51 protein-coding genes and 2 rRNA genes (1 of these 53 only partly in view) are annotated in these 56640 nt (G+C 71.4%); 20 read left to right on the top strand and 33 right to left on the bottom strand.

Annotated features, from left to right (window positions below):
- A protein-coding gene (locus ACFY2B_RS00265; protein WP_390760917.1) for a histidine phosphatase family protein crosses the window boundary here: on the bottom strand, positions 1–352 show its 5' portion. Its footprint begins 332 nt before the window's first position; only the first 352 of its 684 coding nucleotides appear in the window; the start codon lies at positions 350–352; its stop codon lies beyond the left edge, outside the window.
- The gene (gene hemL / locus ACFY2B_RS00260; RefSeq protein WP_390760916.1) at positions 349–1680 is read right to left on the bottom strand and encodes a glutamate-1-semialdehyde 2,1-aminomutase; all 1332 of its coding nucleotides are present in this window, start codon (positions 1678–1680) and stop codon (positions 349–351) included. The genes ACFY2B_RS00265 and hemL overlap by 4 nt, the downstream gene beginning before the upstream one ends.
- A gap of 441 nt (positions 1681–2121) precedes the next feature.
- Here hemL and ACFY2B_RS00255 point away from each other — a divergent pair, with 441 nt between their 5' ends.
- The 4 genes from ACFY2B_RS00255 (at position 2122) to ACFY2B_RS00240 (ending at position 5489) form a co-directional block, all read left to right on the top strand.
- On the top strand, positions 2122–2760 hold the full coding sequence (locus ACFY2B_RS00255) for a hypothetical protein (RefSeq protein ID WP_390760915.1): 639 nt from the start codon (positions 2122–2124) through the stop codon (positions 2758–2760).
- A gap of 409 nt (positions 2761–3169) precedes the next feature.
- Positions 3170–3655 (top strand): MarR family winged helix-turn-helix transcriptional regulator, encoded by a 486-nt coding sequence (locus ACFY2B_RS00250; RefSeq protein ID WP_390760914.1) that lies wholly within the window; start codon positions 3170–3172, stop codon positions 3653–3655.
- Positions 3656–3992: 337 nt separating this feature from the next.
- On the top strand, positions 3993–4661 hold the full coding sequence (locus ACFY2B_RS00245; RefSeq protein WP_390760913.1) for a nitroreductase: 669 nt from the start codon (positions 3993–3995) through the stop codon (positions 4659–4661).
- Between the two features lie 99 nt (positions 4662–4760).
- Positions 4761–5489 carry an SDR family oxidoreductase gene (locus ACFY2B_RS00240; protein WP_390760912.1) on the top strand — a complete coding sequence of 243 codons (729 nt, stop codon included), beginning with the start codon at positions 4761–4763 and terminating at the stop codon, positions 5487–5489.
- A 149-nt stretch (positions 5490–5638) separates the two neighbouring features.
- Here ACFY2B_RS00240 and ACFY2B_RS00235 read toward each other — a convergent pair whose 3' ends face one another.
- A complete protein-coding gene (locus ACFY2B_RS00235) occupies positions 5639–6259 on the bottom strand; it encodes a YdcF family protein (RefSeq protein WP_390761500.1) in 621 nt (206 codons plus the stop codon).
- Positions 6260–6809: 550 nt separating this feature from the next.
- Between ACFY2B_RS00235 and ACFY2B_RS00230 the strand changes: the two genes are divergently transcribed.
- Positions 6810–6890, top strand: coding sequence for a tryptorubin family RiPP precursor (locus ACFY2B_RS00230; protein ID WP_359070958.1), 81 nt, complete (start codon positions 6810–6812; stop codon positions 6888–6890).
- Positions 6891–6999: 109 nt separating this feature from the next.
- A complete protein-coding gene (locus tag ACFY2B_RS00225) occupies positions 7000–8055 on the top strand; it encodes a cytochrome P450 (RefSeq protein WP_390760911.1) in 1056 nt (351 codons plus the stop codon).
- 73 nt (positions 8056–8128) lie between these two features.
- On the opposite strand, the gene ACFY2B_RS00220 is transcribed toward ACFY2B_RS00225, so the two are convergent.
- Positions 8129–8959, bottom strand: coding sequence for a M55 family metallopeptidase (locus ACFY2B_RS00220; protein ID WP_390760910.1), 831 nt, complete (start codon positions 8957–8959; stop codon positions 8129–8131).
- A gap of 119 nt (positions 8960–9078) precedes the next feature.
- Between ACFY2B_RS00220 and ACFY2B_RS00215 the strand changes: the two genes are divergently transcribed.
- A complete protein-coding gene (locus ACFY2B_RS00215) occupies positions 9079–9420 on the top strand; it encodes a hypothetical protein (RefSeq protein WP_390760909.1) in 342 nt (113 codons plus the stop codon).
- A gap of 264 nt (positions 9421–9684) precedes the next feature.
- The gene (locus ACFY2B_RS00210; protein WP_390760908.1) at positions 9685–11490 is read left to right on the top strand and encodes a phosphatidylglycerol lysyltransferase domain-containing protein; all 1806 of its coding nucleotides are present in this window, start codon (positions 9685–9687) and stop codon (positions 11488–11490) included.
- A 182-nt stretch (positions 11491–11672) separates the two neighbouring features.
- On the opposite strand, the gene ACFY2B_RS00205 is transcribed toward ACFY2B_RS00210, so the two are convergent.
- The 5 genes from ACFY2B_RS00205 to ACFY2B_RS00185 all read right to left on the bottom strand — a co-directional run bounded on the left by ACFY2B_RS00205 (position 11673) and on the right by ACFY2B_RS00185 (position 17360).
- On the bottom strand, positions 11673–12941 hold the full coding sequence (locus ACFY2B_RS00205; protein ID WP_390760907.1) for an ArgE/DapE family deacylase: 1269 nt from the start codon (positions 12939–12941) through the stop codon (positions 11673–11675).
- Positions 12942–13038: 97 nt separating this feature from the next.
- Positions 13039–14526, bottom strand: a complete 1488-nt coding sequence (locus ACFY2B_RS00200; protein ID WP_390761499.1) for an ATP-binding protein — start codon at positions 14524–14526, stop codon at positions 13039–13041.
- 75 nt (positions 14527–14601) lie between these two features.
- A complete protein-coding gene (locus ACFY2B_RS00195) occupies positions 14602–15351 on the bottom strand; it encodes a response regulator transcription factor (protein WP_390760906.1) in 750 nt (249 codons plus the stop codon).
- A gap of 174 nt (positions 15352–15525) precedes the next feature.
- A complete protein-coding gene (locus ACFY2B_RS00190; protein ID WP_390760905.1) occupies positions 15526–16278 on the bottom strand; it encodes an FMN reductase in 753 nt (250 codons plus the stop codon).
- Positions 16275–17360, bottom strand: coding sequence for an LLM class flavin-dependent oxidoreductase (locus ACFY2B_RS00185; RefSeq protein ID WP_390760904.1), 1086 nt, complete (start codon positions 17358–17360; stop codon positions 16275–16277). The genes ACFY2B_RS00190 and ACFY2B_RS00185 overlap by 4 nt, the downstream gene beginning before the upstream one ends.
- Before the next feature lie 260 nt (positions 17361–17620).
- Between ACFY2B_RS00185 and ACFY2B_RS00180 the strand changes: the two genes are divergently transcribed.
- On the top strand, positions 17621–18526 hold the full coding sequence (locus tag ACFY2B_RS00180; RefSeq protein ID WP_390760903.1) for a DUF6597 domain-containing transcriptional factor: 906 nt from the start codon (positions 17621–17623) through the stop codon (positions 18524–18526).
- A 166-nt stretch (positions 18527–18692) separates the two neighbouring features.
- Here the strand turns inward: ACFY2B_RS00180 and ACFY2B_RS00175 are convergent, their stop codons facing one another.
- Complete coding sequence (locus tag ACFY2B_RS00175) at positions 18693–19469, bottom strand: SDR family NAD(P)-dependent oxidoreductase (RefSeq protein ID WP_390760902.1); 777 nt, start codon at positions 19467–19469, stop codon at positions 18693–18695.
- A 78-nt stretch (positions 19470–19547) separates the two neighbouring features.
- A complete protein-coding gene (locus ACFY2B_RS00170; RefSeq protein ID WP_376530100.1) occupies positions 19548–19886 on the bottom strand; it encodes a YnfA family protein in 339 nt (112 codons plus the stop codon).
- Positions 19887–20106: 220 nt separating this feature from the next.
- Between ACFY2B_RS00170 and ACFY2B_RS00165 the strand changes: the two genes are divergently transcribed.
- Both ACFY2B_RS00165 and ACFY2B_RS00160 read left to right on the top strand, forming a co-directional pair.
- Positions 20107–20613, top strand: coding sequence for a hypothetical protein (locus tag ACFY2B_RS00165; protein ID WP_390760901.1), 507 nt, complete (start codon positions 20107–20109; stop codon positions 20611–20613).
- Positions 20614–20636: 23 nt separating this feature from the next.
- A complete protein-coding gene (locus tag ACFY2B_RS00160) occupies positions 20637–21116 on the top strand; it encodes a MarR family winged helix-turn-helix transcriptional regulator (protein ID WP_390760900.1) in 480 nt (159 codons plus the stop codon).
- A gap of 42 nt (positions 21117–21158) precedes the next feature.
- Here the strand turns inward: ACFY2B_RS00160 and ACFY2B_RS00155 are convergent, their stop codons facing one another.
- Entirely contained in the window at positions 21159–22352 is a 1194-nt protein-coding gene (locus ACFY2B_RS00155) for an RtcB family protein (protein ID WP_390760899.1), read from the bottom strand.
- A 213-nt stretch (positions 22353–22565) separates the two neighbouring features.
- Between ACFY2B_RS00155 and ACFY2B_RS00150 the strand changes: the two genes are divergently transcribed.
- The 3 genes from ACFY2B_RS00150 to ACFY2B_RS00140 all read left to right on the top strand — a co-directional run bounded on the left by ACFY2B_RS00150 (position 22566) and on the right by ACFY2B_RS00140 (position 25882).
- Positions 22566–23402, top strand: coding sequence for a DUF3558 domain-containing protein (locus ACFY2B_RS00150; RefSeq protein WP_390760898.1), 837 nt, complete (start codon positions 22566–22568; stop codon positions 23400–23402).
- 116 nt (positions 23403–23518) lie between these two features.
- Positions 23519–24382: a DUF3558 family protein gene (locus ACFY2B_RS00145; RefSeq protein WP_390760897.1), complete on the top strand. Its 864-nt coding sequence runs from the start codon at positions 23519–23521 to the stop codon at positions 24380–24382.
- A 117-nt stretch (positions 24383–24499) separates the two neighbouring features.
- On the top strand, positions 24500–25882 hold the full coding sequence (locus ACFY2B_RS00140; RefSeq protein ID WP_390760896.1) for a DUF2637 domain-containing protein: 1383 nt from the start codon (positions 24500–24502) through the stop codon (positions 25880–25882).
- A gap of 204 nt (positions 25883–26086) precedes the next feature.
- Here the strand turns inward: ACFY2B_RS00140 and lysS are convergent, their stop codons facing one another.
- Positions 26087–27856, bottom strand: a complete 1770-nt coding sequence (gene lysS / locus ACFY2B_RS00135; RefSeq protein ID WP_390760895.1) for a lysine--tRNA ligase — start codon at positions 27854–27856, stop codon at positions 26087–26089.
- A 149-nt stretch (positions 27857–28005) separates the two neighbouring features.
- Here lysS and argS point away from each other — a divergent pair, with 149 nt between their 5' ends.
- On the top strand, positions 28006–29772 hold the full coding sequence (gene argS / locus ACFY2B_RS00130) for an arginine--tRNA ligase (RefSeq protein ID WP_390760894.1): 1767 nt from the start codon (positions 28006–28008) through the stop codon (positions 29770–29772).
- A 173-nt stretch (positions 29773–29945) separates the two neighbouring features.
- On the opposite strand, the gene ACFY2B_RS00125 is transcribed toward argS, so the two are convergent.
- Positions 29946–30893 (bottom strand): hypothetical protein, encoded by a 948-nt coding sequence (locus tag ACFY2B_RS00125; RefSeq protein WP_390760893.1) that lies wholly within the window; start codon positions 30891–30893, stop codon positions 29946–29948.
- A 164-nt stretch (positions 30894–31057) separates the two neighbouring features.
- On the opposite strand from ACFY2B_RS00125, the gene ACFY2B_RS00120 reads away from it, so the two are divergent.
- Positions 31058–31927 (top strand): DUF4253 domain-containing protein, encoded by an 870-nt coding sequence (locus tag ACFY2B_RS00120; protein ID WP_390760892.1) that lies wholly within the window; start codon positions 31058–31060, stop codon positions 31925–31927.
- Between the two features lie 334 nt (positions 31928–32261).
- Here the strand turns inward: ACFY2B_RS00120 and ACFY2B_RS00115 are convergent, their stop codons facing one another.
- Complete coding sequence (locus ACFY2B_RS00115; protein WP_390760891.1) at positions 32262–33758, bottom strand: polysaccharide pyruvyl transferase family protein; 1497 nt, start codon at positions 33756–33758, stop codon at positions 32262–32264.
- Positions 33759–33994: 236 nt separating this feature from the next.
- Positions 33995–35551, bottom strand: coding sequence for a helix-turn-helix domain-containing protein (locus tag ACFY2B_RS00110; protein WP_390760890.1), 1557 nt, complete (start codon positions 35549–35551; stop codon positions 33995–33997).
- A 213-nt stretch (positions 35552–35764) separates the two neighbouring features.
- Here ACFY2B_RS00110 and ACFY2B_RS00105 point away from each other — a divergent pair, with 213 nt between their 5' ends.
- Entirely contained in the window at positions 35765–36565 is an 801-nt protein-coding gene (locus tag ACFY2B_RS00105; RefSeq protein WP_390760889.1) for a DUF4232 domain-containing protein, read from the top strand.
- Between the two features lie 146 nt (positions 36566–36711).
- On the opposite strand, the gene hemB is transcribed toward ACFY2B_RS00105, so the two are convergent.
- The 7 genes from hemB to ACFY2B_RS00070 all read right to left on the bottom strand — a co-directional run bounded on the left by hemB (position 36712) and on the right by ACFY2B_RS00070 (position 44794).
- Complete coding sequence (gene hemB / locus ACFY2B_RS00100; protein WP_390760888.1) at positions 36712–37704, bottom strand: porphobilinogen synthase; 993 nt, start codon at positions 37702–37704, stop codon at positions 36712–36714.
- Between the two features lie 106 nt (positions 37705–37810).
- Positions 37811–38746: a class A beta-lactamase gene (gene bla / locus ACFY2B_RS00095; protein WP_390760887.1), complete on the bottom strand. Its 936-nt coding sequence runs from the start codon at positions 38744–38746 to the stop codon at positions 37811–37813.
- 210 nt (positions 38747–38956) lie between these two features.
- A complete protein-coding gene (locus ACFY2B_RS00090) occupies positions 38957–40666 on the bottom strand; it encodes a uroporphyrinogen-III synthase (protein ID WP_390760886.1) in 1710 nt (569 codons plus the stop codon).
- A complete protein-coding gene (gene hemC, locus ACFY2B_RS00085) occupies positions 40663–41625 on the bottom strand; it encodes a hydroxymethylbilane synthase (protein ID WP_390760885.1) in 963 nt (320 codons plus the stop codon). The genes ACFY2B_RS00090 and hemC overlap by 4 nt, the downstream gene beginning before the upstream one ends.
- Positions 41622–43382, bottom strand: coding sequence for a glutamyl-tRNA reductase (locus tag ACFY2B_RS00080; RefSeq protein WP_390760884.1), 1761 nt, complete (start codon positions 43380–43382; stop codon positions 41622–41624). The genes hemC and ACFY2B_RS00080 overlap by 4 nt, the downstream gene beginning before the upstream one ends.
- A complete protein-coding gene (locus tag ACFY2B_RS00075) occupies positions 43379–44140 on the bottom strand; it encodes a redox-sensing transcriptional repressor Rex (protein WP_376530146.1) in 762 nt (253 codons plus the stop codon). The genes ACFY2B_RS00080 and ACFY2B_RS00075 overlap by 4 nt, the downstream gene beginning before the upstream one ends.
- Before the next feature lie 291 nt (positions 44141–44431).
- Positions 44432–44794 carry a glutaredoxin family protein gene (locus ACFY2B_RS00070; RefSeq protein WP_390760883.1) on the bottom strand — a complete coding sequence of 121 codons (363 nt, stop codon included), beginning with the start codon at positions 44792–44794 and terminating at the stop codon, positions 44432–44434.
- A gap of 129 nt (positions 44795–44923) precedes the next feature.
- On the opposite strand from ACFY2B_RS00070, the gene ACFY2B_RS00065 reads away from it, so the two are divergent.
- From ACFY2B_RS00065 to ACFY2B_RS00055, 3 genes are all read left to right on the top strand, one after another.
- The gene (locus ACFY2B_RS00065; RefSeq protein WP_390760882.1) at positions 44924–45880 is read left to right on the top strand and encodes an HAD family hydrolase; all 957 of its coding nucleotides are present in this window, start codon (positions 44924–44926) and stop codon (positions 45878–45880) included.
- A 541-nt stretch (positions 45881–46421) separates the two neighbouring features.
- Positions 46422–47255, top strand: coding sequence for an ECF subfamily RNA polymerase sigma factor, BldN family (locus tag ACFY2B_RS00060; RefSeq protein WP_390760881.1), 834 nt, complete (start codon positions 46422–46424; stop codon positions 47253–47255).
- 247 nt (positions 47256–47502) lie between these two features.
- Positions 47503–48720 (top strand): DUF5667 domain-containing protein, encoded by a 1218-nt coding sequence (locus ACFY2B_RS00055; RefSeq protein WP_390760880.1) that lies wholly within the window; start codon positions 47503–47505, stop codon positions 48718–48720.
- 66 nt (positions 48721–48786) lie between these two features.
- Here ACFY2B_RS00055 and ACFY2B_RS00050 read toward each other — a convergent pair whose 3' ends face one another.
- From ACFY2B_RS00050 to ACFY2B_RS00005, 10 genes are all read right to left on the bottom strand, one after another.
- The gene (locus ACFY2B_RS00050) at positions 48787–49833 is read right to left on the bottom strand and encodes a lysophospholipid acyltransferase family protein (protein ID WP_390760879.1); all 1047 of its coding nucleotides are present in this window, start codon (positions 49831–49833) and stop codon (positions 48787–48789) included.
- Between the two features lie 24 nt (positions 49834–49857).
- Positions 49858–50919, bottom strand: coding sequence for an NAD-dependent epimerase/dehydratase family protein (locus ACFY2B_RS00045; RefSeq protein WP_390760878.1), 1062 nt, complete (start codon positions 50917–50919; stop codon positions 49858–49860).
- A 190-nt stretch (positions 50920–51109) separates the two neighbouring features.
- Positions 51110–51208 (bottom strand): 30S ribosomal protein bS22, encoded by a 99-nt coding sequence (locus tag ACFY2B_RS00040; protein ID WP_003948845.1) that lies wholly within the window; start codon positions 51206–51208, stop codon positions 51110–51112.
- Between the two features lie 132 nt (positions 51209–51340).
- Positions 51341–51550: a helix-turn-helix domain-containing protein gene (locus tag ACFY2B_RS00035; RefSeq protein WP_067299677.1), complete on the bottom strand. Its 210-nt coding sequence runs from the start codon at positions 51548–51550 to the stop codon at positions 51341–51343.
- A 129-nt stretch (positions 51551–51679) separates the two neighbouring features.
- Positions 51680–52495 carry a phosphatase gene (locus ACFY2B_RS00030; RefSeq protein WP_390760877.1) on the bottom strand — a complete coding sequence of 272 codons (816 nt, stop codon included), beginning with the start codon at positions 52493–52495 and terminating at the stop codon, positions 51680–51682.
- A gap of 247 nt (positions 52496–52742) precedes the next feature.
- Positions 52743–53915, bottom strand: coding sequence for an acetoin utilization protein AcuC (locus ACFY2B_RS00025; RefSeq protein WP_390760876.1), 1173 nt, complete (start codon positions 53913–53915; stop codon positions 52743–52745).
- Positions 53866–55083 carry an MFS transporter gene (locus ACFY2B_RS00020; protein WP_390760875.1) on the bottom strand — a complete coding sequence of 406 codons (1218 nt, stop codon included), beginning with the start codon at positions 55081–55083 and terminating at the stop codon, positions 53866–53868. The genes ACFY2B_RS00025 and ACFY2B_RS00020 overlap by 50 nt, the downstream gene beginning before the upstream one ends.
- Positions 55084–55184: 101 nt before the next feature.
- Positions 55185–55829 carry an HAD family hydrolase gene (locus tag ACFY2B_RS00015; protein ID WP_390760874.1) on the bottom strand — a complete coding sequence of 215 codons (645 nt, stop codon included), beginning with the start codon at positions 55827–55829 and terminating at the stop codon, positions 55185–55187.
- A 61-nt stretch (positions 55830–55890) separates the two neighbouring features.
- Positions 55891–56007: ribosomal RNA gene (gene rrf, locus ACFY2B_RS00010) — 5S ribosomal RNA — on the bottom strand.
- Positions 56008–56096: 89 nt separating this feature from the next.
- A 23S ribosomal RNA gene (locus ACFY2B_RS00005) occupies positions 56097–56640 on the bottom strand; the annotation flags it as partial.

Below are 56640 nucleotides of genomic sequence, written 5' to 3'. Positions count from 1 at the left end.
ACGGGTTCACCAGGTACTTCCAGTTGCCGGGCTTGCGCAGCGCGCCGTCGCCCACCCCGAACGCCTTGCCCTCGAAGAGGTTCTCCGCCTCGATCAGCCGCTCGTCGGTGTCGAGGGCCAGCCCGTGCGTCTTGGCGATCGGGGTCGCGGTCTCCTGCGCCCGCTCCAGCGGGGAGGCCACGACGTACGTCACATCGCGCGGGGCGAGGTGCTCGGCGACCCGGTCGGCCATCTGCCGTCCGAGTTCGGACAGGTGGTAGCCGGGCAGCCGCCCGTAGAGGACCCCGTCCGGGTTGGCGACCTCGCCGTGCCGCATGAGGTGGACGACCGTGATGTCCTTGTCGGTGCTCATGCGGTGGCCTCCGCGGCGGCTCGGGCCGCCGCCGGAAGGGCGTCGGCGATCTTCTGGAGGGCCCGTTCGTCGTGGGCCGTGGACACGAACCAGCACTCGAAGGCCGACGGCGGCAGGTAGACGCCGTTCGCGAGCATCGAGTGGAAGAAGGCGGTGAAGCGGAAGGATTCCTGCCGTTTGGCGTCCTCGTAGTCGCGTACCCTCCGGTCGGTGAAGAACACGGAGAACATGTTGGAGGCGGCCTGCACCCGGTGCGCGACGCCCTCCTTGGTCAGGGCCTCGGTGACGAGGGAGCGGATCTGCGCGGAGACGCCGTCGACCGTCTCGTAGGCCGCGTCGTCCAGCAGCCGCAGCTGCGCGACGCCGGCGGCGGTGGCGACCGGGTTCCCGGAGAGCGTGCCCGCCTGGTAGACCGGCCCGGCCGGGGCGAGGTGGGCCATGACGTCCGCACGGCCGCCGAAGGCGGCAGCCGGGAACCCGCCGCCCATCACCTTGCCGAAGGTCATCAGGTCCGGCCTGACGCCGTCGATCCCGTACCAACCGCTCCTGCTGGTACGGAAACCGGTCATCACCTCGTCGGAGATGAACAGCGCGCCGTTCTTGGCGCACGCGTCCTTCAGTCCCTGGTTGAACCCGGGCGCGGGTGGCACGACCCCCATGTTGCCGGGCGATGCCTCCGTGATCACGCAGGCGATCTCACCCGGGTACCGGTGGAACGCCTCCTGCACGGCCTCCAGGTCGTTGTACGGCAGGACGATGGTGTCGCCGGCCTGGGCGCCGGTGACGCCCGGGGTGTCGGGCAGCGCGAAGGTGGCGACCCCGGACCCGGCGGCGGCCAGCAGCGAGTCGACGTGCCCGTGGTAGCAGCCGGCGAACTTGATCACCTTGGCCCGCCGGGTGAACCCGCGCGCCAGCCGGATGGCGGACATGGTCGCCTCGGTCCCGCTGGACACCAGCCGCACCTGCTCGACGGGCTCGACCCGGGCGACGATCTCCTCGGCGAGGGCCACCTCGCCCTCACCCGGCGTGCCGAAGGACGTACCACGTGCGACGGCCTCGTGGACGGCGGCGATCACCTCGGGGTGCGAGTGCCCGAGGATCATCGGGCCCCAGGAACACACGAGGTCGACGTACTCCCGCCCGTCGGCGTCGGTCAGATACGGGCCGGAGCCCGACACCATGAACCGGGGAGTCCCGCCCACGGCGCGGAAGGCACGCACCGGCGAGTTCACGCCGCCCGGCGTGACGGCGGACGCGCGGTCGAACAGTGCCTGGGAGACGGGCGCTTCCCGCGGGTAGGGCACACCTGAAGGGGACGATTCACTCATGACCTGCGACTTCTCCGACCTCTCGGACCTTCTCCGAATGTCTCAGCGTTTCTCGGAGTCACTCGGAGTCACTTGGAGTTACTTGGAGCCATGTGGAGCTATGGGGAGCCACTCGACGTAAATCGGAGCTTCTCGGGCTCCGGTCTGCGGGGTGACCTCCTCAGGGTAGGCCGACGCCGCCATCACTCCGGCAAACACGTTGTCGATCATCCGCGATCTGCGAGACTGGGGCCCGGACGGGCCTGACACACACAGAGAGACACACAGCTCGACGCAGCTCGGCACAGCTCGCACGGCACACGGTGACCGGGGGCCGTGAAGATCTTGCGGACTGGTGTTTCACCGCACGTTTCGGCGGGCGGCCGTGGGGGAGGTCACTGACACGATGATCGGGTTGCGCGGCGGGCGCCACGCGTCCCAGAAAAGCAGTCGGGTGGAGATATGCATCGCGGTGGCGGACTGGGCGAGGGGACCGATGACCTGGGTCCTCGACGCGCCCGGCGGGGAAGGCACCGGCGCGACGCGGAGGAGACGACCGAAGCACGTCCGCCACAGGGTGTACCGGGCGAGCCCGAGCGGAGCGACCGGCGGGCCGACCCCCGAGTGGACCGCCTTCGGGCGGCGAGCAGAAATGGTGGTCGGGTGGGGGTGACGTACAAATACTTCGGCGCGCCGGACGGCGCGACCGCGGCCCGTGTCCCGATCTCGATGCGCCCCGAGGAACTCGGCGGCGACGAACTGGGCATGAACGGCATGTTCACCAAGATCAAGCCGGAGACGATGGCCGCGATGGTGCTGACCGGCATCGAAGGCGTGCCCCTGCACAAGGTGCCACCGCTCGAACTCGTGGTCCTGCACCCCGACTACGCGGTCGTCAGGCTGCCGATGACGGTCGTCGACCCGCTCCGCGGCATCGGCGAGGAATCGGTGGGCGCGGCGGCGTTCATCTGGTCCACGGTCCCGGACCGCGGCGGCCCGCGGGACGCGTTCAACGTGTACCAACTCCTCCACGAATGGCAGGACTTCAGCCACCGGTTGCATGAGGCGGGGCATCAGCCGTATTGCCTGGTGTGGCCCTGAGCCGTGTTTCCCGCGGATCGGGCGGGGCTTTCGGGCTCCGCCCCGGCCAGTGCCTGACGATGGCCGGGGCGGCCAGGGCACGGCCAACGGGTGGCCAACGGAGGGCCGTCCAGGGCTGGTTGAGGGCTGGTTGAGGGCTGGATGGGGGCTGACTGAGGACCCGCAGCTCATGTCGGCCGAGGCGCCCGGCGATGCGGTGTGCAGACCGTCGCTTCGTAGCGGAGCGCGGCCGTCGGGCCCGGTGCGGTGCAGTGGGCGGCGAAGGACCGCGGCAAGTCCCTGGTACTGGACGCAGGTACTGGACGCAGGTACTGGACGCAGGTACTGGACGCAGCGGCGAACCCCGGATCCGCTAACCGCACGCATTTAGTTTCAGACGATACCGTATCGAACGAAGTAGTCTGGCGTCATGGCTACCGACACTCCTCACCACCCCACCACCCCGCATGCGACCGACCGCCCCGGGGATCCCTCGCCTTTCGCCCTCGGCCTGCTGCTGCGCCGGGCGCACTGGCGTGCGGCCGCGGTGATGGGGGAGGCGCTCCGGCCGCTCGGCATCGAGCTGCGGCATTTCGCGGTGCTGATCGAGCTGGTCAACCACGGGCCCACGGTGCAGCGGGATCTGACGGCGGCGACGGGAACGGACAAGGCCGGAATCATGCGCATCGTGGACGACCTGGAGCGCAAGGGTCTTGCCGTACGCAAGGCCGTTCCGGGCGACCGGCGGGTCCGGGCCGTGGAGATCACGCCACAGGGACTGGAGTTGTTCGACGCTGCCCACGTGGCGGCGGAACCGCTGGCCGAGAGCCTGATGGCCGAGCTGGGGCGCGGCGGGCACGAGCAGTTGACGGATCTCCTGACGCGGCTCGCCCATCCCGCAAGCGACGAGGCATAGGCGACGAGGCGCAGGCGCGCCCGCTTCGGCCGCGGCTGCCGCGCCGCACGCCCGGCCGGCGTGGTCATCGCCGCCGCGTCCCGCGTCCGGCATCAACGTCGTCCCGACGCGAGCCGCGCCGACGGGCCGCACACCCGCCCGCCATGCCGCCCCACTCCGCCCCGCCCCGGAACCACGGCGCCACCGGCACCGCCGGGCGTCCACCGTTTTCTCCGAGATGCAGCGTCCGAGGCGGGAACCAAGGACTGAGAGCCAGTAAGTATCACACGAGACCGTATCGTGTAATACTATTGAGGTGGCGAAGGCGAACCCGTTGAGTGGATGGAGGCGGGCGATCATGGACGCCTATCAGGCGGTCACGAGCCGGCGGGCGGTGCGCGCGTTCACCGGCCGCCCCGTCCCGAGGGAGGCACTGGAGCGCGTCCTGTCCGCCGCGGCCTGGGCGCCGTCCGGATCGAACATCCAGCCGTGGCACACCTACGTGGTGACCGGTGCACCACTGGCCGAGATCAAGAAGCGCACCGGCGAGCGCCTGGCCTCAGGTGACCCCTGGGACGAGCCGGAGTACGAGATGTACCCACCCGCACTGAAGTCTCCCTACCGCGAGCGCCGGTCCGCCTTCGGCGAGCAGCGCTACGGCGCACTAGGCATCCCGCGCGAGGACCTGGAGGCACGCCAGAGGGCCGCCGCCGCGAACTGGGACTGTTTCGGCGCGCCCGCCGCCCTGTTCTGCTACATCGACCGCGCCATGGGCCCGGCCCAATGGGCGGACGTCGGCATGTATCTGCAGACCGTCATGCTGTTGCTGCGCGCCGAAGGGCTGCACAGCTGTCCGCAGATGGCCTGGGCGAAGTTTCACAGGACCGTCGCAAAGGTCCTGTCACCTCCGGACCAGCTCATCCTCTTCTGCGGCATGTCGATCGGGTTCGAGGACGTCACCGCGGGCGACACCCGCGTAGGCCGGGCGCCGCTCGACGAGACGGTCACCTTCGCCGGCTGTCTGTGACGCCGCCCCTCCGCAGGCGATCAAGAGACCGTTTCTTGCCCCACCCACGTAACCGTTCGTATGCCATATTCCGTACATCACCACATGAAAGGTATGCCCGTGAAGATCGCAGTCATCGGCGGCACCGGACTGATCGGGTCGCAGGTAGTCAAGAACCTGACCACCGCCGGGCACGAGGCGGTACCGCACTCGAAGTCCACCGGCGTCGACGTCATCAGCAGCCAGGGACTGGACGAGGCGGTGGCGGGCGCCGACGTGGTCGTCAACCTGACGAACTCCCCGACCTTCGACGACGCCTCCCCGGCCTTCTTCCAGACCTCGATGGACAATCTTCTGGCCGCGGCCCGCAGGAACGGCGTCGGCCACGTCGTCATCCTCTCGATCGTCGGTACGGACCAGGTGCCGGAGCTGGACTACTACCGGGCCAAGACACTCCAGGAGAACCTCCTCGCGGCCGGGTCGATCCCCTACTCGATCGTCCGGGCGACGCAGTTCATGGAGTTCATGGACGCCGTCCTGTCCTGGACTGCCGACAGCGACACCGTCCGGCTGCCCGCCACGCCGATCCAGCCGATCGCCGCCAAGGACGTGTCCGCCGCGGTCGCGGAGGTCGCCGCGGGCGCCCCGCTGAACGGCATCCGCAACATCGCCGGCCCCGAGATCTTCACCCTGGACGAGCTGGGCCGGATCACCCTGGCCCACAAGGGCGACCACCGCACCGTCGTCACCGACCCCAGCGCCGGCATGTTCGCCATGGTCAAGGGCGACGTCCTCACCGACAAGAACGCCCGCCTGGCTACCACTCGCTACGCCGACTGGCTCTCCTGACCCCGCCGCCTGCTACGCGTCCGGTCCCAGCCCGGCGGTCTCTTCGTTGCGGAGTCCGAAACCCCCGCCGTGGCACCCGAGTTCGCGGCGATCTGGCCGCCGGTCCGCCGGCCGGACGCCGCAGGACGAGCCGCGACACCGACGCACTGTCAGCCGACGACCAGATGGCTGTCGAACCCGGCACGCACGAGCCGCTCGTAGGCGTCGTACACCTCCCCCGGCACGTCCTGCTCGATCGCGAAGCCGAGTTTCGGGTACTCGATCACCCGTTGGAGGTCGCCGACCAGCGTGTCGATGACGAGCGGGCCGTCACCGAAGGACTTGATGTAGTCGCCCAACTCCGGTGGCGCGGAGGCGCATACGACATCGACCGCGGGCCACAGTTTGCGACAGGTCGCGTACGCGCGGCGCTCCATGTACGGCTTGGAGACCAGCAGGAGCGAGTCGACCCGCACCCCCGCCCCGGCCAGCAACTCGCGGGAGAAGGCGATGTTCTGGCCGGTGTTGGCCGCCCGCGGCTCGATCAGGATCGCCTCGTCCGGCACGCCCAGGGCCAACGCGTGCTCGCGGTAGTGAACGGCCTCGCCGCGCGGGAAGCGGGCCCGGGTGGCGGGGCTGTTGCCGCCGCTGAACAGCAGGAGGGGGAAGTGGCCGGCGTGGTAGAGAGCGGCGGCCGTGTCGGCGACGCCGATGTCGTGGCTGCCGAGGGCGAGCGCCACCGAGCAGCGGCGCGGCTCGTGCCCCAGGTGGTGGTAGTCCCAGATCAGCATCGCGTCGTGGAACTGCTCGTCGGTGATCCGGCGTTGTCGGCGTTCCGTCACGGGAACTCCCTGGCTCGTCCCTGCTCACCCGTCCGCATTCCGTCACATGCTGCTCGGTCGAGGGGCGGCCCACACACCCGGGTCGGGTCGCCTGCGTCACCAGTGCCCTGCGTAGCCGCCGGTGGTACCGGTGCCGCCGGTGCACGTGCGGACGTCCGTGCCGCCGGCGCCAAGTAGTGGACGTCCATGCCGCTGGTGTCGCCTGCGCCACCTGTCCCGCCTGTTCGAGGGGGGACGGCGCCTCCCGCACAATTTTCGGCCAACCTGCGGATCACACAGAGCGATCAGAACCATGACAAACCGAAGAAACTGACCGCGTCAGAGCGAGCGATCCAGGCCCCAGGCTGTCTGAAAGTGATCGCATACCAACCTTTTAAATGTTCCTGGATTAGTCGTCTGCCGGACCTGGGCAGTCTCACCGGGCCACCGGTGCGTGATCTTCACCGGCCCGTCCGGGACCGTCACGCGCCACTCGCCCACTCCGACAGGAGGTGCAGTGATGAAGCTTCTCTTCGCCATCCGCAACAAGGTCGCGGCAAGCAAGAGCCTGAAGGCGAACGCCTGGTACCTCTGGTACTGATGCCCGACCTCTCGGCCGTACAGCCGAGTTGACATCGTTGTCCGGCCGTACCGTACCCGCGGTTCGGCCGGACGACGGCGTGCCGTCCGCGACCCCTTCCGGAGCATCCATGACCACGTCAACGCCGCCGCGCGTACGCACCACCGTGTTCTCTCCGCGACTGGCCGCCCTCATCGACGACCACGTGGGCCAGGACGTCTTCCGTCTGGAACCCGACACCATCGGAATCGCGGGGCACGAGGTCGCCGACCGGATTCTCGCCGCGCGCCGTGCCACGGAGACCGAACGGCCCACGTTCAAGCCACTGCACGGGCGCTCGATCTCACGCACCGAGGCGTCGACGGTGACCCGGACCATCGGCAACGACGTACGCGACGCGCTCAAGGGACCGCTGCCGGAAGACGTCGACCTGTCCGGGCCCTGGCCGCTGACCGGGCACCTGTTCCTGCGCGACCTCATCCTCGGCCGGGACCCGTACCGGTTGCGCATGCTGATGAGCCGCACCCTCGAACTGACCCCCAAACTGACCTGGTCGGTCATCGCGCTCGGCGCCGCGCTTCCCGGCTGGCCCCGGCCGGACGACGGCCTCACCGGACTCGCGAACCGGGCGGCGCGGGCGACGGGTTACCAGGAACGCCGGTACGCCATGGGCGTCTACCGCAGGGCAGCCGCACCGGTCTGCTTCACCGTCTCCACCCTCGTGGCCAACGCGCTCTGGCTCGGTGCGCCCTTCGACGACGACACGCCGAACCGGAACCTGATCCACGAGTCCCTGCGGCTGCTGCCGCCCTCCTGGAACATCCTGCGCAACGCCTCCCCCGAGTACCCGGCCGTCGACGGCCGGATCGGCGAGAAGGACGACGTCCTCCTGCTACCGCTGCTCTCCCACCGTGATCCGGCCCTGTGGGACGACCCGGACGGCTTCCGTCCGGAGCGCTGGAACGAACTCGATCCCGACACCGCGCCGGGCTACCTGCCGTTCGGCCACTCCTCCGAGCGGTGCTGGGGACGGCACATGGTCATGCCGCTGGCCGAACTCCTCCTGGACCTGGTCCGCGGCTCCGGACTGGTGGTCGACCCGGACCAGCGCGTCGGCAAGGTGCCGCTCCTCGGTCTGCTGGGTGTCGAGGAGGTACGCCTGACGAAGGCGGCCCGCGTGCGGTGAACGTCCCCCGCGGTCCGACTCCGCCGGCCCCGCGGGCGTACGGCTGAGTCCCGTGGTGCGCCGGCCGCGGGACTCAGCAGTACGGCGGCTGCTGAGTCAGGGACGCCGCCACCCGCATCCAGATCCCGAACTGGCGGTACAGCGCGGGCAGTCGGCCCTCGGCCCGGACCGTACGGCTGTCGGTGGCGGTGACTCCGGGGAGGCCCGTCAGGGTGGCGGCCACCGAGGACGACTGCCAGCGGACCGTGAGGGTGACGTCGGACGGAGCGGCGGACGGCCGCTTCGGGGCGGGCGACAGGGCCGCGGCGACCGTGTCCTCGATGGCCTGCCGGGCCTCCGCCTCGGGGCGCAGTTCCGCCGCGAAGCGGTCACGGGCGTACTTCACGGGCACCGTGGCGATCCGGTCGTCCCACGCCGTGGCCTCCGCGCAGGCCGCGTCGTCGCCGGTGAGCACGGCCACCGGGACGCCGAGGGCCGCCGCCGTGGCCTGGGCCAGGCCGATCTCGCCCACCGGACGGCCGTCCAGCCAGATGTCCTCGATCTCGTGGCCCATGAAGCTGTGGCTCAGCACGCCGAGCGCCCCGGCCCGCGAGTGGTAGCCGACGCAGACGACCGCGTCGTGGTCGGCGGTGAGCCCCTCCAGCATGACCATCTGCTTCGGCCTGCCCCGGATCAGGCGGGCCGCCGGGTGCAGGGCCTCGGGGTACAGGTTGCGCATGGGGCCGTGGGCGTCGTTGACGAGGATGTCGGTGGCACCGGCCGCGAGGGCGCCCCGTACGGCCGCGTTGACGTCCTGGGCCATCATCGACCGGCCCCGCTCGTAGTCCCGGCCGCCGGGCTGGACGTCGTCGGCGTCGACGAGCCCGGTGATGCCTTCCATGTCCACGCTCAAATAAATACGCACGGAGCCCGAGCTTATAGATCCACCGGATCCGCACGGAGCCCGAGCTTAGGCCCGTCCGACCCTACGTGATGTAGGTTCCCAGCTGTCCAGGGCCGTACGACTCCTTCCACGGGGGCATCATGCAGGGCACGAACGCGGGTACCGACGCACAGCAGGCGCGGCGCCCGCAGTCGGGCGCGCGAGCGGGGGTCGACGGCCTCGCGCCCACCATCGCCGTACTCGTCGTAAGCCTCGCCATCGCCGCCGTGGGGGTGTACGAGCTGTGCGGATTCGGGCTGCACAGCCTCGACCGACGGCCGCATCTGTTCAGCGACGGGCTGGCCACCGGCGGTGTGATCGTCGCCGTGGTGGCGGCCGGGGCGGCGGTGGGCAATCTGGCCTGGCACCTGGCGTCGGCCCGGGGCGGCACGGAGACCGCCGGGCCGGAGCGGAGAGCGGCAGGCCGGGCCACGGAGCGGTGAGCCGGGCCGGAGGGCCGGGTCCGGAGAACAGCAGGTCGCTTCGCCGAAAGCAGCAGGCCGGGTCACAGCGGGCGGCGAGCCGGTGCACAGCGAAGCAGGCCGGTCCGCGGGCAGCGGGCCGGGGCGCCGGTGGTGTTTCTCCTTGCCCATCTCCGTCCGTCTTCTTACCTGGCCAATACCCTACAAGTTGTAGGGTTGTTGAACTTCGTTTCCTCCCCCTTCCGGTTCCCCGTCCCCCCTTCCGGTCCCAAGGTGCCGGTCACCATGCCCGTACAGCAGTCGACGCCGACTTCCGCGCAGGTCTCCGTGCGGCACGACCGCCGTCGCCCCGCCGTGCCCGCCCGGCTGCGGGCGCGGGCCGCCGCCGCGACCGTCTGGTACCTGCGGCTGCTCGCGGTGCTCAACATCGCCGCGGTCGTGTCGCTGCCGTTCCGGGAGGAGGTGCACGAGCACAACGCGGGCGAGTTCTTCACGCCGTACCTGGCCACCGCGGGCCTGGGCTCGGCGGCGCTCGCGCTGTTCCTCGCGGTGGTGATGCGCCGCCGCAAACGCGCCGCCTGGGTCTTCAACCTGCTCCTCGCCGGCCCCCTGTGCTGCCTCTACGTGCTCGCGCTCACCACCGGCACCTACGGCGCGCACCTCTTCAACTGGCTCTCCACCGCCCTCACCGGCCTGTTCGTGGCCGCGCTGCTGATCGGCCGCCGTGAGTTCGACGCCATCGGCGACCGCTCCAACCCACGGCTCGCGCTGGCCGCCGGCGCGGGCGGCCTCCTGGTCAGCGGCGCCCTCGGCACGCTCCTGGTGAGCGCGACGAACCGGCAGTCGGGAGCGAGCCTCCAGGACCGGATCGCGTACACCCTGCTGCGCGGCGTCAGCGTGGGCCCGCTCGCCGACCGGGTGGACGCGGTGAGCGCGCCCCACTGGGTCGACATCGTCGTCAACGTCCTGATGGCCGCCACCGTCCTCCTCGTGCTGTACGCCTGTTTCCGCGCCCCGCGCGGCCGGGCGCTGCTCGCCGCCGAGGACGAGGAGCGGCTGCGGACCCTGCTGGAGCTGCACGGCGAGCGCGACTCGCTCGGCTACTTCGCGCTGCGCCGGGACAAGGCGGCCCGCTTCTCCCCGAGCGGCAAGGCCGCCGTCACCTACCGCGTGGTCAGCGGCGTCAGCCTGGCCTCCGGCGACCCGATCGGCGACCCGGAGGCCTGGCCCGGCGCCATCGACGCCTGGCTCGCCGAGGCGCGCCGGCACGCGTGGACGCCCGCGGTGATGGGCGCGAGCGAGGAGGCCGGCACCGTCTACGCGCGGCACGGCCTCGACGCCCTGGAGCTGGGCGACGAGGCGATCGTGGAGCTGGCCGACTTCACGCTGGAGGGGCGGGCGATGCGCGTGGTCCGCCAGGCGCACAACCGGGTCCGGCGAGCCGGGTACACGGTGCGCGTCCGCCGCCACGCGGACATCCCCGAGGCCGAGATGGCCCTGCTGGTCGACCGCGCCGACCACTGGCGGGACGGCGCCACCGAACGTGGCTTCTCCATGGCCCTCGGCCGCCTCGACGACCCGGCGGACGGGCGCTGCGTGATGCTGGAGTGCCGGGACGCGGCGGGGGAACCGCGCGCGCTGCTCAGCTTCGTCCCCTGGGGCGGGCACGGCCTGTCCCTGGACCTGATGCGCCGGGACCGGGCGTGCGAGAACGGGCTGATGGAGTACATGGTCGTGGAACTGCTGCTGCGTGCCGGGGAGTTGGGCGTGCGGCGGGTGTCGCTGAACTTCGCGATGTTCCGGTCCGTCTTCGAGCGCGGCTCCCGGCTGGGGGCGGGCCCGGTGCTGCGCCTGTGGCGGTCGGTGCTGACGTTTTTCTCCCGCTGGTGGCAGATCGAGTCCCTGTACCGGGCGAACGCCAAGTACCGGCCGGTGTGGGAACCGCGGTTCCTGCTGTTCGCCAAGAGCAGCGACATCCCGCGCATCGGGCTGGCGAGCGCCCGCGCGGAGGGCTTCCTCACTCCGCCCGGCTTCCTCACCCGGCCCGGCCTGCCGTCCCTGACCCGGCTCGGGCGCGCGCCACGCCCTTAGGGTCCCGGTCGCTGCCCGCTCACCTCCCGACCCGCGGACCCGCCCGTCGCCCACTTCGTCGCCCACTTCGTCGCTCGCTTCTCGCCACCTGCGGCCGCTGCCCGCTCGCCGGTCGCTGCCCGCTCACGCCGCCGCAGCCCGCTGCCCGCTCGCTCCACCGCAGCCGCGCCGCGACCCCCGGGTCACCTCGTCCCCGCCACCCGCAGCACCGTGACCACCAGGGTCCGCGCCACCTCCACCACCTCCCGCACGGACACGTGCTCGTGCGCGCTGTGCGCCACCCGTACGTCACCCGGCCCGTACTGGAGCGTCGGCACACCCGCCGCGGCATACAGCCTGAGGTCGCTGCCGTAGGGAGCGCCGCGCTCCCGCGGGCGGGCCGCCCAGCCGTTGGCATCGGTGCAGGCGTCACGCACCTCGTCGCGCAGCGGGTGCCCGGCGGGCAGCCGCCCGCTCGCGAACTGCCCGCCGGGCCAGCTCACGGTCGCCGGATGCGCCGCGAGCCACGGGTCGGCGGCGCACGCCTCGGCCACCCGCTGCTCCAACTCGGCGCGCGCGTCGGCCGGTTCCTCGTCGAGCCGGACGCCCAGCCGGCCCTCGGCGACCAGCAGGTCCGGCACGGTGCTCGCCCAGTCGCCGGCCCGGAGGGTGCCGACGGACAACGCGTACGGGACCGGGTACTCGGCCATCAGCGGGGACGGATCGCGGTTGCGGTCGGCCTCCAGACCGGCCAGCGCCCGGTGCAGCGGCAGATAGGCGTCGACCGCGCTGACCCCGGCCTCCCGCGAACCGGCGTGCGCCGCCCGGCCGGGGACGGCCAGCCGGAAGGTGAGGGCGCCCGCGTTGGCGGTGATCAGGGTGCCGGAGGTCGGCTCGGTGATGACGCAGGCGTCGCCGGTGTGCCCGCGCCGCAGCGTGCCGAAGGCACCGATCCCGCCGTCCTCCTCGCCGACCGTGCAGTGCACCGCGACCCGGCCGCGCGGACGCACCCCGGCCGCCCGGACCGCGGCCAGCGCGGCGAGGTGCGCCACCAGCCCGGCCTTCATGTCGCAGGCGCCGCGCCCATGGACCACGTCCCCGCGCACCCTCGGTACGAACGGGTCGCCGTCCCAGGCCGCCGGGTCCCCGGGCGGTACGACGTCCACATGGCCCTGGAGGACCAGCGTGGGCCCGTCGCCTTCCCCTGCGGTGTACCCGACCAGGCCCCATGCCTCTTCGCGGGGCGCCTCAAGTCCGGGGAAGGCGGGGTCGGCGAGCAGGGCCGGCACATCCATGGACCACAGGTCCACCTCCAGTCCGAGCCGCTCCAGGCGCCCGGCGAGGTGGTGCTGGAGTTCGGACTCGGCGGCGCTCCCGGTCACGCTGGGGATCGCGATCAGCTCAAGCAGGGTCCGGCCGATGTCCGCCTCGTCGAGGTGGGCGAGGGCGGCGGCCTCCGCGTCGGTCAGCATGCGGACCTCCTTCGGCCGATCCCGGCTGTCGGGCCTGCGTCACGATCCTCGTCACGATCTTCGGCACGCTCCCTCGTGATCTCCCTCGTGATCTCCCTCAGGTCCCGTCGCCCGGATCCCCGGTGACGCCCCCGCCCACCGTGAAACCGATCACCGCGCCGCCGCCGTCCCGGCGCAGCGCGAACGGTGCTCCGCCGTGTGCCATGGCCACCTCCCGCACGATGGACAGGCCCAGCCCGGAGCCGGGCAGGGAGCGGGCGTCGGCGGCGCGGTAGAAGCGGTCGAAGATACGGATCAGATCGCCGTCGGCGATGCCCGGTCCGCGGTCCAGGACCTCGACGCGTACCGGTCCGGCCGGACGGGCGTGCATACGGGCGGAGGCCGCCCCGCCCTCGTACGGGCGGAGGAACTGCCGGGCCCTGGCGAGCGCCGGGCCGGTGATCCGGACCTCGATGGGCGAGCCGCGGTCGCTGTCGAACTTGGCGGCGTTCTCCACCAGGTTGGACAGCGCGCGCTGGAGCATGCCGGGCCGTCCGTCGGTGACGGTGTCCCCGCCGGTCCGCAGCACGATCTCCCGGCCGGTGCGGCGGCGCGCCAGGCCCACCACGTCCTCGGCGATGTCCGCGATGTCGACCCGCTGTGTCGGCTCGGTGTCGGACTGCCCGGCGGCGAGGTCGACCAGTTCGTTGACCAGGTCGGTCAGCTCGCGGGCCTCCTGGGTGAGGTCGGCGACGAGGTCGTCGCGGGTGCCGGGCGGCAGCTCGTCGATGCGGCGCAGCAGGGAGATGTTCGTCCGCAGGGAGGTCAGCGGGGTGCGCAGTTCGTGGCCCGCGTCCTGGACGAGCCGCCGCTGGTCCTCCTCCGACTGGGCCAGCCGCCCCAGCATCCGGTCGAACGCCCGGCCCAGGCGGCCCACTTCGTCGAGGCCGGCCACGGGCACCTGGATGCCCAGCCGGCGGGTGCGGGCGACGTCCTCGGCGGCGGTGGTGAGGATGACCAGGCGCCGGGTGATACGGCGGGCCAGCCACCAGCCGACCAGTCCCGCGGCGATCACGACCGCGGCCATCAGGACCAGCGTGCGCTGCTGGAGCGCCCGCAGCAGGTCCTCGGTGTCGCTGAACTCCTGCGCGACCTGCACGGCGCCCCGCCCGTCGCCGAGCGCGACGGTGGCGACGCGGAACAGGTCGTCGGCGACCCGCACGTCGGTGTACTGGACCGTCCGCCCGGCCTCCTTGGCGGTGGCGATGCCCCGGTCCTTGACAGTGACCGGCAGCACCGGGCTGCCGTGGTCGACGATCTCGCCCCGGGCGCCGAGCACCTGGACGTCGGTGCGGCTGGGCCGGACCACGTCGTGTCCCGGCCGGGTGGAGCTGAAGTCCTGCGGCACCATCTCCTTCTGCCGCACCTCGCTCTGCACGTCCTGCACGACCTGGGTGAACACGGACTGCTGGTCGACGCGGACCAGCCGGGCGGCGGCGCTGTAGGACAGGATGCCGACGAGGATCGTGACGGTGGCGGTGATGGCCGCGAAGGACACGGCGAAGGTGGTGCGCAGCGAGACGAGCTTGGGCCGGCGCAGCACCATCAGCCGGCACAACGCCGACAGTCTGCGCAGCGCGGGCAGCCTGCGCAGGGCCGACGACCGGCGCAGGCGGCCCACTCAGTCCTCCCGCAGCACGTAACCCACGCCCCGTACGGTGTGGATCAGCTGCGGTGCGCCGGGTTCGTCGAGCTTGCGGCGCAGGTAGCCGACGTAGACGGCGAGGTTCTTGGAGCCGGGTCCGAAGTCGTAGCCCCAGATGCGGTCGTAGATGGTGGAGTGGTCGAGCACGATGCCGGCGTTGCGGGCCAGCAGCTCCAGCAGTTCGAACTCGGTGCGGGTCAGCTCCAGCTCCCGCTTGCCGCGCCAGGCCCGACGCGCCTGGAGGTCCATGCGCAGCCCGGCCGCCTCCACCTGGCGGTCGTCGGCGTGCGCCTCGCGGACCGGGGCGGTACCGGCGCCCCCGCCGCTGCCGCCGCCTCCGCTGCCGCCCGCGGCCACCGGGGTGGTACGGCGCAGCAGGGCACGCAGCCGGGCGAAGACCTCCTCGACGTCGAACGGCTTGACCACGTAGTCGTCGGCGCCGGCGTCGAGGCCCGCGATCCGGTCGGCGGTCTCGACCAGCGCGGTGAGCATCAGGATCGGGGTGCGGTCGCCCTCGGCGCGCAGCACCCGGCACACCTGGAGGCCGTCGATCCCGGGCATCATCACGTCGAGGAGCAGGATGTCCGGTGGGGTGCGGTGGGCATGCGCCAGCGCTTCCACGCCGTCGGCGACAGCCGTCACCTCATAGCCCTCCAGCGTCAGGGCCCGCTCCAGGGCATGGCGGATGGCGCGGTCGTCTTCGGCTAGCAGCACAGTCTGGGGCACGCACCCAGTTTGCCAAGTCGCCCGGCGGTTCGAGCGGGCCGAGCGGGCCTACGATCACCCTTTTTACCCGGCTCTCACCGACCCGGACGCAACCTGAAGTCCGGGCCTACCGTCTTCTCACCGTCGGCCGGAGCGCGCCCCGTCACCGGTGCTCAGGCGGCACACCGCGGGTTCTCAGGCGGCGCGGAGCCTCGCCAGCTGCTCCTCGAAGGGCACCACGTCGAGGATGTCCTCGTCCTCCGACCCGCCCGCCACGCGCCCCGCGCTCACCGCCTGCCCCGTGCTCCCCGCACTCCTCTCCCTCTCCGCGTGCCCCGGATTCCCCGGCTCCCCCTCATTCCTCTCATTCCTCTCATTCCTCTTAGGCCCCGAATCCCTCATACTCCCCGCCTTCCCCCCGTTCCCCCTGCTCACCGTCAGTCCGGTCATCAGCGCGGCCAGCTCCGCCGCCGCCCGGTCGATCCGTTCCGCGAGACCCCGCCCGCCCCAGTCCTCGGAGGCGGCGTACACGGCGGTGGGTACGACCACGGCCTTGAGGTAGGCGAACAGCGGACGCAGGGCGTGCTCCAGGACCAGGGAGTGCCGGGCCGTGCCGCCGGTCGCGGCGATCAGCACCGGCTTGCCGGCCAGCGCGTCGGGTTCGAGCACGTCGAAGAAGGACTTGAACAGGCCGCTGTACGAGGCGGTGAACACCGGGGTGACGACGATCAGGCCGTCCGCCCGGGTGACCGCGTCGAGCGCGGCGGACAGGGCGCGGCCCGGGAAGCCGTTGGTGAGGTGGTGCGCGATCTCCACGGCGAGTTCGCGCAGCTCGACGACCTGGACGTCGGCCGCGGCGGCCGGCACGGTGGCGGCGGCCAGCCGGTCGGCGAGCAGCCGGGTGGAGGACGGAACGCTCAGTCCCGCCGAGACGACGACGAGCTTCATGCGGCGGACACCTCCTTGGCGCTGAGCAGCGAAGCGTGGGTGGGGGCTTCGGGCACGCCGGCCGGGCGGCCGACGGCGAACTCCTTGCGGAGCACCGGTACGACCTCCTCGCCGAGCAGGTCGAGCTGTTCCAGGACCGTCTTCAGCGGCAGCCCCGCGTGGTCCATCAGGAACAGCTGGCGCTGGTAGTCACCGGCGTACTCGCGGAAGGACAGCGTCCGCTCGATGACCTGCTGCGGGGAACCCACGGTCAGCGGGGTCTGGTCGGTGAACTCCTCCAGCGACGGCCCGTGCCCGTACACCGGCGCGTTGTCGAAGTACGGACGGAACTCACGCACCGCGTCCTGCGAGTTCCGGCGCATGAACACCTGACCGCCCAGCCCGACGATCGCCTGCTCCGGCGTCCCGTGACCGTAATGCGCGTACCGGGTCCGGTACAGCTCGACCATCCGCCTGGTGTGCTCGGCCGGCCAGAAGATGTTGTTGTGGAAGAAACCGTCACCGTAATAGGCGGCCTGCTCGGCGATCTCCGGCGAACGGATGGAACCGTGCCACACGAACGGCGGCACACCGTCCAGCGGACGCGGCGTGGACGTGAAGCCCTGCAACGGAGTGCGGAAACGCCCCTCCCAGTCCACCACGTCCTCACGCCACAGCCGGTGCAGCAGCGCGTAGTTCTCCACGGCCAGGTTGATGCCCTGCCGGATGTCCTGCCCGAACCAGGGATAGACCGGCCCGGTGTTCCCGCGGCCCATCATCACGTCCACCCGGCCCTCCGCCAGGTGCTGCAACATCGCGAAGTCCTCCGCGATCTTCACCGGGTCGTTCGTCGTGATCAGGGTCGTCGACGTGGACAGCACCAGCCGCTGAGTCCGCGCCGCGATGTACCCCAGCATCGTGGTCGGCGACGACGGCACGAACGGCGGATTGTGATGCTCACCCGTCGCGAACACGTCCAGACCGACCTCCTCGGCCTTCGACGCGATGGCGACCATGGCCTTGATCCGCTCGTGCTCGGTCGGCGTACGGCCCGTCGTGGGGTCCGGCGTGACGTCGCCGACGCTGAAGATCCCGAACTGCATGGTCGCTCACCCTCCGATTGGTTGACGATTCAACTATACCCGCTCAACGGTCGTCCGCGGCTCCGTATTCCGCGGGTCCGGCGGGTCCGGCGGGTTCCGGGTGTTCAGAGAGTTCCGGGTGTTCCCGGTGTCCTGGGTGGTCCGCCGGCCGATGCTCCCCGCCCCGCCGTCCTCCCGGCCGCCGTGAGATCGCCCGTCCCGTGCGCGGCCCGCCGTCGGCGCCCCGGGCCCTTGTCAGTGCCCCCGCCTACGATCCCGGCATGGCAGCCCCACGCCGTGACACCCGAGGCATCGTCGACCCCGCGGAACTCTTCGCGCGCGTGGACTTCCGGCGCCGGGAGCCGTTCGCCGGGCCCGCGGCCCCGCATGGACCCGGCGGCCCATCCGGCAACCCCGGGATACCTGGCAGCTCCGGGAAGCCGGACCCGGCCCTACGCCCCTACCTGGAGCACTACTGGCTGATCGACTGGGACCTCAACCGGCCGTACGTCTCCCATGTCGTGCCGCACCCGTCGGTGAACGTGGTCTTCCAGCGGTTCGCGGGCGAGGAGCCGTTCGCCGAGGTCGCGGGGGTCGGGCTCGGTCTGTTCGCGCAGAAGCTGGCGGGCCGGGGCCGGGTCTGCGGGATCCAGTTCCGGCCCGGCGGCTTCCGGCCCTTCGCCCCGGACCGCCCGGTGGCCGACTGGACCGGCCGCCGCGTCCGTTTCACCGAGGTCTGGCCGGACGCCGACCCGCGGGCCGTGCTCGACCCGGACGACGAGGACGCCCGCGTCGCCGCCCTGGACGCGTTCCTGCTCGGCCGCCGGCCCCGACCCGACCCGCAGGCCGACCTCGCGACGGCCCTCGTGCACCGCATCCGCACCGACCGCACGATCCGCCGCGTCAGCGACTTCGCCCGCGCCGAGGGCCTGTCCGTACGACTGCTGCAACGCCTCTTCGCCGGGTACGTCGGGGTCGGGCCGAAGTGGGTGATCCTGCGCTATCGCATCCATGAGGCCCTGGAGCGCGCCGAGACCGAGCGCACGGTGGACTGGGCGGCCCTGGCCGCCGACCTCGGTTACGCGGACCAGGCCCACCTGGTCCGCGGCTTCACCGCGACCGTGGGGATGTCCCCGACGTCCTACGCGGCAGCGGTGCGCCCCGAAGCGGCGCGGGAGACCCCGTGACGGACCCCGGCACAGCCACCGGCGACCGGCCCGACCGCGACGACCGCCGCCCCCACCACACCACCTGCCGGCCCAGCGGCAACACCTACCGGCCCGGCCGCACCGCGCAGCACCGGCCGGGCCGCGACCGCGACCTCCCCGGGATCCGGCACCGGGCCAGGGGGGATCACCGCTCCCGGTGCACCTTCGTGTTCGACGCCTGGGCCCGCGGGCGCAGGACCAGCAGATCCACGTTGACGTGGCTCGGGCGGGTCACCGCCCAGGTGATCGTGTCCGCCACGTCCGCGGCGGTGAGCGGCTCGGCCACCCCCTCGTACACCTTCGCCGCCTTCGCCGCGTCCCCGCCGAAGCGGGTCAGCGCGAACTCGTCGGTCTTGACCATGCCGGGGGCGATCTCGATGACGCGGACCGGCCGGCCCACGATCTCCAGGCGCAGGGTCTCGGCGAGGACGTGTTCGCCGTGCTTGGCGGCGACATAGCCGGCGCCGCCCTCGTAGGTGCCGAGGCCCGCGGTGGAGGAGACCACCACGACCGTGCCGTCGCCGCTCGCCTCCAGCTTGGGGAGCAGTGCCTGGGTGATGTTGAGGGTGCCGATGACGTTCGTCTCGTACATCGTGCGCCAGTCCGCCGGGTCGCCGGTGGCGACCGGGTCGGCGCCGAGCGCTCCGCCCGCGTTGTTGACCAGCACGCCGACCGTCCTGAAGGCGGTCGCGAACTCGTCGACGGCGGCCCGGTCGGTGACGTCCAGCTGGTACGCCGTCACCTCGTGCCCGGCCCCGGTCAGCTCCTCGGCCAGCGCCTCGATGCGGTCCTTGCGGCGGGCCGTGAGGACCACCCGGTACCCGGCCGCGGCCAGCCCACGGGCGGTGGCGGCGCCGATTCCGCTGCTCGCACCGGTGACGACGGCGATGCGGGAGGCGGCGGGCGGTACGGCGGGGGCCATGGGCTTGCTCCTCGGACAGGCGTACGGGCTACGCCACCCAGGGTAGGCGACCGGCACCGCCACGCGGCGCCCGTACGTTCAGCCGGAGCCGCGCGGCGCCCACATGATCACCGCCATCCCGACCAGACAGATCAGCGCGCCGGTGAGGTCCCAGCGGTCGGGCCGGTAACCGTCGGCGACCACGCCCCACAGGATTGAACCGGCGACGAAGATCCCGCCGTACGCGGCGAGGATGCGGCCGAAGTGGGCGTCGGGCTGGAAGGTCGCGACGAAGCCGTAGGCGCCGAGGGCCAGCACGCCCCCGGCCATCCACAGCCAGCCGCGGTGCTCGCGGACGCCCTGCCAGACGAGCCAGGCGCCGCCGATCTCGAAGAGGGCGGCGACGACGAACAGGGCGGCGGAGCGGAGGATCAGCATGGCGGCAGCTTGGCACGCCCGCTGTCACCTGTTGGAGGGCGCCTGACGTCCGCTCCGCGTGGGATACATCCCTCCGTACGCCCTGGCCTCCGGCGGATCGTCATGGCCGTCCTTGGGTCCTGTGGGTCGTCATGGGCGTACGGGATCGACAACGACAACGGACTCGACACCGGACCGCACGACGGAGTGGGTGACATGTGTAGGACACAGAGTGGGTGGCATGCGTAGGACGAGGGTGCTCGCCGTGTGGGGGGCTGCCGTACTGGCGGCGGTCGCCGCGGCCGGGCCCGCCGGGGCGACCGGAACGGGAGGTGCGGCCGGTGGGGCCGGGGCGGCTCGTGCGCCGGAGGCGGATCTGGCCTACCACGGGTCGGCGGTGCTGAGCGGCGGACGGGTCGACGTCCGGTTCACCCCGCGCAACCACGGCCCGTCCGCCGTACCGGGCGCCAGCGTGCAACTGCGCTGGTCGGTGCCGCTCGCGGACCGGCTGGAGCTGCCGGCCGGGTGTGCGCGCACGGGCGAGCGGGTGCTGGTCTGCGGGACGGGACCGCTGGCCGCGGACGGCTTCGGGGAGCAGATCCGGCTCGGCGTGACGCTGCGGGACCGGCCCACGGAGGTCACGCTGGAACTCGACACGGTGTGGAGCGGCGGCGCGGTGGACGGCAACCGGGCCAACGACCGGGAACAGGTGCTGATCCTCGCCACCGGGGACCCGTACTCCTTCTGACAGACGCGGGAGCGGAGCTGGACATGACCGGGGACGGAAGCGCGCGGGCGCGGCTGCTGTCGGAGCTGGCCACCGTCTCCCGCCGCTGCATGGCGTCGTACGCCCTGTTCAACCAGGCCGTCGCCGACCACCTGGGCCTGCACCCCACCGATCTGCAGTGCCTGAACCTGCTCACGCTGGAGCGGACGCCGGTGACGACCGGCCGGATCGCGGAACTGACCGGGCTGACGACCGGTTCGGCGACCCGGCTGGTGGACCGGCTGGAACGGGCGGGCTACGTCGTCCGGGAACGGGACGCGGCCGACCGGCGACGGGTACTGGTGGCCACCGTGCCGGGGAGGATCGCGGAGTTCGAGCGGGCGTGGGAGCGGCTGGGCGGTGACTGGTCCGCCCTCTTCGAGGACCTGGACGACACCGAACTGGCCACGGTCACCCGCCACCTGAAGCAGACGGTGGCCTTCAGCTCCGACCGGATCGGCCACCTGCGCGAGAACCGGCCGTAGGACGCGGGAGGGGGCGGCGGCCGGCGAGCCGGAGCCCGCCGGTCAGCCCTTCACGCAGACGACCTGCTTCAGTTTCGCGACGACCTCCACCAGATCCCGCTGCTGGTCGATGACCTGGTCGATCGGCTTGTAGGCGCCCGGGATCTCGTCGACCACCCCGGAGTCCTTGCGGCACTCCACGCCGCGCGTCTGCTCCTCCAGGTCCTTCGTGGAGAAACGGCGCTTCGCGGCACTGCGGCTCATCCGGCGACCGGCGCCGTGCGACGCGGAGTTGAAGGACTTCTCGTTGCCGAGGCCCCGCACGATGTACGAACCCGTGCCCATCGAACCCGGGATGATCCCGTACTCACCGGAGCCGGCGCGGATCGCGCCCTTGCGGGTGACGAGCAGGTCCATGCCCTCGTAGCGCTCGCGGCTCACGTAGTTGTGATGGCAGCTCACCTCGGGTTCGAAGGCCACCTTCGCCTTCTTGAACTCCTTGCGGAGGACGTCCTTGAGGAGCGCCATCATGATCGACCGGTTGTACTTCGCGTACTCCTGCGCCCAGTACAGGTCGTGCTCGTACGCCGCCATCTGCGGGGTGTCCGCCACGAAGACGGCGAGGTCGCGGTCGACCAGGCCCTGGTTGTGCGGGAGCGAGTGGGCGATCCCGATGTGGTGCTCGGCGAGTTCCTTGCCGATGTTGCGGGAACCGGAGTGCAGCATCAGCCACACCGAGCCGGAGGTGTCGACGCACACCTCGCAGAAGTGGTTGCCGGAGCCCAGCGTGCCCATCTGCGCGGCCGCCCGTTCGCGCCGGAACCTGACCGCCTCGGCGACCCCGGCGAACCGGTCCCAGAAGCCCTCCCACCCCGAAGTCGCGAGCCCGTGGAAGCGGCCCGGGGTGACGGGGTCCCGGTGCATCCCGCGGCCCACCGGAATCGCCTGCTCGATCTTGGAGCGGAGGCGGGAGAGATCCCCGGGCAGGTCGTTCGCCGTCAGCGACGTCCGCACGGCGGACATGCCGCAGCCGATGTCCACGCCCACCGCGGCCGGGCAGACGGCGCCCCGCATCGCGATGACCGAACCGACCGTCGCGCCCTTGCCGTAGTGGACGTCGGGCATCACGGCCAGCCCCTTGATCCAGGGCAGCGTGGCGACGTTGCGCAGCTGCTGGAGGGCGCCCTCCTCGACCGTGGCCGGATCGGTCCACATACGGATGGGGACCTTGGCACCCGGTATTTCTGTGTACGACATGTCTTCCCCATTCCCCCATGAATCACAAAAAGCCCTAGAACCGAAATAAGGCAGAAGCAGCACCAAGGTCGACGAAAAGCGACAACGGACCGGCAAAAGCGGCGGCGCTTGCGATACACATTGTCTCCAGGTGGCGCCCCGCGGCGGCAAGCGAAATACCTGCGGGGACACTGGAGGACCCAACGCGCCGACAGCGTCGAGAGGAGCCTGACCGTGCAGCGGAAGGCGTATGTGACCGGCACCGCAGCCCTCCTCGTGGCACTGCTGACCGGCTGCACCGGCGGCTCCGCGGACACGGGGGCGGCGGACAACGCGAACCCCGGCGACGCGGGCACCGCCACCGAGGCGGCCCAGCCCGGCAAGTACCGGACGCTCCCCGAGCCCTGTGGCGCGGTCGGCCGCGGCACGCTCGACTCCCTGCTGCCCGGAATCAAGGAGATTCCCGACCCGGACCAGCGGAACAAGGCGTACGACGGCACCGCGACGCTGACGTACGACACCGACCGCAAGGTCGGCTGCCGTTGGAAGGTCGAGTCCGCCGACGCCGCCGACCACCTCCACGTCGACTTCGAACGGGTCGTGTCGTACGACAACTCCGACAGCGACGACAACCAGGCGCAGAAGCTGTTCGCGAGCAGAGAGACGGCGGCCGACCTGCCCGAGCCCAGCGCGCCCGTGTCCGGGTCCTCCCTGGCGCCGATGGCGGGCGCCGGGCCGGTCGTCGACGCCTCGCCCTCCGGCACTCCCTCGCCCTCGGTCTCGTCCTCGGTCCCCTCGGCCGGCGAGTCCGGCGGCACCGCCTCCGCCGATCTGCAGCCGCGTGTGCTCGACGGCCTGGGCGACGAGGCGTTCCTCGACGACCAGCTCGGCACCTCGGGTTCGACGGCCGAACAGCGGACGGTGACTGTGGTGTTTCGCACGTCCAACGTGATCGTGACCATCGAGTACGCGGAGCAGCCGATGACCGTCGGCGCGACCCCCGACAGCAAGGAAATGCAGGACAGGGCACGGAATCTGGCCGTGCAACTGGCCGGCTCGCTGTCCGGCTGACGGCCTCCTCGGCTCCTGACGGGAAGCTCCGCCGGGCCGCCGAACCGGAACCGCACCGCTCACTCACCGCGTACCGTGGGCCCCTCGGACGATCCGACCGCAGGAACACGAGCGTCATGAGTGAAGGAACCATGCAGCGAGCAGCCCAGCGAGACGACCAGCCTGATCAGCGTGAAGGGCGAGCGGGACGGTTGCGCCGTGCCCTTGTCTGCGCGGCCGCCGTGTCGGCCGCGCTCGCCGCCGCGGGCTGCTCCTCGGACTCCGGCTCCCCGAGCGGCGACGCCAAGCAGTCGGCGAGCGACAGCAGCACCGGCTCCGGCTCCGCGAGCCCCACGCCGACCGTGCAGGCCGCCGCGTACCGCACGCTGCCCGAGTCGTGCGCCGCCCTGTCGAAGAAGACACTGGGTCAACTCGTACCCAAAGCCTCCAAGTCCGGCAAAAAGGGTAGTTCCAATGACGTGTCGTCCCGGGCCAGCTGCTCCTGGAGCAGCCTGGACGACAACGGGGTGAAGGGCTCCCAGTTCCGCTGGCTCAACGTCTCCCTCCTGCGTTTCGAGTCCGGTACCGGCCGCGGCTCCGCCGACGAGCAGGCGCAGGCGTACTACACCAAGCAGATCCAGGACGTCCGGGCGGTGACCGGGGCGAAGAACCTCAAGTCGCAGGCCGTCGGCGGAACGGGTGACGAGGCGACGGCCTTGCGCTACGACCTGAAGAAGAAGGAGGGGGACTTCAAGCAGCAGACGGTCGTGGCACGCGTCGAGAACGTCGTCGTCACCCTCGACTACAACGGCGCCGGCCTGGCCGGTGAGAAGACCCCGAACGCCGACGACCTGGTGAAGTCCGCGCAGCAGGCCGTCAAGGAGGCCGTGGCAGCGGTGGCGTCGGCGAACAAGGGCAGCACCGCGTCGTCGTCCGCCTCGCCGTCCAAGTCGCCCTCCAAGGAGGCGTCCCCGTCCGAATCGTCGGCCAAGAAGGGCTGACGGGCGGCCTGCTGACGTACCGGCGACGCGCGCGCCGCACACATGTGCCACCCTGTTGCGCGCAAGAACACGCAAGGGGAGGGAGTACGGGTGGCCGCGCCGATTCAGCTGACTCGGATGCACCGCGTTCTCATCGGCGTGGTCGTGACCGGCGCCGTGATCATCGCCGGCATCGGCTTCGCCGGCTCCTACGCCGCGGTCCGTGAACTGGCCCTCAAGAAGGGCTTCGGGAATTTCGCCTACGTCTTCCCGATCGGCATCGACGCCGGCATCTGCGTCCTGCTCGCCCTGGACCTGCTGCTGACCTGGATCCGCATCCCGTTCCCGCTGCTGCGCCAGACGGCCTGGCTGCTGACGGCGGCGACGATCGCCTTCAACGGCGCCGCCGCCTGGCCCGACCCGCTGGGCGTGGGCATGCACGCGGTGATCCCGGTGCTGTTCGTGGTCGCGGTCGAGGCCGCCCGGCACGCCATCGGCCGTATCGCCGACATCACGGCCGACAAGCACATGGAGGGCGTCCGCCTCACCCGCTGGATGCTCTCCCCGCTTCCGACGTTCCTGCTGTGGCGCCGCATGAAGCTGTGGGAGCTGCGCTCCTACGAGCAGGTCATCAAGCTGGAGCAGGAACGGCTCGTCTACCAGGCCCGGTTGCGCTCCCGCTTCGGCCGCTCCTGGCGCCGCAAGGCCCCGGTGGAATCCCTGATGCCGCTACGGCTGGCGAAGTACGGGGTACCGCTGGCGGACACGGCCCCCTCGGGCCTGGCGGCCGCGGGCATCGAACCGGCCCTGATACCCGCGCCGCCGCAGCAGCCGGAGCTGCCCGCGACGCCCGCCCCCGAGCGGGCCGCCGATCCGGCACCGCTCCAGCAGGCACCGGCGCACCCCGGAATCCCCGGGCAGCGCGCCGGAGAGCCGGACCCCGCCGAGAAACAGAACCCGAACCAGAACCCGTGGTTCCAGACTCCCCCGCAACACGTCGACTACCAGGGCGGCTACGACCCCGGATTCGACCTCCGCGGGTACGGCCCCGGCAGCGACGAACAGTACGAACAGCAGTGGTTCGAGGCCCAGCAGGTCACGGACCCGCAGGCGGACGGACGGTTCCCGGGCCGACAGTTCCCGGACCAGCGGTTCGCGGGCCCGCAGTTCGCAGAGCAGCAGTTCGCGGACCAGCAGTACGCCGCCGAGCAGCAGTACACCGAGCCCGAACCGCCCGCGCCCTCCCCGGAGGACACCGGCAGCTTCCCGATCCCGGTGGGCCCGAACCGCACCCGTGAACTCGGCGAGGGCGGCGGCACCCCGGCCCCCGAGCCGGACGAGGACTCGTACTACCAGGTGTTCAAGAAGTCGATCAACGGCAGCTACCCGACCCCGCGCGAGTTCGGCGACAACGTCGAGGCCGAGTTCGGCCGAACGCTCCCCGCGGACGAGGCCAAACGCATGGTCAGCCGCTTCACCAACCGCCACACCGCGGAACTGGAAGAAGACCACATCGCATAGCCCCCCGCCCCTCAGGGACACGGCGAACTAAATCAAGGGCGCGGGGAACCACATCAGGGGCGCGGGGAACTGCGCAAAACCCGCAACCAACCCGCACCCAACCAACAACGCGCCACCCCCATCAGGGGCGCGGGGAACTGCGCGACCAGCCACAACGAGCCCGCAGCCGAACAACAACCCGCACCCCACCCGGCAAAGAGCCCCCTACTCCCCGAGAAGGACCCGCACACGCTCCTGCCCGACCGCCAGCAGCAGCGTGGGCAGCCGCGGCCCGGTGTCGCGTCCGACGAGCAGGTGGTACAGCAGCGCGAAGAACGACCGCTGGGCGGTCTTGATCTCCGGCGGCAGCTCCTTCGGCGTGGCGTCGGCGGGGAACCCGGCCTGCACCTTGGGCACGCCGTACACGAGGTGGGTCAGCCCGTCCAGCGACCACTGCCCGGCCAGGCCGTCGAGCAGCAGCCGCAGCGACCGCTGGTCCTGCTCGTCGAGCGACTTCAGCAGTTCGGCGTCCGGCTCGTCACGCACGATGGTGCGCTGGTCGGCCGGGACATAGGTGTTGATCCACGCCTCGGCCTTGTCGTACCGCGGGCGGACCTCGTCGAGCGAGGCCGGCGCGTCGGCCGGGTCGAGTTCGGACAGGATGCGCAGGGCCTGGTCCTGGTGGCCCGCGGTGACGTCGGCGACGGACGCCAGCGTGCGGTACGGCAGCGGACGCGGCGTCCTCGGCAGCTCACCGGCGGCCGTACCGACGGCACGCGTGTAGGCGGCCACGTCCCCGGGGAGCGCGGAGTCTCCCGCGGCGACCTTGCCGGCGAGCTTGTCCCACTCGTCGTAGAGCCGCTGGATCTCCTGGTCGAAGGCGATCTTGAAGGACTGGTTGGGCCGCCTGCGGGCGTACAGCCAGCGCAGGATCTGCGGCTCCATGATCTTCAGCGCGTCGCCCGGGGTGGGCACGCCGCCGCGGGACGAGGACATCTTCGCCATGCCGCTGATCCCGACGAAGGCGTACATCGGGCCGATCGGCTGCTTGCCGCCGAAGATCCCGACGATCTGGCCGCCGACCTGGAAGCTCGACCCCGGCGAGGAGTGGTCGACGCCGGAGGGCTCGAAGACGACGCCCTCGTACGCCCACCGCATCGGCCAGTCGACCTTCCACACCAGCTTGCCGCGGTTGAACTCGCTCAGCCGCACGGTCTCCGAGAAGCCGCAGGCGTCGCAGGTGTAGGTCAGCTCGGTGGTGTCGTCGTCGTACCCGGTGACGGTGGTGAGGTCCTTCTCGCAGCTGCCGCAGTACGGCTTGTACGGGAAGTACCCGGCGGAGCCGGAGCTGCCGTCGTCCTCACCGGCCGCGCCCGAGCCCTCCTCGGCCTCCAGCTCGGCCTCGTCGACCGCCTTCTGCTGCTGCTTCTTCGCGGGCTTCGGCTTGGTCCGGTACTGGGCCAGGATCGCGTCGATGTCCGCGCGGTGCTTCATGGCGTGCAGGACCTGCTCGCGGTAGACACCCGAGGTGTACTGCGCGGTCTGGCTGATCCCGTCGAACTCCACACCCAGCTCGGCCAGCGACTCGATCATGGCGGCCTTGAAGTGCTCGGCCCAGTTCGGGTGCGCGGAACCCTTCGGGGCGGGCACCGAGGTCAGCGGCTTGCCGATGTGCTCGGCCCAGGACTCGTCGACGCCCGCGACACCGGCCGGCACCTTGCGGTAACGGTCGTAGTCGTCCCAGGAGATGAGGTGCCGCACCCGGTGGCCGCGCCGCCGGATCTCGTCGGCGACCAGGTGCGGGGTCATGACCTCGCGGAGGTTGCCCAGGTGGATGGGCCCGGAAGGGGAGAGCCCCGACGCCACGACGATCACCGGAGCGGTGGCGGCAGGCGTCGCCTTGCCCGGGGCCCGACGCTCCGACTCCTCGATGACCTCATCCGCGAAACGGGAGACCCAGTCGGTGTTCTCGGTGCTCTGAGCCACGGTCGGCACGTCCTTCTTTCTCCGGAGGGCAGCCCGTACGGTCACACGGCTGACCGGTCCATTCTCCCAGACCGCCGCGCACCCGGGAAAACCGCTTTACCCCCGTGGGATACTGAGTGGGTCTATCCATTCCCACGAGGAGAACGGCACCCCTTCCTATGGCCTCGGTCACGTCCCTCAGCGACTCCGTCCAGCAGCACCTCGCGTCCGCCCTCTCGGTCACCCTGCCCGAGGCCGCCGGCGCGGACCCGCTGCTGCGACGAAGCGACCGGGCCGACTTCCAGGCCAACGGCATCCTGGCGCTCGCCAAGAAGGCCAAGGCGAACCCCCGGGAACTGGCGACGCAGGTCGTCTCCCGGGTCGCCACCGGTGACGTGATCGAGGACGTCGAGGTCTCCGGACCCGGCTTCCTGAACATCACGGTCGCCGACGGGGCGATCACCCGGAACCTGGCCGCGCGGTACGCGGACACCGAGCGCCTCGGTGTGCCCTACGCCGAGCACCCGGGCACCACGGTGATCGACTACGCCCAGCCGAACGTGGCGAAGGAAATGCACGTCGGCCACCTGCGCTCCGCCGTGATCGGCGACGCGGTGGTCCAGATCCTGGAGTTCACCGGCGAGAACGTGGTCCGCCGGCACCACATCGGCGACTGGGGCACCCAGTTCGGCATGCTCATCCAGTACCTGGACGAGCACCCGCACGAGCTGGACCACAGGGCCGGCCAGGTGACCGGTGAGGAGGCGATGTCGAACCTCGACCGCCTCTACAAGACGGCGCGCAAGCTGTTCGACTCCGACGCGGAGTTCAAGACGCGGGCCCGGCGCCGGGTGGTCGACCTCCAGGCGGGCGAGCCGAAGACGCTGGCCACGTGGCAGAAGTTCGTGGACGAATCGAAGATCTACTTCTTCTCCGTCTTCGAGAAGCTGGACATGGAGGTCCACGACCCGGACATCGTCGGCGAGTCCGGCTACAACGACATGCTGGCCGAGACCTGCCGCCTCCTGGAGGAGTCCGGCGTGGCGGTCCGCTCCGAGGGCGCGCTCTGCGTCTTCTTCGAGGACATCAAGGGCCCGGACGGCAACCCGGTCCCGCTGATCGTGCAGAAGTCCGACGGCGGCTACGGCTACGCGGCGACGGACCTGTCGGCGATCAGGGACCGCGTCTTCAACCTGAAGGCGGACACGCTGCTGTACGTGGTCGACGCCCGCCAGTCGCTGCACTTCCGGATGGTCTTCGAGACGGCCCGCCGGGCGGGCTGGCTGAACGAGGACGTGAAGGCGCAGCAGCTGGCCTTCGGCACGGTCCTCGGCAAGGACGGCAAGCCGTTCAAGACGCGTGAGGGCGAGACGGTCAGGCTGGAGGACCTGCTCGACGAGGCGACGGAGCGTGCGACGGCCGTCGTCCGGGAGAAGGCCGAGAAGGTGGGCCTGTCCGAGCAGGAGATCGTCGAGAACGGCCGGTACGTCGGCATCGGCGCCGTCAAGTACGCGGACCTGTCGACATCGGCGGTGCGGGACTACAAGTTCGACCTGGACCAGATGGTGTCGCTGAACGGCGACACGTCCGTCTACCTCCAGTACGCGTACGCCCGTATCCAGTCGATCCTCCGCAAGGCGGGCGGGGCCTCGCCGGCCGCCCGTCCGGAGCTGCCGCTGGCGCCGGCCGAGCGGGCACTGGGCCTGCACCTGGACCAGTTCGCCGAGACGATCCGCGAGGTGGCCACCGGGTACGAGCCGCACAAGCTGGCCTCGTACCTGTACCACCTGGCCACGCTGCTGACGACGTTCTACGACCAGTGCCCGGTCCTGAAGGCCGACACTCCGGAGCAGACGGAGAACCGGCTGTTCCTCGTCGACCTCACGGCCCGCACGCTGCACCGCGGCATGGGCCTGCTGGGCATCCGCACGCCCGAGCGGCTCTGACCCCTGCGGTCGACCCGACCCCCGCGGTCCCGCACCCGGCTCGCTCGCCGGGTGCGGGACCGCGTCGCCACCTTGAGGCGGCATCACCACCGTCAGGCATCGCCACCGTCAGCTGTGGCCGCCGTCAGAGCGGTCGCCGTCAGAGCGGTCGCCGTCAGCCGTGCAGGCTGTTGTCAGGCGTAGTAGTGGATCGTGCCGTGCAGCGCCGCGTCGACGCCCTCGCAGTGCTGGACGAAGGTAGCCGCCAGCGCCTTGACGCTGCCGTCGGTGTCGAGCGCGAGCTTGGTGACGGTGAACTCGCCCGACACCTGGTTGCAGCCGCGCCCGCTGCCGTACACGTCGAGCCCGGCGACACCGGCCCCGTTGAACCGCTCGGCCTGGTAGGTCCGGCCGGCTTCCAGCTGCTCACCGGAGGGCGCGCTCAGCTGCGCCGTCCAGTACTCACGGTTGCCCGAGACGTTGTACGAGACCCCGCCCGCGTTACCGCTGAGCGAGAAGGTGCTGGTGGAGCCGGTGAAGTTCTTGGCGGCCCCCTGGCCTATGTAGTCGCCGGAGTCGCTGGTGTAGCCGTAGGACAACGGGTACGCCTGGTACTTGACGACACCCTTGAGCGCCGGGGCCGTGGCGCCTTCGCAGTGCTGGGTGTAGCCGGCGTCGAGCACGGTGATCGCGCCGGAGTCGTCGGTCTCGATCTGGTTGATCGAGAACTGCCCGTAGACCTCGTTGCAGCCGCGTCCGTCGCCGGAGACGTCCAGGCCCGGCGCGCGGCCCGTGCGGAAGGCCGCCCGTTCGGCGTTGCGGTAGACGCCCGGGTGCAGCTCCTCCCCCTTCGGAGCGGCCAGTTCGACGTCCCACCAGGTGGTGTCGGTCTGCACCCGGAAGCGCACGTATGCGGCGGTGCCCCCCGCGTTGATCGTCGCCGTGCCCGGTGTGTACGACGCGGTCCGGCCCTGGCCGATGTAGTCCCCGGCCTCACTGGTGTAGCTGTACTTGGTGACGGCCGCCGGAGTCCCGGTGGCCGCGGCCGCGGGCTCGGTCAGAGCCGCGGTGAGGCCGAAGGTCGCGGTCAGGCCCGTCAGTACGCCGACCAGGGTGTGTCGCCATCCTGTGCGTGTACGCACAGATGTACCCCCTCCATGAGTGGGGTGCCCCTGTTGGACACCCGCACCACCGTTGTAACAGCCGCCACTGACAACGCCGTTCGGATTCTCTGCCGCCGCCCGAGCGGGCCGCGTCGGCCGAGGCTCCTGCCGTTCTGTCAGAGGCTGCCTCTACAGTCACCCGCATGGCGACTCTTCCCAACCCACTGCCCAAGCTGGCGGCCGACCCGAGCGGGCGTTCCCTCGGGCTGCAGCTCCCGCCCGGGAGGCTGATCGACGAGACGGACGACGGGCCGTGGCCGGAGCCCCTGCTGTGGCACGCCGAGAAGTCGGCCACGCCCGGCAGCTGGGCGGCGCTGGGCGCACCGGCCGGCCGTGTGGGCCTGCTGCCCGTGCTCATCGATCTGGGCGATCCCCAAGGCGGTCCGGAGCACTGGGAGTTGTCCCCGGCGCACACCTCGTACCCGGGCGACCACGACGCCGAGGACGTGCTCGTGGAGCACTGGGACGCGGGGCAGTGGGAGGCCGAGGGCGAGGGCGGCGCGGCGGACGGGGACGGCTCCGGGCCGGACCGGCGCCACGCGTCCGCCGAGGCGGACTGGCCCGGGTTCGCCCCCGCCGGGTCGCTCACCGTCGAACCCGGCGCCTGTGCCGCCCAGGTCGCCGATCTCCTGAGCGGTGCCGACGCGGGCGGTCGGGCCCCCGCCGGGTTCAAGGATCCGCATCTGGCCCTCGTCCCGGCCCGCCGATCCGCCGACATCCCCGCGGCCATCGGCTGGTCCGGCCCGGTCAACCACGAGGACGACGTGGCCCGGCTCTGCGCGGTCCTGCGCTCGTGGGAGGACCGCTTCGGCATACGCGTGGTCGCCCTCGGCTTCGACTCCCTGGTCGTCTCGGTGGCCGCACCGCCCGCCGACCGGACCGACGCCGAGGCACTGGCGGCCGAGCACTTCGCGTTCTGCCCGGACACCATCACCCAGGACGGGCCGGCCGGCCTGAGCGACTACGCGGAGGAGCTGATCGGAGCACGCGTCTGGTCCTTCTGGTGGGACTGACGGGCCTCGCCGGGACGGCGGGCCCCCGCCGGGGGTGAGCCCACGGCGGAGCTGAGCGGCCGTGCGGTGTCGAGCGGACGTGCAAGGATGCGCGGCCGTGCGGGGATGCACGGAGGGTGCGCGGCCGTGCGGGGACGCACCGGGGGGTGCGCGGCCGTGCGGGGATGCACGGAGGGTGCGCGACCGTGCGGCGACGCACCGGGAGGTGCGCGGCCGTGCGGGGATGCACGGAGGGTGCGCGGCCGTGCGGGGACGCACCGGGAGGTGCGCGGCCGTGCGGGGATGGGCAGCCGCGCGCGGCCGTCGGAGCCGCGACGGGCCGGTCCGCGGCCCGTCAGTCCTTGCCCGCGGAGCGGGACAGCTTCCGCACCCGCCGCCGCAGCGCCGGGCCGACCTTGACCAGCACCCGCTTCTCGACGCCGCCGATCCGGCGCTCCACCGCGGCGAGCTGCTTGCGGGCCGCGGCCAGTTCCCCGCGTACGGCGTCCAGTTCACGGGCGGTCGCGGCCTCGCGCTTCTCGGCCGCGGTCAGCCGGGTGCGCAGTTGCCTGGTCTCCTCGACGCGCTGGTCGATCCGTGCGTCGGCGGCGGTGATGCGCTCCCGCAGCCGGCTCACTCGGTAGCCCAGCTGTCCGTCGTCCGAGCCGTCCCAGACCGGCATCGACGCGGGCAGCTCCAGCGCGGCGAGCCGGGCCTCGAAGGAGGCGCCGCCGTCGCCGTGGGTGTAGGCGTTGTCCAGGCCGTTGCGGTCGAGGAAGGCGACGATCCGCTCGAAGCGTTCACCGTGGCCCTTGATCATCGCCGAGTGGTCGGCGTCCTCGTACAGGTCGCGCGGGTCGGTGTCGCCCGGCAGCGCGGAGAGCGGGCGGTGCGGTATCTCGAAGTACCGGCACAGCTCCAGGGTCCGCGAGTCGTGGGTGAGGACGACCGCGGGCGTGCCGGCCAGCAGGGCGGCGACGTTGCCGTGGATGCGGGTGCCGTAGGCGAAGTCGTAGCCGCGCAGTTCGTCGATCCAGGTCGCCGGGTCCAGCGGCATCCGGACCTTGTCCTCCTGGAGCAGGACGTGGCTGGACCGGCGGGGAAAGGGGTCCGTCAGGCCCGACTCGGGGCTGGTGTCTCCCCACAGCAGCAGTTCCGCGTCGGAGGTGTTCTGCGCGTAGTAGGTGAGGCGGGGGTAGTGCCGCCACGCGTGGTCGGCGATGCCGGTGAGGTCGCCGACGGGCAGCGCGTCGGGCGAGAGGTTCAGGGCGATGCGCGAGCCGGCGGTGATCTCGGCGGCGCGGATCTCGGGGAAGGTGCCGCCGTGGAGGAACATGGACGGGCAGCCGATGATGTCGATCCGGTCGGCTCCGAAACCGAGGCCCGTCAGATAGCGGGCGGTCAGCTCACCGCGGACCCCGATGGACGCCGACCGGTCGAGGACGGCGGAGACGAAGCGTCTGACCGACGCCTCCATCGGCTTCAGGCCCGCGGTCTCGTAGTCGTCCCCCGCCTGGGCGCCCACGCCGAACACGACGACCGGGATGGTGAGTTGCTCGATCAGCGTGGACAGCCGGTCGAGCGAGGCGTGGAACGACGGCCGGAAGGCGTTGGCCAGCGGGACGACGAAGACGTCGTACTGCTCGTTGATCTCGGCGGCGCGCTCGGGCGACGGGTCGGTGCGGATGCCGTTGGAGGTGACCTCGGTGTCCGGGGTCATCAGCATCTTGTGGGCGGAGTCACTGAAGAGCAGATTGCCGGTGTTCGTCCCGATCAGGTCCTGCTGGATGAACTCCGGGGGCGTGGCCACACGGAACGGACTCTTCCCGGAACGGATCAGGATGCGCTTCACGACACTCCCCGGCGACGACGGACGACATCGGCACGATCGGGGCGCATCCGTACGGTTCGCCTGTGCGTGCGCATGCACCTTACGGGAAAGTAAGGGAGAGGTGAAGGCCGGGTTAGACGAAGCCGGGGGAATGGTGTGGGCCTCGTGCAGCCCGGGGCCCGCGCGGACCCGGCCGGCGGGAAAGCGGAAGGCCGCCCGGTCGGTGGACCGGACGGCCTTCGGGACCCGCGCACCGCTCAGGAGGAGTTGACCGGCGCCTTCTCCCACTTCTCGCCGCCGAGCGGGAAGTCGTAGGCCGGACGCCCGTTGTTGCCGCTCGTCCGGAACGGCTTCCCGTGGTCGTCGATGACCAGGGTGCCCTTCCGGTTGCCACTGGACCAGGACAGCTCCAGGTACCAGGTCACGTCGTACGCCGACGCCTGCGCGGTGATCCGGAAGACCTCCGGGTCCGACTCGCTGACCTTGAACGGGAAGTTCCGCTGCCCCGACCCGGCCACCACGACCGGCCGCGCGGCATCGAGGGCGACGGTGAAGGGACGGGTCGGCACATTGCCGCCGCAGCCGACTCCCACGGCGTAGTCGTTCCAGGCCAGCGGCGCGTCCCTGCCGACCACCCGGACCTGGAGCCCGTCGAGGACCACCGTGTCCGCGCCGGTGCCCTGCACCGTCACCGTCAGCAACTGCTCCCCGGCCGACACCGCCTTGTACGCCGCCACCCAGGCCGGCGCGTCCTGCTCCACTGGCGGCGGGCCGATCTCCGTCGGGGCCCGGTCGATCAAATAGTGCTGGGAGCAGGGGTCTTCCCAGGTGAACGGCTTGGTGTTCACGGTGAGCAGCGGCCCGCTGTTCGTCCCGTCGCCGCCCGCGGGCGCGTCGCCGGTCCGGCTGGGGGTCGCGGAGCCCGTGGCGGACGGCGACGTCTTCGCCCCGGGCCCGGCCTGCTTCGAGGCGGAGGCCGAGGACGAGGGCGAGACCTTGGTCGGCGGCGCGGAGACGTCGTTGGGCGCGGCGGCCCCGACGGGGCTGCGGCCGTCGTCGCCCTGTTTCCCGCCGGACGCCAGATTCAGGGTCAGCGCCACCGCCCCGAGCACCGCGGCCACGGCGACACCGGCGAGCACGGCGGTACGGCGGGAGTGGCGGGGCCGGTCGGGCGCAGTGGGCCGACGGGAGGCGGTGAGGTCCCCGGGAGCAGCCAGGACGTCGTTCGCCACCGTGTCGGTGCCGAACGGGACGGCTTCCGTACCGGGTGCCGCGGTGTCCGGGCGCGAAGCCGGGTACGCCGCGCCCGCCGGGACGGCCCGCGTATCCGCCGGGCCGGCCGCCGCGCCCGCCGCGCGGGGCCGCGCCTCTCCCTCAGGAGTCCCCGCCTCTCCCGAACGAGCCTCCACGTCCCCCGCAGGAGCCTCCACGTCCCCCGCAGGGGTCTCCGCGTCCGCCGCAGGGGTCGCCGTCGTGCCCGAGGGGGTCCGCGCCTCCCGCACCGGGACCGGGGTGGTCTCCCCCGGGGCCGGCGCGGTCTCCGCCGACGCCGCCGTCCTCTTCCCCCGTGTCGCGTCCGCCAGCACCCACCGCCGGTGCAGTTCGACCAGTTCCTCGGGCGTGGCCTTGCACAGCCGGGCCAGCCGCTCGATCGGACCGTAGTCCGTCGGTACGGCATCCCCGTTGCAGTACCGGTGCAGCGTCGACGTGCTCATGTGGAGCCGCTTCGCCAGCACCCCGTAGCTGAGCCGCGAGCGTTCCTTCAGCGTGCGCAGGAGTTCCGCGAAATCGGATCCGTACGTGCCGTCCGACACGAGTGTCCTCCATCCCCCGGTATCCCATCCCACCGTTCCAGGAATGGGTCGTTTCCTCAGGTCAGAGCCGGTGCAGCCGTTCCAGTGTCCCTGATCGGCCGTCGTGTGTGGTGGTCGGGACGGATCATCGCACAGGCTGTGGCCGTGTCCACAGCCGCTCCCGGCAACCGGTCGAGCGGCGCCCGGTCTCCGTCTCCCGCAAAGGATGCAGACATGCGCGCCTTCCGTGTCGCCCGCTCCGCCCGCTCCCGCACCCGGCTGCTCGCCGCGACCGGCGTCGCGGTCGCCGCCCTCGCGCTCACGGCGTGCAACGACGGCACCGGTACGCGGGACGAGGGCGCGTCGTTCTCCGCCGCCACCCCGGCCGGCTCCACGGACCACTCGACGCCGCCGGAGCAGAAGACCGGCGATTCCACCAAGTCGGCCACCGCCGGCACCGACACCCCCCAGCAGAGCGGCAACTCCGGTTCGGCCGCGTCGTCCGGCTCCGGCTCGTCCTCCGGCTCGGCTGCGTCGTCCGGTTCGGGCTCGTCGTCCGGTTCGGGCTCGTCGTCCGGTTCGGGCAGCGCCTCGGACCCGTGGGACCCGGAGAACCGCGTCCTGTGCAACGGCTCCAACACCCGGGTCACCGCCGAGCCGGTGTCCCGCCCGCTCAACCACATGCTCATCACGGTCAAGAACACCGGCTCGAAGTACTGCGACCTGACGTACTACCCGGTGCTCCGCTTCGACGAGATGCAGTGGGCGCCACAGGGAGAGAAGAAGACCCAGCCGCAGGCCGTGGTGACCCTCGCACCGGGTGAGTCCGGATACGCGGGCGTCATGCTGGAGTCCCCCGAGGGCGACGGCGGCACGACCGGCCACAAACTCACCGTCGCCTTCCAGGGCAAGGCACCCAACAGCAGCGGCGGCCCGTCCGCGCTCCCGACGCTGCCGGCCAAGGGCGTGTACTACGACAGTTCGCTGAAGGTCAGCTTCTGGCAGCAGGAGGCGAGCGACGCCCTCCAGTGGTGAACGCCGGCCGCCGGAAAGGCCGTACGGCCCCGGACGACAGGCCGGCGGCCGTACGGCGTACGACGCGGGACGCCGTGCGATACGGGACGCCGTGCGCCGGTGCGGCCCGGGGCGCGTCCGGTCTCCGGCCGCCCGTGCGCGGACCGTCAGCGCAGACGCTGCGCGACCTCGGTGGCCCAGTAGGTGAGGATGGTGCGGGCCCCGGCCCGCTTGATGCCGGTCAGCGTCTCGGTGATGGCCCGGTCCCGGTCGACCCAGCCCTTCTCCGCGGCGGCCTCGATCATCGAGTACTCGCCGGAGATCTGGTAGGCGACGACGGGGACGTCCACGGCGTCGGCGACCCGGGCCAGGATGTCGAGGTAGGGCCCGGCGGGCTTCACCATCACCAGATCCGCCCCCTCTTCGAGGTCGAGCGCCAGCTCCCGCAGCGACTCACGCCAGTTGGCCGGGTCCTGCTGGTACGTCTTGCGGTCACCGGCCAGCGAGGAGGCGACGGCCTCCCGGAACGGCCCGTAGAAGGCCGAGGAGTACTTGGCGGTGTAGGCGAGCACGGCCACGTCCTCCCGCCCGATCTGGTCCAGCGCGTCCCTGACGACACCGATCTGGCCGTCCATCATCCCGCTGGGCCCCACCACATGGGCGCCGGCGTCGGCCTGCACCTGAGCCATCTCGGCGTACCGCTCCAGGGTGGCGTCGTTGTCGACACGGCCCTGGGCGTCAAGCACCCCGCAGTGCCCGTGGTCGGTGGTCTCGTCCAGGCACAGGTCCGACATGACGAGCAGCTCGTCGCCGACCTCGGCCCGCACGTCCCGGATCGCGACCTGGAGGATCCCGTCCGGGTCGGTCCCCGCGCTCCCGAGGGCGTCCTTCTTGGCCTCCTCGGGCACCCCGAACAGCATGATCCCGGAGATCCCCGCCTCGACCGCCTGCGCGGCGGCCTTCTTCAGGCTGTCCCGGGTGTGCTGCACGACACCGGGCATGGCCGCGATCGGCACCGGCTCACTGACACCCTCCCGCACGAACGCGGGCAGGATGAAGTCCGCCGGGTGCAGCCGGGTCTCGGCGACCATGCGGCGCATGGCGGGGGTGGTGCGCAGGCGCCGGGGACGGGTACCGGGGAAGGATCCGTACTTCGTCATGACAGCTACGCTACGCCCGCCCCGCTACCCCTTTTGCCGACGCGCAGTCGGCCGCCGCGCCCCCGGGCGGCGGGTCCGCGCGGGAGGCGTGCCGGTGCCGCTTCCGTCAGCCGAGCGCGGCGGCGAGCAGCGCGGCGGTCTCGGCGACCAGCGGTTCGTCGGCGGCCGCGTCGGCCTCCGGCTGCGTGGACAGCACGGCCAGCACCACCGGTTGCCTCTTCGGCGTCCAGGCGATGCCCACGTCGTTGGTGGTGCCGTACTCGCCCGTGCCGGTCTTGTCGGCCAGTGTCCAGTCGGCGGGCAGGCCCTTGCGGAAACGCTGGCCGCTGGTCGTGTTGGCCAGCATCCAGTCGGTCAGCCGCTCGCGGTCCGCGCGGTCGAGCGCGTCGCCGAGCACGAGCCGGGCGTTGGTCTCTCCGATGGCGTGCGGGCTGCTGGTGTCGGTCACCCGCCACGGCTCGGCCGAGTTCAGCTCGGGCTCGAACCGGTCGAGCCGGGTCGTCCGGTCCCCGATGGAGCGGCAGAAACGGGTGACCGCGGTCGGGCCGCCCAGCTCGCGCAGCAGGAGGTTCATCGCGGCGTTGTCGCTGTAGTCGATGGCCGCGGCGCACAGTGCGGAGACGGTCATGCCGTTCGCGAGGTTCTCCGGCAGGCCCGTGATGGGGGCGTAGCCCGAGTCCGTGGTGTCCTGCTCGGTGTAGCGGATGCGTTGGGCGAGGAACTCGCCGTCGCGGTCGAGGTCCCGCAGGACCGCCGCGACGGCCGGGGTCTTGGCCGTCGAGCAGATCGGGAAGAGTTCGTCCGCCCGGTAGAGCACCGTCCGCCCGGTGACGGTGTTCCGGGCGAACACCCCGAGCCGGGCGGAATGGTTCCGTTCGAGGTCCGCCAGCTGCCGCAGGACTTCCTCCTGGCCCGGTTTCCGGCCCGGTGACGTACCGCTTTCCGCCGCACTCGCGGTCGCGGGCACGACCGCGGCCAGTCCCGCGCCGGCTCCGAGCGCCAGCGCCGCGCGACGGGACAGGCGTGATTTCGCGTCACTCAAGACTGACTGCCTTCCATCTGGTGTCACAACGTTCCCAGATGAGGACGCTTGTACGGATCATGCAGTTCCGCCGCGGTCCGCACTCCGAACCCCGACCCGCAAGCCCCAAGCCCCAAGCCCCAAGCCCCAAGCCCCAAAGAAACGGTTCGCCGTATCACGTCGGCCGTCTGCCGACGTCATACGGCGAACCGTGCCCGCGCAGCGCGGCCGTCAGCCGGAGTTGCGGCGCCTGCGTGCCCCCGGGCGGCGCTCGCTGGGCCGCGTCACCGGATCCCCGGACTCCAACGCCGCCGCCCGCCGCTTCGTCCCGAAGTCCGCCAGCGCCTCCGCCAGCCGGTGCACGGACGGCTCCGGGGCCATCACGTCCACCCGCAGCCCGTGCTCCTCGGCGGTCTTCGCCGTGGCCGGACCGATGCACGCGATCACGGTCACGTTGTGCGGCTTGCCCGCGATACCCACCAGATTGCGCACCGTGGAGGACGACGTGAAGAGAACGGCGTCGAAGCCACCCCCCTTGATCGCCTCCCGGGTCTCCGCCGGCGGCGGCGAGGCCCGCACGGTCCGGTAGGCGGTGACGTCGTCGACCTCCCAGCCCAGCTCGACGAGCCCGGCGACCAGGGTCTCCGTCGCGATGTCGGCCCGGGGCAGGAAGACCCGGTCGATCGGGTCGAAGACGGGGTCGTACGGCGGCCAGTCCTCCAGGAGACCCGCGGCCGACTGCTCGCCGCTCGGCATCAGGTCCGGCTTCACACCGAAGGCGACCAGCGCCTTCGCCGTCTGCTCGCCGACCGCGGCGACCTTGATCCCCGCGAAGGCCCGCGCGTCGAGCCCGTACTCCTCGAACTTCTCCCGCACCGCCTTGACGGCGTTGACGGAGGTGAAGGCGATCCACTCGTACCGCCCGGTCACCAGGCCCTTCACGGCCCGCTCCATCTGCTGGGGCGTCCGCGGCGGCTCGACGGCGATCGTCGGCACCTCGTGCGGTACGGCCCCGTACGAGCGCAGTTGGTCGGAGAGCGACGCCGCCTGCTCCTTCGTCCGCGGCACGAGGACCTTCCAGCCGAACAGCGGCTTGGACTCGAACCAGGACAACTGGTCGCGCTGGGCGGCGGCGGAACGCTCGCCGACCACGGCTATCACCGGCCGGCCGCCGTCCGGTGACGGCAGCGCCTTCGACTGCTTCAGGGTCTGCGCGACGGTGCCGAGGGTGGCGGTCCAGGTGCGCTGCCGGGTCGTCGTACCGGCGACGGTCACCGTCATCGGGGTGTCCGGCTTGCGGCCCGCGGCCACCAGTTCACCGGCCGCCGCGGCGACCGAGTCCAGCGAGGCGGAGACGACGACCGTGCCGTCCGAGGCGCCCACCTCGGTCCAGCACCGGTCCGAGGCGGTCCGGGCGTCCACGAACCGGACGTCCGCGCCCTGCGCGTCCCGCAGCGGAACCCCCGCGTACGCGGGCACGCCGACCGCCGCCGCGACACCGGGGACCACCTCGAAGGGCACCCCGGCGGCGGCGCAGGCCAGCATCTCCTCGGCGGCGTACGTGTCGAGCCCGGGGTCCCCGGACACCGCACGGACGACCCGCCTGCCGCCCCGCGCGGCCTCCATGACAAGATGAGCGGCATCCCGCGTCGGCGGGACCGCAGCGGCTGTCGACACACCGTCGACGGCCGCCCGTTGGGACGTGCCCGGACCGGGCCGCGTGTCGGCGGAGGGGTCCGCGTCGACGCGCAGGACGGCGACGCCCTGTCTGGCGTGGGTACGGACCACGTCCAGCACATCGTGCTCGACGACGAGTACGTCCGCGTTCGCCAGCGCCTCCACGGCGCGCAGAGTCAGCAGTCCCGGATCCCCGGGTCCGGCACCCAGGAAGGTGACGTGACCGTGTTCAGGGCCGGCGGCGGGAAGGGTGGTGGGGCTCAATGTGCTCGCTCCCCCATCAGACCGGCCGCGCCCTGGGCAAGCATCTCGGTGGCGAGTTCGCGACCGAGCGCCATTGCCTGGTCGTTGGTCTCGGGCACGGGACCGGTGGTGGACAGCTGCACCATGCGGGATCCGTCGGTCGTGCCGACGACGCCCCGCAGGCGCATTTCCTTGACAATCTGCCCGTCGGCCAGCAGGTCGGCCAAAGCGCCCACCGGGGCGCTGCAGCCGGCCTCCAGGGCGGCGAGCAGTGAACGTTCGGCGGTGACGGCGGCCCGCGTGCACGGGTCGTCGAGTCCGCCGAGCACGGCGATCAGGTCCGCGTCGTCCGCGGCACACTCGATCGCCAGGGCCCCCTGGCCGGGGGCGGGCAGAACCGTGTCGACCGACAGGAAGTCGGTCACCTCGTCGATGCGGCCGAGGCGGCTCAGGCCGGCCGCGGCCAGCACGACCGCGTCCAGCTCGCCGCCCCGCACGTATCCGATGCGGGTGTCGACGTTGCCCCGTATCGGGACCGTCTCGATGTCCAGCCCGTGGGTGCGCGCGTACCCGTTCAACTGGGCCATGCGGCGCGGCGAGCCGGTGCCGATGCGCGCCCCGCGGGGCAGGTCGGTGAACTTCAGCGCGTCCCGGGCGACGATCACGTCGCGCGGGTCCTCGCGCGCGGGTACGGCGGCCAGCACCAGGTCGGCGGGCTGCGCCGTCGGCAGGTCCTTCAGCGAGTGCACGGCGAAGTCCACCTCGCCCCGGTGCACCGCCTCGCGCAACGCGGTCACGAACACCCCCGTGCCGCCGATCTGCGCCAGGTGCTCGCGCGAGGTGTCGCCGTACGTGGTGATCTCGACCAGGTCAACGGGGCGCCCGGTGATCCGGCGCACGGTCTGCGCCACCTGACCCGACTGGGCCATGGCGAGTCTGCTCCGCCTGGTCCCGAGCCGCAGCGCCGCTGTCTTGCTCATGCCGACCCTCGGTTCTTCTCGTCGGCGCCGCCGCCGGCCCGGGAGACGGCGGCCACCGTCTCGGGGTCGAGGTCGAACAGGGTCCGCAGCGCGTCCGCGTACCCGGCACCACCGGGTTCGGCCGCGAGCTGCTTGATCCGTACGGTCGGCGCGTGCAACAGCTTGTCGACCACCCGGTGCACGGCCTGCCTGATCTCGCCGCGCTGGCGTTCGTCCAGGCCGGGCAGGCGCCCGTCGAGCCGGGCGATCTCACCCGCGACGACGTCGGCGGCCATCGTGCGCAGGGCGACCACGGTGGGCGTGATGTGCGCGGCCCGCTGCGCCGCCCCGAAGGCGGCGACCTCGTCGGAGACGATCCGCCGGACCTCTTCGACGTCGGCCGCCATCGGAGCGTCCGCGGACGCCTCGGCCAGCGACTCGATGTCCACCAGCCGCGCTCCGGCCAGCCGGTGCACGGCGGCGTCGACGTCGCGGGGCATGGCGAGGTCGAGGACGTACAGGGCCGGTGCCGGACGCGGGATCGCGGGCACCGGTTCGGGCTTGCGGCGCTCGGGGACGCGTCCGGTCACCGCGACGGTGGCGGCCAGCGCGGCGATGGCGTCGGTGTCGTCGGCCGCGTCGTCCTCGCCGCCCGGCCGTCGCGGCGCGCGCCCGGCGGTGTCGCCCTTGTCGACCCAGACCGCGTGCTGCTCCAGCTCAGCCGCCGCCATGCCGGCCACGGCCGCCTCGCCCAGTACGGAGAAGGCGGCGGTGCCCGGCATGGCGGCCAGGTCGAGCGGGCAGTTCTCGTCGTCGCGGTCGGTGCCGTCCTGCGGTCCGGCCGGTCCAACCGGGGCGGTCGCGCCGGTGGCAGCCGTGGCCACCGTACGGACGTCGGCGGCGGACTCGGTGAGAGGCGCGTCCGGGCCGCCCGCGACGCGGCCCTCGACGGCGGCGGCGACCGCCTCCGCCGTCAGCACGAGTCCGGTCGCGCCGGTACAGGAGACGGCGATGTCGGCCCGTGCCAGCTCGGCCGGCACCGCGTCCATCGGTACCGCGCGGGCCACCGCGTCCGTGTCACCCGCCGCGGCGAGGATCTGCGCGAGGCGCTCGGCGCGCGCGACGGTGCGGTTGGCGACGACGACCTCGGCGACACCGGCCCGCGCGAGCGTGGCCGCGGCCAGCGAGGACATCGAGCCCGCGCCGATGACCAGCGCCTTCTTCCCGCGGGCCCAGGTCGGCACGTCCGTGCCCACGGCCAGTTGCTCCAGGCCGAAGCTGACCAGGGACTGCCCGGCGCGGTCGATGCCGGTCTCGGAGTGGGCGCGCTTGCCGACCCTGAGCGCCTGCTGGAACAGGTCGTTCAGCAGCCGGCCCGCGGTGTGCAGTTCCTGCGCCCTGGCCAGCGAGTCCTTGATCTGGCCGAGGATCTGGCCCTCGCCCACGACCATCGAGTCCAGCCCGCAGGCCACCGAGAAGAGGTGGTGGACGGCCCGGTCCTCGTAGTGCACGTAGAGGTAGGGGGTCAGCTCGTCCAGGCCCACCCCGCTGTGCCGGGTGAGCAGCGTGGACAGCTCGGCAACACCGGCGTGGAACTTGTCCACGTCCGCGTACAGCTCGATCCGGTTGCAGGTGGCGAGGACCGCGGCCTCGGCGGCCGGCTCCGCGGCGACCGCGTCCTGGACCAGCTTGACCTGGGCGTCCGCGGTGAGCGCGGCCCGTTCCAGGACGCTGACCGGGGAGCTGCGGTGGCTCAGTCCGACGACCAGGAGGCTCATGCCGGCATCACGGCGGGTACGTCCCCGTCAGGCCCCTGGTCGGTGGTCTCCTTGCGGGCGGCGGCGGCCGGGGCGGCACCGTCGGGAGAGGGCTCCTCACCGGCCTTGCGCTGCTCGTGGAAGGCGAGGATCTGCAACTCGATGGAGAGGTCGACCTTGCGCACGTCGACGCCGTCCGGGACGGACAGCACGGTCGGTGCGAAGTTCAGGATGGAGGTGACACCGGCGGCGACCAGGCGCTCGCAGACCTGCTGCGCGGCACCCGCGGGGGTGGCGATCACACCGATCGACACGCCGTTGTCCTCGATGATCTTCTCAAGCTCGTCGGAGTGCTGGACGGGCATGCCCGCGACGGGCTTGCCCGCCATCGCCGGATCGGCGTCGATGAGCGCGGCGACCCGGAACCCGCGCGAGGCGAACCCGCCGTAATTGGCCAGCGCCGCGCCGAGATTACCGATACCGACGATCACGACCGGCCAGTCCTGGGTCAGACCGAGTTCGCGGGAGATCTGGTAGACGAGGTATTCGACGTCGTACCCGACGCCCCGGGTCCCGTAGGAGCCGAGGTAGGAGAAGTCCTTGCGCAGCTTGGCGGAGTTGACCCCCGCGGCGGCGGCCAGTTCCTCCGAGGAGACCGTGGGTACCGAACGCTCGGACAGCGCCGTCAGGGCGCGGAGGTACAGCGGAAGCCTGGCGACGGTGGCCTCGGGAATCCCTCGGCTTCGGGTCGCCGGTCGGTGAGTTCGGCCAGTTGCCACGGTGCTCCTGCGGGTAGCGCGGGGCTGCGGGCGGCCATACGTTCCCGGACCGCCCCGTCGATAGCAGGCTATGTCTTTGTGAACGCGTGCACAAAGATTGTGTCCAATTTGTCCACCCAACGTGACCGGGGTCACGCGCCCCCGGTGCCGTCGTATGGAACCGGCGGACCTGCATCGACGTTCTTCCCGCGGTGGGGGCAAAATCGCACACACTCCTTGAAGAATCCCGCCCCCGAGACCGAACCTGGTCGATCCTAGGCGACTTTCGGAGCCACTTGGACTGGCCGTGGACTAGCCGGTCAGTTCCGCCCGCAGCCGCCCCTCGTTCACCCGCCAGAAGGTGTGCTGTTCCCCGTCGACGAGTACGACCGGGATCTGCTCCCAGTACTGGTCGTGCAGGCGCGCGTCCTCGGTGATGTCCCGCAGCTCCCACGGCACGCCGAGGTCGGCGCACACCTGCTCGATCACGGCCTGCGCGTCGTCGCACAGATGGCACCCGGGCTTGCGGATCAGGGTGACGCGCCGGTCCCGCGCCGCGGATCCGTCCCGTCCGGACGGGACGGGGAGCGCGCCCGGGGCTCCCCGTCGTCCGGGCGGCGCCGAGGTCTCGGGGGAGGGTGGCTTCCTGCGGAAGAGGGGACTCATACCGGCCATTCTCGCGCGCCCGCGCTCACCCCGGGACCGGCTCCCGCGTCGTTTCCTTAACGGCTCGGTCGCGGAGAGTTCACACCCTCCCGTCCTCTCGGCTCCGGAAGCACCGAACAAACTGGCTATGCTCACGCCATGGCCGCTCTCGGATGGCTCACTCCCCGTAGGCGCTCCGCCACCGCGCGGAGCGTGTTGGCAGGCGAGGCTTCGGCAGAGGCAGCGCGCAAGTCCTCACAGGACCCCCAGGACGTCCAAGACGCCCGGAACGCCCGGAACGCCCAGGACACCGCCGCGGAGGAACCCGAGTTCCCCGTGCTCGGCGACGACAAGGCAGCGGCCTTCTTCGACCTGGACAACACCGTCATGCAGGGCGCCGCGCTGTTCCACTTCGGCCGGGGGCTGTACAAGCGGAAGTTCTTCGAGACCCGCGACCTCGCCAAGTTCGCCTGGCAGCAGGCGTGGTTCCGGCTGGCCGGCGTCGAGGACCCGGAGCACATGCAGGACGCCCGCGACTCCGCGCTGTCGATCGTGAAGGGCCACCGCGTCGCCGAGCTCCAGTCGATCGGCGAGGAGATCTACGACGAATACATGGCCGAGCGCATCTGGCCGGGCACCCGGGCACTGGCCCAGGCCCACCTGGACGCGGGCCAGCGGGTGTGGCTGGTCACGGCGGCACCGGTGGAGATCGCCACGGTCATCGCCCGCAGGCTCGGTCTGACCGGCGCGCTCGGCACGGTCGCCGAGTCGGTCGACGGGATCTACACCGGCAAGCTGGTCGGCGAGCCGCTGCACGGCCCGGCCAAGGCGGAGGCGGTCCGGGCGCTGGCCGCGGCGGAGGCCCTGGACCTCGCCCGGTGCGCCGCCTACAGCGACTCGCACAACGACATCCCGATGCTGTCGCTGGTCGGCCACCCCTACGCGATCAACCCGGACAGCAAGCTGCGCAAGCACGCCCGCGAGAAGGACTGGCGCCTGCGGGACTACCGCACCGGCCGCAAGGCGGCGAAGGTCGGCATCCCGGCGGCGGCGGGCGTGGGCGCGGTCGCGGGCGGCACGGCGGCGGCCATCGCGCTGCACCGGCGCCGGCGGTAGCGGCGGGAGACCCCCGGGCAAGGACCCCGGCTACCGACCGCGGACGCCGACCGGTGACCGCCGGTGACAACGACACGCGACGAGAGCGCCGCCGCGGACGGAAGCGACACCACCGGCATCCGTCAGCATCCGCCGGCGTCCATCGGCATCCGCCGCCACTGGTTGACACCGGTTGGCACCGCCGACCCGGCCGCCCACCGCGACGACACGCACGGGCCGCGCCGGCGGACACGGACGGTATCGGCAACCCCTGCGACACGGCCGCCGGACCCCGGCGCCCGCATGATGCCGCACACTGTCCAACACGCCCCCCACTCCGCCGAAACGCGCACCTTTCTGATCAACAAGCGGTCACTCGTCGATACTTGATGGGTCGTCAATCGGTTACAGAAGCGACGTAATCGATGATTTGAGCAACTGGGCGTAGCAGTGCCTGCACGAAGCGTTATTCTCCTCAGACGCATACCGGTACCCCTCCGTCGCTACGACGGGTGAAAGGTCCCGCACTGCACGTGATGGAAGCTCTGCCTCTGGGAGTCCCGTGTACCCACACGTCGGGGTTGACGCCTCGGGCCTGGCTACGCTGCGCGCAACGGTCGCGACGGTCCAAGAACTGTTGCGCGGCTTCGTCCCCACCGCGTACGCCGTACCCGCCTTCGCCACCGCCGCCCCCGTAGGCCCGTGCTACGCACTCGCCGACGGCATCGAGCAGGGCCCGGCGCGCAGCGCCGTCGTCGAAGGGCGGCGCTCGGGTGACGGCCGGGCGGCCGGCAGACGGGGGCGCGCAGCCGGCGCAGCCACCGCCCGCCGGCCGGCCGCGGACAGCGACAGCGCCCGGATGATGGACCTCGTCGAGCGCGCCCAGGCCGGTGAGGCCGACGCCTTCGGCCGCCTGTACGACCAGTACAGCGACACCGTGTACCGCTACATCTACTACCGGGTCGGCGGCAAGGCGACCGCCGAGGACCTCACCAGCGAGACCTTCCTGCGCGCCCTGCGCCGCATCGGCACCTTCACCTGGCAGGGCCGCGACTTCGGCGCCTGGCTGGTCACCATCGCCCGCAACCTGGTCGCCGACCACTTCAAGTCCAGCCGTTTCCGGCTGGAGGTCACCACCGGCGAGATGCTCGACGCCAACGAGGTCGAGCGCTCCCCCGAGGACTCCGTCCTGGAGTCCCTCTCCAACGCGGCCCTGCTCGACGCCGTACGGCGGCTCAACCCCCAGCAGCAGGAGTGCGTGACCCTCCGCTTCCTCCAGGGTCTCTCCGTCGCCGAGACGGCCCGGGTGATGGGCAAGAACGAGGGCGCCATCAAGACCCTCCAGTACCGGGCCGTGCGCACCCTCGCCCGGTTGCTGCCGGACGACGCACGCTGACGCCCGGCCGGCCGCCGCCACGCTACGCGGCGGCCAACTCACGGTCCGTGAAAGTGCGTTGACTTTCCCAGCCGATCATCCGTCGTCCGTAACCCAAGTGCCGCGCCATTCGTTGTGCGGGATACAGGCTCCCTGTGGTCACGTCCTGGCCGACCCTGATCACCTGATCGTGTGGAAGCGGTCATGGACGTGCAACCCTCAGGACCCCCTGGGGAGTCGACCGTCATGACGAGAGGAGGTGCCGCCAGTGATCGCGAACGTATCGGCACACCGGCGGGCGAACGCCTTCGCCCAGGCCCTGGAGGAGCAGTCCACCCGGGACACGGCGGCCGAGCAGCCCGAGGCACCCGCCCCGGCAGCCGAACGGCCGGAGCAGGGCGAGTTGTTGACCCTCGCCGCGGGTCTCGGCGCACTGCCCAGGCCGCAGCTCGACCCGGAGGTCAAGGCCGTCCAGCGGGCCCAGCTCGTGGCCGCCATGGAGGCCATGCTGCAGGAGGGCACCGTGCCCGGGGCGGCTGATCCTTCGGTGCCCCAGCAACGGGGGCACCGGGCCAAGGGGGCGCACCGGGCGAGTCCACTGGGCAAGCTGCGACCGCGTTCCCGGCTGTCCAAGGGGCTGGCCGCGGGTGGACTCAGCGTCGGAGTGGCCGCCGGGGCCTTCGGCGGCGTCGCCGCCGCCAGCTCCGACGCACTGCCCGGCGATTCGCTGTACGGCCTGAAGCGGGGCATCGAGGAGTTCAGGCTGAACTACCTCAGCGACGGGAACGACGAGCGCGGCCAGACCTATCTCGACCAGGCCTCGACCCGGCTGAGCGAGGCCCGGCGGCTGCTCGAACGGGACCGGAGCGGCCGGCTCGACCACGAGTCCATCGGCGAGATCCGCCGCACCCTGTCGGGCATGCAGCACGACGTCACCGAGGGCCACCGCCTGCTGCACGAGGCGTACGAGCGCGATCCGGACTCGCTGGGCCCCATCCAGGCCCTGTCCACCTTCTCCCGCTCCCACCGCGAGATGTGGGGCGCGCTGCGCGACAGACTCCCGGTCCAGCTCGGGGACGTCAGCGACCAGGTCTCGTCGGTGTTCGACGCCATAGACGAAGAGGTCGGGCCGCTCCAGTCCCTGCTCCCGCAGTCCCCGACCCGGACCGGCGAAGGGGCGCGTCAGGGTTCCGGCTCCTCGTCCGAGCACTCCGCCGGCACCCACCGCTCGTCCACGCCCTCCGCCGGCAGCCGCCCTTCCGCCGGACGCGGCTCCAGCAGCAGCCCGAGCGACCAGACCACCGGCAGCACGCAGGACGGACTGCTCGGAGGCACCACGGGCGGCCTGTTCGACCCGCCGAAGAGCAGCGGCAGCGCCTCCCCGCCGACCAGCAAGAGCCCCACCAGCAAGCCGGACGTGACGCTCCCGCCGCTGCTGCCGGGCCTGCTGCCCGGCCTGGGCATCGACAGCGACGACTTGAACTAGGCGGTACGGACACGACGGTGGGGCCCTCCCGGGAGGGCCCCACCGTCGTGCTGCGCGGCCACGCGGCTAGAAGAACACCGACCGCCGCTGCACCAGCAGCTTGTACAGCGTGTGCTGGATCTGTTCGCGGACCTGGTCCGTCAGGTTGAACATCAGCATCGGATCGTCCGCGGCCTCCGGCGGATAGCCGTCCGTCGGGATCGGCTCGCCGAACTGGATCGTCCACTTCGTCGGCAGCGGAACCGCGCCCAGCGGACCCAGCCACGGGAAGGTGGGCGTCAGCGGGAAGTACGGAATGCCCAGCAGCCGCGCCAGGGTCCGGGCATTGCCGATCATCGGATAGATCTCCTCGGCCCCGACGACCGAACAGGGCACGATCGGCGTGCCCGTGCGCAGCGCCGTAGAGACGAAGCCGCCCCGCCCGAACCGCTGGAGCTTGTAGCGCTCGCCGAACGGCTTGCCGATGCCCTTGAAGCCCTCCGGCATCACCCCGACCAGCTCACCGGCCCCGAGCAGCCGCTCGGCGTCCTCCGCGCAGGCCAGGGTGTGGCCGAGTTTGCGGGCGAGTTCGTTGACCAGCGGCAGCACGAAGACCAGGTCGGCCGCGAGCAGCCGCAGGTGCCGCCCGGCCGGATGGTGGTCGTGCACGGCGACCTGCATCATCAGCCCGTCCAGCGGCAGCGTCCCGGAGTGGTTGGCGACGATCAGCGCACCGCCCTCGGCCGGGATGTTCTCGATGCCCTTCACCTCGACCCGGAAGTACTTCTCGTACACCGGGCGCAGCAGCGACATCAGGAGCTGGTCGGTCAGCTCCTCGTCGTAGCCGAAGTCGTCGACGTCGTAGTCCCCGGTCAGCCGGCGGCGCAGGAAGGCCAGGCCGCTCGCGACGCGCTGGTCCAGGCCGCGGTTCCGCGGCTGCTGTTGCGGCTGTTCCTCCTGGGTCACGGGAACATCATCCTGCGCCGTCGGCCGTCCCGGGAGGGCCTGGACCTCGCCCACCGCCGCGGGCTCCCCCGAGCGCCGGGCCGCGGTGCCCCGGCGCCGCGCGGGCCGCGACCCGGCGGAGCCGCGGGAGCGGTCGTCGTCGAACGGAATGACCTTGGCGTCCGCCATGATTGCTGCGCTCCTCGATCGGCGCTAATCGGCGCTCTGCGTCGGGTAGTGGCCGCTGCCCCGCAGGGTCAGCGCGGCGATCCGGTCGACGGCCCCGGCCAGGGCCTGGGGCGGCAGCAGACCGGGTCCGCGGCTGCCGGCGAAGTCCGCGAAGGTCTCCGCGGTCGTGTACTTCGGCCGGAAGCCGAGGGTCTCGCGCATCTGCACCGTCGACACGACCCGGCCGTGGGTGAGCAGCCGGATCTGCTCGGGGGAGAAGTCCGTCATACCCAGCGTACGCACCAGGGAGCCGGTCCAGGTGACCGCGGGCAGCAGCAGCGGCACGGTGGGCCGTCCCAGCCGCCGGGAACACTGCGAGAGCAGCAGCACGCCGTCGCCGGCGATGTTGAAGGTCCCGCTGTTGAGCGTGGACCGGGCCGGTTCGTGCGCCGCGATCCGCAGCACGTCGATCACGTCGTCCTCGTGCACGAACTGCAACCGCGGGTCGTAGCCGAACACGGTCGGCAGCACCGGCAGCGAGAAGTACGCGGCCAGCGGTGTGTCGGTGGTCGGCCCCAGGATGTTCGCGAACCGCAGCACGCACACGGCCACGTCGGGCCGCCGCCGCGCGAAGCCCCGTACGTACCCCTCGACCTCCACCGTGTCCTTGGCGAAGCCTCCGCCGGCCAGCGACTTGGGCGGGGTGGTCTCGGTGAACACGGCGGGGTCCCGGGAGGCCGACCCGTACACGTTCGTACTGGACTTGACGACCAGACGCCGCACGGCCGGTGACTTCTGGCAGGCACCGAGGAGCTGCATGGTGCCGATGACGTTGGTCTCCTTGACCGTGGCCCGGCTGCCGCTGCCCAGCGCCATGCCGGTCACGTCCAGATGCACGACCGTGTCGGCGGCCGTCTCGGCGAGGACGCGCGCGATGCCGGGCTGCCGGATGTCGGCCTGGATGAAGTCGGCCCCGCCGAGGTGGTGCTCGGGCGGCACCGCGTCGACGGCGACCACCCGGTCCACCTCGGGGTCACGCTGGATCCGCCGCACGAAACGACCGCCCAGCTGCCGGGCCACGCCGGTCACGAGCACGACCTTGCCCAAGATCAGCGCCTTCCTTCCGCATGTCCCCTTGTTCGAGCCAACTTAGCGGGTGGACATGGCGCTGCCATGGTCACCCGGTGCAGGAGGTGACCGAAATTTCCCGGTCATTCCCCGGTCGGAACATGCCTGTGGCCCCCCATCACTCCGGATGGGGGGCCACATGCACAGCTCTCGCGGCTCGCGCCGAACCCTACTTCTTGTTACGACGCTGAACACGCGTGCGCTTGAGCAGCTTGCGGTGCTTCTTCTTCGCCATCCGCTTACGCCGCTTCTTGATAACAGAGCCCACGACTACCCTCGCTCACTTCTCATCACTCGGTGCTGGGCGCCATGGGCCCATACGACCTACAAGGGGCTAGCCTACCCGCCCGAGGGCTGAGGTCGTAATCGAGGTGCTCCGGGCGGTCACCCGGGGCCGTCGTCAGGCCGTTTCGACCCCCACGTAGCTCTCGCGGAGGTACTCGTGTACCGCTTGCTCCGGGACGCGGAAGGACCGCCCCACCCGGATCGCGGGCAGATGACCACTGTGCACCAGCCGGTACACGGTCATCTTCGACACTCGCATCACCGCAGCGACTTCCGCCACGGTCAGGAATACGACCTCGTTCAGAGGCCTCTCGCCAGCAGCCATGACACACCTGAACCTTCCGCACTCGACGGCCACCGGCTTCCCCTTCCGGTGACTCTTCGTCGCTGCGTGCTCACTCCCCAGACTAGATGCGGGTGATGCGAGTGGGGAAGAGGTGCACCCATCGGCGGCCTACCGTGACAGACACGCTCGATTGAGTACGTAGCGGGTAAGCGGACGGTAGTAAGCAGACCGCACAGCGTCATCAAGTGGAACGACGACGGACACGCGCCCCTCCGCCTCACCCACGAACAGCGCGGGGTCGTCGGTGTCGGCCAGACCCATGGCCTCGAACCCCAGTTGACCTGCTCCGCAGACCCAGCCGTGGTCCCCGATCACCAGCTCCGGCAGCGGCCCGCCGGCCTCCGCGGCGGCGGCCAGCACGGTCCGAACCGGCAAGGGGGAGTGCGTGTGCGCGCCGGGCTCACAACCGGGGTGTTCGGCTCCGGGATCACGGACCAGCGCGACTCCCCGTACGTAATCAAGGGTGTACGTGCGTAGTCCGAACTGGGTCGTTATGTCGACACAGTGACCCTGCGCGGGGGTGAGGACGTCACATCCCGCCGCCGACAGCGCGTCCGCCAGGGCGGCGTAGAAGCCGAGCAGGCGGTGCGGGTGCCCGGTGCCGATCAGCACGGGGGCGCCATGCCGGGCCACGACCCCGATGCGCTCCGCGAAGGCGTCGAGCGCGGCCAGCGTCAGCTCCGGGTCAATCACATCATGACCGGATGTGTGCCGAGGATCCGCCGAAACCCCACATCTTTGCGCCATCAGTTCGATCAAATCCAGTTGTCCCCAGGAAAGTTCTGGATCGATCCCGATCAGCGCGCGGGGATCACGAGCGGCGAACAGCCGATAACTGCGCAGGCTCGCCTCCCGCGAGGTGGCCACCGGCCCGGCCAGACGGGCGGCCAGCAGATGCGCGCGGAGGACTCCGGTGCTCAACACCCATGTGATCCTGACGGACCACACCCCCCACCGGGACCCTTTCCCCCCAAGACCCCACGCATGGCCCAACGCCGAGCCGGCACCCCGGCCACGGAGGGGAGCGGGGAACGGCGCACCTCCAGGGGCGTGGGGCCGAGCCGAGATGCGGCTGCGCCACGCAGGCGCACCCGGCCACACCACACCCGCGGACAACACACGACCCGCCCCGCCCCGCCCCGCCCCGCCAGGCGCAGCGCTCGACGAACCCTCAGGCCAGCATCCCCCGCATCGGGAACACCACCCGTCGCGTCGCCAGTACGGCCTGGTCCAGACGGTCGGCCGGGTCGTACCCCTGATCCCAGTGGGCCCACGACACGGGCCAGCGCCCGTCCGTCATCCGCATCGGCCCCAACTGCCGCGTACGGGCGAAGACCTCCTGCCGCCACTCCTCGGGAATCAACGTCTCCGGCTCCACCGGCCGCTCCGCCGCGATCCCCACGAGATGCGTCCACGAACGCGGCACGACACCCACCACGTCGTACCCGCCCCCGCCGAGCGCGATCCACTTCCCACCCGTGTGCGCGTGCGCCAGCTCATGGCACGCCACCTGCACCGCCCGCTGCGCGTCCAACGAGACGGCCAGATGCGCCAGCGGATCCTCGAAGTGCGTATCGGCGCCGTGCTGCGTCACCAGGACCTCGGGCCGGAAGTCGGCGATCAGTTCCGGCACCACCGCGTGGAACGCCCGCAGCCAGCCCTCGTCCCCGGTCCCGGCCGGCAGCGGCAGATTCACGGCGGACCCCGCGGCCGTCTCCGCCCCGGTCTCCTCCGGCCACCCGGTCTGCGGGAACAACGTCCGGGGATGTTCGTGCAGCGAGATCGTCAGTACCCGCGGATCCTCCCAGAACGCCGCCTGCACCCCGTCCCCGTGGTGCACGTCGACATCCACGTAGGCGACGCGTTCCGCACCCATCTCCAGCAGCCGCGCGATCGCCAGCGCGGCGTCGTTGTAGATGCAGAACCCGGAGGCACCCCCGGGCATCGCGTGGTGCAGCCCGCCCGTGAAGTTCACCGCGTGCGGCGCGTCCCCGCGCCACACCGCCTCCGCGGCCGCCACCGACTGTCCGGCGATCAGCGCCGACGCCTCGTGCATCCCGGCGAACGCGGGATCGTCCAAGGTCCCCAGGCCGTACGCACCGTCCGCCGACGCGGGATCGGCCGAGGCCGCCTTCACCGCCTCGATGTAGTCCTCCCGGTGGACCAGCCGCAGCGTCGAGTCCCCCGCCGGTTCGGCCGCGACGACGTCCACCTCGCGATCGAGCCCGAAGGCGCCGACCAGCTTCCGCGTCAGCGCCAGCCGGACCGGGTCCATCGGGTGGCCCGGGCCGAAGTCATAGCCCGTTACTGCCTCGTCCCACATCAGCTGTGTGCGGCCGCTCATGCTCGTCACCGTATCGGTCCGATCCGGCCTCGAACGACCTGGCGTACACGAGCGTCGCCAAAACCAACACCATCGGCACGAGCATCGCCCCGCGGTAGCTCCAGGCGTCGCCGAGCGCCCCCACCAGCGGCGAACCGATCAGGAAACCCGCGTAGTTGAAGATGTTGAGCCGCGCGACGGCCGCGTCCGAAGCCCCCGGAAACAGCCGGCCGGCCGCCGCGAACGTCTGCGGCACCAACACGCACAGCCCGAGCCCCAGCAGCGTGAACCCGAGCATCCCGACCCACGCGCCAGGCGCCACCGACACCACCGCGAACCCGGCCGCCGCCAGCAGCGACCCCACCCGCACCACCGCCACGGCCCCGAACCGCCGCACCCCGAAGTCCCCGATGGCCCGCCCCGCCAACGTGGTCACCATGTACACGTTGTACGGAACGGTCGACAGCTGCTCCGAACTCCCCAGCACGTCCTTCAGGTACTTCGCGCTCCAGTTGGAGACGGTCGAGTCCCCGATGTACGCGAAGGTCATCACCAGGCACAGCGGAAGCAGCATCCGGAAGACGACACTCCCGCCGCCCGTTCCCCCCTGACCGTCCGCCGCAGGCGCCGGCTCACCGTCCACATACCACCGGCTCCCCACCAAAGCCGCTGGCAACAGCACCACCACGACCGGCAGGTACGACACCCACAGCGCCAACTCCCAGTGCGCCCCCGCCCAGGCCAGCGAGGCCCCGACTATCCCGCCCAGGCTGTACACGGCATGGAAGCTGAGCATGATGCTCCGCCCGTACGCCCGCTGCAGGCTCACCCCGAGCATGTTCATCGAGGCGTCCAGGGCGCCGACGGCCAGCCCGAACGCCGCCAGCGCCACCATCAGCACGACCAGCCGGTCACCGGCCCCCACGCCGAGCAGCGCGAGCAGCACCACGGGCTGTGACCAGCGCAGCAGCCGACTGGGCCGTATGCGCTTCACCAACTGCTCGGTGCCGACGCTGCCGACTCCGGCGAGGATCGGTACGGCCGCCAGGTAGACGGGCAATAACGCGTCGGAGACGCCGTAACGGTCCTGCATGGCCGGGATGCGCGTGACGAGCAGGGCGAACGCGACGCCCTGGGCGAAGAAGCCGAACGCCAACGAAGCCCTGCCGCGCCGCAGCACATCTGTCATGGCCGCGAGGGTAAGGCCCTGGGGTACCGGTGGGTAGATCCCGCCAAAGCTGAATTTCCCTCACCTTTGTCCGGCGAGGCCGACGGGAGCCGACTCCGGGTTCAGACCAGCAGATCCAGCAACTCCCCCATGTCGGAGAAGAGTCGATCGGCACCGGTGAGCCGCTCCGGAGGTGTCATGGCGGTGAACCCGTACACGTCCATCCCGGCCGCGACGGCCGCCTGCACGCCCAGCGGGCTGTCCTCCACGACGACGCACCGCCCGGGAGCGACCCCCATCCGCTCGGCCGCGTACAGGAACAGGTCCGGCGCCGGCTTGCCGCGTCCCACGTCCTGCGCGCTGAAGATCCGCGCTTCCTCGAACCACCGGTCGAGTCCCGTCGTCCGGTGCCCCACCCGGATCCGCTCATGGCTCCCGGAGGACGCCACACAGTACGGCACTCCGTCCGCGGCCAGCTTCTCCAGCACACCGACGGCACCGGCTATCGGCTTCAGCTCCTGCTCGAACGCGGCGAACACGCGCGCGTGGACGACGTCGTCGAAGTCGTCCGGCAGCCGCTGTCCGGTCCGTTCCGCCACCAGATCGTGTACGCGGTGCATGGCGGCGCCCATGTAGTCCCGCAGTGAGTCCTCGTAGGAGGTCGGATGCCCCAGTTCGGTGAGATAGTCCGCGAGCAGCCGGTTGGAAATGGGCTCGCTGTCCACGAGCACACCGTCGTTGTCAAAGATGACCAGGTCGTAGCGCATGCTTCGACCCTAAACGCAGAAATCCCCCGTGCCCAAGAGCACGGGGGATTCCCCACAATTAGTTCGGCGGCGTCCTACTCTCCCACAGGGTCCCCCCTGCAGTACCATCGGCGCTGTAAGGCTTAGCTTCCGGGTTCGGAATGTAACCGGGCGTTTCCCTCACGCTATAACCACCGAAACACTACGAAACAACAAACGCCACACCACCCACACACATGAGCGGGGCTGTTCGTGGTTTCAGAACCAACACAGTGGACGCGAGCAACTGAGGACAAGCCCTCGGCCTATTAGTACCGGTCAACTCCACCCGTCACCGAGCTTCCATATCCGGCCTATCAACCCAGTCGTCTACTGGGAGCCTTACCCCATCAAGTGGGTGGGAGCCCTCATCTCGAAGCAGGCTTCCCGCTTAGATGCTTTCAGCGGTTATCCCTCCCGAACGTAGCCAACCAGCCATGCCCTTGGCAGAACAACTGGCACACCAGAGGTTCGTCCGTCCCGGTCCTCTCGTACTAGGGACAGCCCTTCTCAAGACTCCTACGCGCACAGCGGATAGGGACCGAACTGTCTCACGACGTTCTAAACCCAGCTCGCGTACCGCTTTAATGGGCGAACAGCCCAACCCTTGGGACCGACTCCAGCCCCAGGATGCGACGAGCCGACATCGAGGTGCCAAACCATCCCGTCGATATGGACTCTTGGGGAAGATCAGCCTGTTATCCCCGGGGTACCTTTTATCCGTTGAGCGACGGCGCTTCCACAAGCCACCGCCGGATCACTAGTCCCGACTTTCGTCCCTGCTCGACCCGTC

It is taken from the genome of Streptomyces sp. NPDC001270, assembly GCF_042896695.1.
GTDB lineage: Bacteria > Actinomycetota > Actinomycetes > Streptomycetales > Streptomycetaceae > Streptomyces.
Note: the sequence above shows the minus strand (reverse complement) of the source record. Positions and strands in the feature narration are given on the sequence as shown.

Coding starts and splice junctions, on each gene's coding strand:
- ACFY2B_RS00170 (WP_376530100.1), bottom strand. CDS start 19,886: ATGCTGATCCTCCGCTCCGCCGCCCTGTTCGTCGTCGCCGCCCTCTTC.
- ACFY2B_RS00180 (WP_390760903.1), top strand. CDS start 17,621: ATGGCAGCCCCACGCCGTGACACCCGAGGCATCGTCGACCCCGCGGAA.
- ACFY2B_RS00175 (WP_390760902.1), bottom strand. CDS start 19,469: ATGGCCCCCGCCGTACCGCCCGCCGCCTCCCGCATCGCCGTCGTCACC.
- hemL (WP_390760916.1), bottom strand. CDS start 1,680: ATGAGTGAATCGTCCCCTTCAGGTGTGCCCTACCCGCGGGAAGCGCCC.
- ACFY2B_RS00025 (WP_390760876.1), bottom strand. CDS start 53,915: ATGAGCGGCCGCACACAGCTGATGTGGGACGAGGCAGTAACGGGCTAT.
- ACFY2B_RS00145 (WP_390760897.1), top strand. CDS start 23,519: ATGAGTGAAGGAACCATGCAGCGAGCAGCCCAGCGAGACGACCAGCCT.
- ACFY2B_RS00235 (WP_390761500.1), bottom strand. CDS start 6,259: ATGCTGATCTGGGACTACCACCACCTGGGGCACGAGCCGCGCCGCTGC.
- ACFY2B_RS00185 (WP_390760904.1), bottom strand. CDS start 17,360: ATGCAGTTCGGGATCTTCAGCGTCGGCGACGTCACGCCGGACCCCACG.
- ACFY2B_RS00255 (WP_390760915.1), top strand. CDS start 2,122: ATGCATCGCGGTGGCGGACTGGGCGAGGGGACCGATGACCTGGGTCCT.
- ACFY2B_RS00155 (WP_390760899.1), bottom strand. CDS start 22,352: ATGTCGTACACAGAAATACCGGGTGCCAAGGTCCCCATCCGTATGTGG.
- ACFY2B_RS00225 (WP_390760911.1), top strand. CDS start 7,000: ATGACCACGTCAACGCCGCCGCGCGTACGCACCACCGTGTTCTCTCCG.
- ACFY2B_RS00160 (WP_390760900.1), top strand. CDS start 20,637: ATGACCGGGGACGGAAGCGCGCGGGCGCGGCTGCTGTCGGAGCTGGCC.
- ACFY2B_RS00250 (WP_390760914.1), top strand. CDS start 3,170: ATGGCTACCGACACTCCTCACCACCCCACCACCCCGCATGCGACCGAC.
- ACFY2B_RS00105 (WP_390760889.1), top strand. CDS start 35,765: ATGCGCGCCTTCCGTGTCGCCCGCTCCGCCCGCTCCCGCACCCGGCTG.
- argS (WP_390760894.1), top strand. CDS start 28,006: ATGGCCTCGGTCACGTCCCTCAGCGACTCCGTCCAGCAGCACCTCGCG.
- hemC (WP_390760885.1), bottom strand. CDS start 41,625: ATGAGCAAGACAGCGGCGCTGCGGCTCGGGACCAGGCGGAGCAGACTC.
- ACFY2B_RS00140 (WP_390760896.1), top strand. CDS start 24,500: ATGCACCGCGTTCTCATCGGCGTGGTCGTGACCGGCGCCGTGATCATC.
- ACFY2B_RS00015 (WP_390760874.1), bottom strand. CDS start 55,829: ATGCGCTACGACCTGGTCATCTTTGACAACGACGGTGTGCTCGTGGAC.
- ACFY2B_RS00190 (WP_390760905.1), bottom strand. CDS start 16,278: ATGAAGCTCGTCGTCGTCTCGGCGGGACTGAGCGTTCCGTCCTCCACC.
- ACFY2B_RS00120 (WP_390760892.1), top strand. CDS start 31,058: ATGGCGACTCTTCCCAACCCACTGCCCAAGCTGGCGGCCGACCCGAGC.
- hemB (WP_390760888.1), bottom strand. CDS start 37,704: ATGACGAAGTACGGATCCTTCCCCGGTACCCGTCCCCGGCGCCTGCGC.
- ACFY2B_RS00050 (WP_390760879.1), bottom strand. CDS start 49,833: ATGGCGGACGCCAAGGTCATTCCGTTCGACGACGACCGCTCCCGCGGC.
- ACFY2B_RS00165 (WP_390760901.1), top strand. CDS start 20,107: ATGCGTAGGACGAGGGTGCTCGCCGTGTGGGGGGCTGCCGTACTGGCG.
- ACFY2B_RS00200 (WP_390761499.1), bottom strand. CDS start 14,526: ATGGTGCTGCGCCGGCCCAAGCTCGTCTCGCTGCGCACCACCTTCGCC.
- ACFY2B_RS00205 (WP_390760907.1), bottom strand. CDS start 12,941: ATGCTGACCGACGCGGAGGCCGCCGCCCTCGCCCACCTCGACGAGGCG.
- ACFY2B_RS00210 (WP_390760908.1), top strand. CDS start 9,685: ATGCCCGTACAGCAGTCGACGCCGACTTCCGCGCAGGTCTCCGTGCGG.
- ACFY2B_RS00035 (WP_067299677.1), bottom strand. CDS start 51,550: ATGGCTGCTGGCGAGAGGCCTCTGAACGAGGTCGTATTCCTGACCGTG.
- ACFY2B_RS00020 (WP_390760875.1), bottom strand. CDS start 55,083: ATGACAGATGTGCTGCGGCGCGGCAGGGCTTCGTTGGCGTTCGGCTTC.
- ACFY2B_RS00065 (WP_390760882.1), top strand. CDS start 44,924: ATGGCCGCTCTCGGATGGCTCACTCCCCGTAGGCGCTCCGCCACCGCG.
- ACFY2B_RS00245 (WP_390760913.1), top strand. CDS start 3,993: ATGGACGCCTATCAGGCGGTCACGAGCCGGCGGGCGGTGCGCGCGTTC.
- ACFY2B_RS00070 (WP_390760883.1), bottom strand. CDS start 44,794: ATGGCCGGTATGAGTCCCCTCTTCCGCAGGAAGCCACCCTCCCCCGAG.
- ACFY2B_RS00230 (WP_359070958.1), top strand. CDS start 6,810: ATGAAGCTTCTCTTCGCCATCCGCAACAAGGTCGCGGCAAGCAAGAGC.
- ACFY2B_RS00080 (WP_390760884.1), bottom strand. CDS start 43,382: ATGAGCCTCCTGGTCGTCGGACTGAGCCACCGCAGCTCCCCGGTCAGC.
- ACFY2B_RS00215 (WP_390760909.1), top strand. CDS start 9,079: ATGCAGGGCACGAACGCGGGTACCGACGCACAGCAGGCGCGGCGCCCG.